The following is a 57,671-nucleotide window of genomic DNA, read 5'->3' as shown; positions in this document are numbered from 1 at the left end:
TTCTTGATGTAATATTTGAAATGGGTGTTGCATATCAGGACCACTAAAATTATAATAAGAAAACATTGCGGGTTCATCAAATTTGGAAATAGAAAATGGAATTTCTCGATTAGTGAGATAATCTTCATATGTATAAGAATAAATAAAATGTTCTGTATCAAAGACATATTCATTTTGGACTGCTAAATATATTCCAGATATAGTTACATTCTTTAATTGAAATGCTTTATATTGCACAATTGGAGGAGAATATTCAAGATCAGAACCAATTAACATTGTAATATTTGTAGTTTGATTTGTTTTTAATCCAAGCTGCTGAGCAAAACGATATTCTATTAATATCTCATTAGGATTATTTGGTGTTGTTCCTTCAATAACTTTAAAGTACTGTTTAAATCGACTTGAATTATAAAAATTATTATCAAAAACAATGAATTCAATTTCAGTCGCATTTAATTTCCTTTGATAATCGAAAAGACTAACGGTAGATAAAGGATTAATCGTCGCCCATTGATTATGTACCCAAAAACCTTCTTCAATACTTAAAATCCCGTATTGACATACTTTTTCGATTTGCAAACTCGATCTTGAAATGGCATTCATTACTTCATTGTAATCTTTTTCAAAATTGAGAGAATACTCTAGTTTTGGGATTGCTGAATGATGTTCGCCATAGATTTGTTTATGACTTATCTCAAAATCAGGAACAAAATCAAAGGATTTATTGAATTGATATGAGAAAAGCGCATTATTATAGAAACTTAACCCTACAATCATTGAAATAGCAATACTGATACTAAAAATGATTAACCATTGATTTTTTAAGTTGTAAATCGATTTTTTCCAATAGAATCCAATGAATGAACCCATAAAATCCCTCAATGTCTAGAAACTTTTTCACTCTTGTTTTTTCACTTTATTTTAATTTTGCTTTTTCTAAATCAAAGGCTGTGATTGTTATATAGGAGATTTCATTACATTCTTTGCAGAATATCGCTGTTCGTTCGATGACTTTATTATCACATATTTGTGCGAAAACTTCATCAACATCCAATTTTTTTACAATATTCCTACTATGGCAATGCGGACATATTTCAATATCTTTCAAATATGGATAGTTTTTTTGTTGAATTACTTGAGAAGTTTTTGTATCAGTGCGAGATGAATTCATATCGATAATAAAATCATCTTCATCAAATGATTGATTATTATTTTCCCCTTCTTTTTGCATACTCTCTATTCGGCGAACAAATTGACCATCACGAATAACCAGAGTATAATCTGCTATTTTTCGCAACGCAGGATCATGAGTTACAATTAAAAGTGCCTTATTGGGGTTTGAAGCCATAAATTCTTTGAAAACTGTCATTATATTTTCTGCTGAAACTGAATCAACATTTGCAGTAGGTTCGTCTGCAATTATAATGGATGGATCGTTGGCAAAAGCCATTGCAATTGAAAGTCTCTGCTTTTCTCCGCCTGATAAAGTGCTAGGGCGATGATGGATACGGTGTTCTAACCCTACTTTTTTTAAGAGATCTTCAACTCTCGCGCGCCGTTCTGATTTCGATAATTTTCCCAAAACTATCATAGGTAATTCTACATTTCCTGCAGCTGTTAAACTAGGTATAAGATTAAAAGATTGAAAAACAATACCAATTTCTTCTTGTAGTAATTTTTGGATACCTTCATCCCGTAATTTTGTGATTTCCATACCTTTGATTTTTACAGAACCTGCATTAGGACGTTCAATTCCGCAAAGACAATTCAAGAGTGTAGTCTTTCCAGAACCGCTGGGACCCATTATTACGATAAGTTCTCCTGGATAAATTTTTAAATCGATTCCCCTGATTGCCATTACTTCAATTTTTTTTTGTTTGAAAATTTTGTAAACACCTGTAAGTTCAACAATGGGAATTCTTTCCCCTTCCAATTTCGTTGTTGAAGACAAAATTTCATCCGCCATAATAAGATAGAGAAGGCGTTATGATTTTAAAATATATTAATTATAAGAAATGAAAGTTCATTTTTTACTGAATTAGGAAATAAAAATTAGACTGCGAATAAGTTTTCATTTCTCGATAAAATCACCAAATGGTGGAATTTTATATAAATCATTATAACTTTTCAATAAACTTCGATTTATGTGCATTCCTTTCTCATTTTTTATTAGAATGTCTTTATTTTCCAAAGTTTTAACATGATATTGAATTGCTCCATGGTAAACACCAAGTCTTCGAGCAATTTCAGATAGACCGATGTTCTCTTCCTTTAAAAGAATCTTGATAATATCAACGACTAAAGGATTTGAAAAAAGTACAACAAATTCATCGAATATTTCTGGTAAATTAGCTAGGAAATAATTAAGGGTTCTTCCAATTTTCTTTGAACGAACTAGTCCAAAAGCTTCTAAGACCATGACATGTTTAATGAAAGGATTTCGTGTAATGCCAATTACTTCTTCTATTCTAGTGTCTCTTGCATGAGTACCTGGATAATCATGAATAAAGGAAAGAACTTGTTGTAAGGTCTTTGTGCCTAAAATTTCTCTACGAGTACGACGTTGATCTGAAACAATCCAACGTTTTTCTGATAATGATTTAATTGCTTGGAATATTTGCTCTTTTGAATAACCTTTACTATGAGTTAATCTTGCAATACACTTTGAATATAATTTTTCCATTAAAGGGCTGAGCATTTCTACTCTTTCTACTTGTATGTCTGCTTTATAACGTTTTTGTTTCAAGATCTCCTCCGCGATACTAAGAACATTTTTTTCCAAATCAGAAAGGTCTTCAAATTCTTTATGAATTTTCTCTATTGGATCAATTTTAGCTGCTTTAAATTCTTGAATTGTCCGTTCACTTGAAATGGATTTAGCTGATTTAGTAGATTTAGGAAAAGGTGCTAAATTAAGTGGAATTGAGCTTAAACTAGCATTATTTTTACGAAGGATTGAAGAGTTAATTACATTATTTATTGGCGTTTTAGGATTTTTTTCTTTTTTTTCTTCACTTATTTCTTCTTTTTCAATGTGTTTAATTAGTTCTTTTTCAGCCATGTTTTGTTCCAATCCTGGTAAACCTTATGATTAAAAACTTTTTAATCATCTCATTTCTTTTATTTCTTCAAACTTTTTATTAATTTTTATTTGATTTTTCTAAAATATATACAAATTCATCTAAATCTTCTTCTGGTAAATATTTCAATTGATTTATTAAAAAATCTTGTTCTTCCCTTGCCATATCTAAGGAACGAATGCGATTTATATATTGTGTATTGATTAAGTCTTCTGATTTATTAACATTTTCAAGCTCTAAAATATACTTCTTCTGAGCATTTTTGTTTAAATATAAGAATGCTTTGGATATTTCATCCTTTTCTCCATTTGAAATGGGTAATTTAATTAATCGTTCCCTAATTTCTGGATCCAGTACTGTGAAAATAATTTTCGAAATTTGTCCTTCAGGAGGAACTGGACGGATATTTTCTTGCCGAATTAAAAGATTGTGAGGTGTTAAATTTTCCTTTTGTGCTGCTATTTTCTTCTTATTAAATGTTGTTTCCTCTTTTGGAAAATTTTTGTTTGAAATAATTGATTCCGGGTGAAGTAATTCACCAGTTTGTGGATCAAATCGTTTTACTTTTTTTCTATTGTTGTAGTTTACCGGTTGATCTAAATTATCTAAGACATTGCTAATTTTATTCTCAGAAGTTTCATTTTGATTTGGAAAAACTAAAATATCAACCAAATCTCGAATTTCAAACACTTCTGGTAATTTTTGATCATATTTTCGCAATTCTTTTTGGAAAGTTATAATTAAACCACCAATTATTAATAAATAAATTCCAACACCTAAATTTAAGGTGAAAATTCCACATATAATTAAAATTATTGATTTTTCAAGAGGTATCTCTTCTAATTTTTCATATTTTAATGTTGGTAAAATAGAATAGTATAAAATTAAAACAATGATTCCACCAGATAGTAGAGTATAAAAGAAACTTCCAAGACTGTAATTCTTGTTATCAAATATTTTTCCAAGTCTTCCTAAAATTCCAGCAATGAAGAATGTAATAAAAATACTGAAAATATATGGAATAAATGAATAAAATATTTCTCGATTCCAGATAAGATTTAATTGAGGATTTTGATGAATTACAGGGTGATTTTGCGATATCTGTTTAGTTTCTTCGATAAAGATAAGAACTGATAAGGTACCTCTTGCTAATAACAATATTCCTATTCCATTTATACCTATACTTATAAAACCTAATATTATCATTGGAATACCAGCGTGAGAAACATGAGCACGTCTCTCTGAATATAAAAATTCTCGGTGATCGTATGTAATGATATAAAATTCAATCAAAAGTAATCCAACTAAATGAAACCAAGATCTGTTGTGTATTGAAGTAATTAATGTGATTATAAGGATTAATGTGTAATAAAAAGGTGTCAATTCTACTAAAACATTTTTTGCTGATTTAAGATTTTTAATTTTCTCATTTGTTTTTCGTGTATTTTCTTTTGTTCGGAATAAATCTTTTTGATATTTCTCTTTTTCTCTCGTTTCTTTCAATTTTTCTTTTTTATCTATTTGTATATTTGTATTGAATGAACTATAATTACTTTCTTGCTTACTTATTCCTTTATTCGTGAATAATTCAGAAAATACTATGGAAAAATTACTTTTTAATTGTGTTTTGATTCTTTGCCATTCTTTTTTCCATTTTATCCATTGCATCTCTTCTTTTGTAAGATTTTTCTGAATGAAAGGACTTTCTTGCTTTTTTTCCAAAGGTTTGACATCACCTGATTCAATGCCATGGAAAGGAAATCCACATTGTTCACAATATACTGTCTTTCCCGATAAAAGCAATTTTATAAGTTGTATATCTAGACGATAATGACATTCGGGGCAGTGAATTTCAGGCAAAGAACCCGAATCAAGTGAGTTATAATTCATAATAAACACATGTTTTTCGTTTCAAAGTACATTATTATTGGAATGTATTTCAAAGTAATTGAGTCCAATAATTATCATTTTAACTTTATCCTTTTCTATCTTTTTCTATATATGCTCGCATTAAAAAAAAAATTGGAAATAGTCTAAGAGAATACATTCAAATAAATAATCAAAGTTAGCTACTAATAAGTGTTGTTATGAAAACCCCCCTAAATTTAATCAAATTTTTGAGCACTATTTTTCTTTTATAACACACCCCTCACAATCCTACCCCCGAAGGGAGGGCTCTTCACGCCCCCCAGTGAAACCCTCTCTTCAACCTCTCTTTTACTAAATTAACATTATATTAAATATAAATATAAATATAAATATGAATTAACAATATTTTTCCAATATCTTTTCCTACCAAAGATGGGCGATAAAATGATAAATAAATTTGAAAATGATATTGTTCGGATAGGGCCAACTGGTGTTCAAAAAGAACTTTTTAAAGTAAAAGGGAAAAATGGAAAAATCAGAAATGGAAAAAGATTTGAAATTCCAGAATATTTAGCAAATTTGAATTTAAATGCTTATGAATTTCCAGGGGGTAGAATGGCTAATTTTAAAGATTCTCCAGATTATGAAAAATTTCGTCAAAATGCTCAGAAATTTAATGTGGCAATCTCATTGCATGCCCCCTATTATATATCTCTAACCAGTGAAGATGATATCGTTTATGAAAAATCTATAGAACGATTGGCACATACTTATGCATGGGCGACCTATTTGAATGCAAAGCGCATTGTTCTTCATCCTGGTTCTTATGGTAAATCTATCTTATTAAATAAAAAATCAAATAAATCTGGATTAGATTCATTCATGGGTACTTCTCAATCTTCCAAGATTGATGCAAATATACAAAATAAAATTACAAAGATTGTCGATGGGATTCGATCTGGTATTGAAATGGCAGGAAAAATATATCCTTATTTGAGATCTGAATTTCAAAATATATGCCTCTGTCCTGAAACAATGGGAAAACATGGTCAGCTTGGCACTTTATCAGAAATAATTGAGATATGTAAATCGGTTGGTCTTAATAAAGCACGACCCTGCGTTGATTTTGGACATCTTTATGCGAGAAATCTAGGAAAATTGTCTGCAGATCAGTTATATTCAAAAACAATAAATCAAATAGAATCTGAACTTGGATCTAATGTTGTTCAATCTTTACATATTCATTATTCAATAGTGGAATTTACTCCAAAAGGAGAAAAGAAACATCATGAAAATGAAACACTTACTTGGGGACCTCAAGTTGATTCTCTTTTTCAATTTATTATAGATAATCAACTAACACCGATTATTATTAATGAAAGCCCAAAATTAGAACCCGATGCAGTATGGTTGATGAAAAAATTAAACAATTTAAGAAAATCTACATAAAAAATTAAAGTGATGATGAATTACTTTACAATAAATAATTCGGAGAATATAGAATGCCATTCTGCAATGGATGTGGATTATATCATAACTTTGTTGATCAACGTAAATTATGTCATTCTTGCTCAAAACTCTTCCAAGAAAATAAATTGGATGAAAAACGCATTTTTTATCAAAGAAAATTAGTTATTCAAAGTAATTCGTATAAGCTTTTATATTATCCAGTTAAATTGCAATCTATTCCTGATTTATTTAAGCACACAAAAATTGAACCAGTTGCAAGGAGATCTTTACAATTATCTCAATTTTCGACGATTTATGAAGAAGGAAATCAAACAAATAATCGTGTTATTCAAAATCAGAATCCACTTGTTCAACTCTTGAATACTGCCCCATTTGGATTAAGCCGATCAAAAATCGCCCTTATTTCAGCAATACTCGGTTTTTTTCTCTCTTTTATTCCATATTTAAGCTTTTTTGGTTTATTTCTAGAGATATTTGCTTTGCTATCGGTTATTAAAGCTTTTAGAACTGAATCTCGAAATTGGCAGCAAATTTTAGCATTACTTTTATCTTTAATATATTGGGCTATAATCATTGCAGGAACAGTAATCATTTTGCTTAATCCTGAAATACTCGCCTCTTTGGAACAAGCTATTAATCAACCATCAAGTATTACTTGAAATGAAAAATGGGATAATGAAAAGAAAATCAATTATTATTCAAATATTGCTTAAGTTCAAATTGTATTTTATTATTCCTTCGTTCTGTTATCATCATTTTGGAAATATATCTGCTTTTCAGTAATTATTATATCCATATATACATCTTTTTCATGTGTTGGAATTGGGAATTTCATTACAGCATTATCTAAAGCGAAAGCAATTTTTAAAATTTCTTTATTCGTCAGAAATGAATCGTAATAACCAGCACCGTATCCATAACGTGCTCCGTAAATATCAAATACAGAACCTGGAACTAAAATTATTAAAGATTTTTTGTGATTATTTGACAAAAATTTATTTAGATTGATCTTTTGACAAGTAAGTTTTGGTTCCATTATTCCATAAGCACCTACTTCAACATCATTCACAATATCATTAATTCTATAAATATCTAAGGCAATCCTTTCGTTTACACAACGTGGAAGGAATAATGCTTTGCCATCGTTTAAAATTTGTGTTAATAGTGGTCGAGTATCAAATTCTCCTGATTCTACTTTTCCAAAATATCCAATAATTGAATCAGATTGTTGATAATCATATAAATTGAAAAATTTTTTCACAATTTTAGCGAATTTCTGCATTCGTGTAACAAGTGGAAGTTCTTTTCGTTGTTTAAGAATTTTTTTTCTTAATTCTGCTGGATCAAGAGGTGTTTCCATAACATTTGAAATGAGACTAATTGTTAAAATATTTCCAACTCACACATTTTAAATGGGAATTATCGATCTATATAACCTTATCAAAAATCAGATTAGATTTATTTACAAGTGTTTTTTAAAGAACACAAATACGTTGGAATTTGTACGGGTGATACCAATATCGACACATTTGTCAAAATTTAATTAAGCAAACCTTCTCATTTATGATTAGGGGACTCTATTCAGATGGAAATTTTGAAGAATTATAGATGTCGATTAATGTTACGGTTCCAATATCTGTCGATTAAATGAATTTGGATCCGATGTTATAATATTCCTAAGATAGAGTCCTAAAAATCATAATTAATAAAGAATATCAGGGAATGATTTTATGGCTAACAGACTATATACATTGATGAAACGACGTGGTTTTGCTGAAACTTTAAAAGTTCTAGGCAGTTTTGAAAAATGCGAAGCAGTACAATCGAAATTTTTCGAGAAATTTGAAGAATCCGATAGTTATTACAATGCTTATTTACGAGTAAAGAAACAATTACTTGATTCAGAACTAATTAAATTCAAATTAAACGAGAATAATGAAAAAGTAATTTATTTAACCGATAAAGGCAAGCAAGTTCTTGAAAAAATGGAAGAAATCGAAAAACTAATTGAGTAAATTCCTTCTTTTTTTCTCTTTTCTCATCTTGTAAGTTATCTCTCATCTTTCTCATCATAATTTAATTTTCAATTTGTATTGTGGTATATAATTCAGCAGAATAAATAGAAAGTCGATTATTCCAACTAAAATTAAAGGGTTATTATATAATTTTAGGAAGAAGTTTTAAGTAATTCATGAACGCTAGTGATTAAATGAGAAAGAAATGGATATTCCTCCGAAATTTACAAATTGGCCCATTTGGGATGATCAAGATATTTCTATGGTTAGTAATGTCATTAAATCTGGAAATTGGTGGTGTGGTGCCCCTAAAAATAAAGCAGGAAATCAAGTTTGGGATTTTCAAGATGAATTTGCACAATATTTGAACGCGAATCATGTATTTGCTTGTACCAATGGAACTCATGCAATTGAAATTTGTCTGCGTGCTCTTGGGATTGGATTGGGCGATGAAGTAATTGTATCTGATTGGACATTTGTTGCTAGTGCTTCAGCTGTTGTGGCTGTTGGAGCAATACCTATATTTTGTGATATTGACGCAAAAACATTCCTTATCGATTCGCAGCAAATTAAAAAATTAATAACTCCAAAAACAAAGGCAATTATTTGTGTTCATTTGGGGGGAATGCCATGCAATTTAGAAGAAATCCTTCAAATTGCAAAAGAGAATGATCTAAAAATCATAGAAGATTGTGCTCATGCTCATGGAAGTCGATACAAAGGTAAATCTGTAGGTCTTTGGGGTGATTGTGGCACATTCTCTTTTCAAGCAAGTAAAGTACTAAATGCAGGAGAAGGAGGCGCTATAATTTGCAGTGATGATCATATTGCCAATAAAATTTATGAGATTTTAGATAGCGGGCGCCATCCAGGAGAATGGTTTTATGATCATTTTACCTTCGGCTCAGATTATCGTTTAGGAGAATTAAATGCTGCATTGTTACGAAGTCAATTAAAAAAATACCCCAAACAATTTGAAAAACGAAATCAAAGCGCGATTTATTTAAATAGTGCTTTAAGTCTGATTCCTGGAGTGCACCCACAGAAGAGATATTATTATGTTGATGGGTGTGCTAATTATGTGACAATTTTTTATTTTGATCCGGAATATTTTGGAGGAATTGATTACAAAATTATGTATAAAGAATTATCACAAGCAGGAATTCCAACAGATGCATGTTATCCTCCGTTACATAGGCTTGAATTGTTTCAAAAAGTAAAATTGTTGCCAAATATCGATTATAGTAATGCCAATTGGGGAAATGAAAAATCTAACCTTGAGCACTTTCCTGTAGTTGAAAAAATATACCGTAATGCTTTTCAATTAGATCACCGAGTTCTTCTCTCTAATCAAGCTGCTTTAGATTATATTGTAGAAACTTTAAAAAAAATACAAGAAAAATATAGCATTTAAGAAATATAGAAAGTTGAAAACGCTATAATATAGTAAATGAAAAAAAGGTTCATAATGGTGACTTCAGTTGAGAAATGAAAACTTAGGTAAAAAAACCCTTCAAGAGATCATGCAAATTCCCGATTCGATTGAGAATTCTATCTTTAAAGAAACGAATAGGGAAAAAACTCTTAGTATTGCTAAAAATATCATTAAAAGTAAATGTGTCTCAATTTATATATTTGGATCAGGCACAAGTTATCATGCAGGTTTAGTTTCGACATATTGGTTCAGCGAATTAGCCAATTATCCAACACATTGCGAATTAGCACCTGAATTTCCTTATTTGATTGAACCAATAATCGCAAAGAAACATGTGGCTATTTGCATTAGTCAATCTGGAGAATCAGAACTTACTGTATACTCTGCTAAAAAATCAAAAGAAAAAGGTGCCTATGTTATTGGAATTTCAAATAATAGTTCAAGCCAATTGGCTAAAATCACCGGACATAACTCCATCATCACTGAAGCAGGACCGGAAGAAAGCATCTTAGCAACTAAAACGTATCTTAGTCAACTTAGTGTATTAGCCGCGTTGGCAATTGATTTAGCATTTTTACGCCAAAAAATAACTCTTGAAAAATATAATCAAATTTGGAAAGAATTCCAATCTGTTCCAAATTTAATTAAATCTGCTTTACCAGACATTCATAAGGAAATTTTAAAAATTGCACCATTCTTTAAATTTTCCCGTAATTGTTTTGTAATTGGAGCAGGTCCTGATTACGCAAATTGTATGGAAGCTGCATTAAAACTTAAAGAAGGTGCTCGAATTTTTTCTCAAGCATTTTCTACGGCAGAAACCCCACATGGACCCATTACTCTTCTTTCAGATCCCCGTGATGCGTTTGTTCTATGCATTATTCCTCGCCCAGAAGCAACTTCACGACACTCAGATATTATCAAATTGATTAAACGTCTTGAAAAAAAGGGAGTAACCATATTAGGCATAAAAAATCCAAACGATTTCATAAAGGAATTAGAGATCTCTATAGATATACCCAAGTGTAGCGATTTTTTCTATCCCCTTTTCTCAATTATTCCCGTTCAATTATTAGTGGTAGAAATTGCCGCAATTCAAAATAATGATTGTGATCGACCTATATATCTTTCAAAAATTTCCAAATTATGATTATTTTTCCCAAAATTAAGATATGGAATTTTTTTCAGCAAATTAAAACGGAATATATTGATTTTTCATGTCAAAAAAAGTATTAATTATTTGTCCCCATCCAGATGATGCAGAAGCATTTGCTTCACAATTATGTATGCAGGCAGTACAAGCAAAATGGGAAGTTCATCAAGTATTGGCTACATGTGATGAATATGGAACTCCAATCAATAAATTTAAAGGACAACGGATTAAAAGAATTCGTTATTTGGAAATGCTAAAAGCTCAACGTTTGTATGGGGTTGACAAAAATGGAAAATATATTATGCAACTCCACTGGATGAACTACATCGATGGATTTGTTCCCCAAACGAAATCAGCCGTTTTCCGACTTAAAGTTTTTATTCAAAAAATCAAACCAGATATAATTATTGGCCCAGATCCATTTATCTATTATGATAGCCACGTAGATCATATAGCGGTTGGTAAAAATTATTATCTGGCATTAAGATCTTTAGTATCATTAGAAAGACCGCGGCTTATGCTGTATTTCCAAACACTCATGCCGGATTTTTTTCTCCCAAAATTACATTATAAAAGGGTGAATTTAGTAAGATCAGCGCATTTGAGTCAATGGACTCCACGAATGGTAAAAATTATCGAAAAATTTAATTTTATTGTGCAAATTGGAGTAATTCTGAAACATGGATATGTTAGAAAGGTGGAAGGATATCGACTGGTAACTTTTAATTCTTCACATAATATTCCTTCTGGTTTTGCTAAAATACTTTTCTTCTTTTTCTGAGATCGTCCTCTTGGATATAAAGAAGGAAGGTTTATCCCTAATCCAAGAGAATTGGGGCTTGAATTGATTCCTCATGAACCTATTCAGTAAAAGATAATAATAGATGAATATTCAAATAAGAGAATACCTCAAAGTAAATATTATGAAACTAAAAATAGGGATTATTGGCGCCGGTTTTATTGCAGAGCGCCATATTCATGCATTTTGTCAGATTCCTGAAGTTGAAATTGCCGGCATCTGCTCTCGTAATACAGAAAAGGCATTAATACTTGCTCGAAAGTATAATATACAACCTGAAATTTTCTCAGATTATCAAATCCTTCTTAATCAAGAGTATGATGCAGTAAGTATTTGTCTTCCAAATTATCTCCATAAAGATGTAGCAATTCAAGCCTTATCTAAAGGAATGCATGTATTTATTGAAAATCCTCTCGCACGAACTGTTGCTGAAGGGGTTGAAATGATTCGCGCAGCCAGAAAATCTCAGCGCATGATAATGTACTGCGAAAACAACATGTTTGCTCCTGCATTTGTGAAAGCAAAAGAATTGATTGATTCTGCTTCTATTGGAGATATTTTTATGGGAAGAGGGTGGGAACGCCATTCAGGTCCGCATAGTGCTTGGTTTTATAAGAAACATGATGCAGGGGGTGGTTCTCTTATCGATCTCGGTATTCATGATATTGCATGTATTGTATGGTTAACTGGTATGGATGTGAAAGAGGTATTTTGCCAAATACAAACCAGTCAACCCGATCGTCACGATTTTGGAAGGTGTGAAGTGGAAGATAATGCTATTGGAATTCTATATTTGGAGAATGGTGCCCAAATTAGTATTGAAGAATCTTGGAATGTTCCCTCCAGTTTTGATGTTAAAATCGAATTATATGGGGAAAATGGCCAGATTATCGTGAATCCCAGCCGTATGGCTCCAATGGAAGTATTTTGCACTCAAGGCTATGGATATACTGTTGAAAAAGCTAGTACCACCAAAGGATGAACTTTTCCTATCCCAGATGAAAATTCTACCTTTGGATATTTACAAGAAATGAACTACTTCGTTCGCTGTATCCAACAACAAAATCCAGAAATGACAGTGCGAATTAGTTTTCCCAGATGGAATTTTTGGTCTCAAAATTCTCGCTATAGTAGAAGCGATGTATATTTCAGCTCAATCAAGAAAAATTGAAAAAGTGAAATATCCAGTAATAAACTAAGTGGGTCTGAATAGTATGATTAGCTTAAGTTTATTATTTCAATCCCATTGTCCTTGAGAGCGTAGTTCTTTGATTTTTTGATTTGCCATATTTTTTAAAGCAATATAATCAATTTTTTCAGTTCTATTAAGTGGCATCTCGTTATACTGTAAAATAACTACTAAATTTGGGCGCTTATATGCCGCTAATCCCTTAGCTGCCTGTATAACTTCTTCTTCTGATATGTGCTTACCTTTTTGTTGTTCTACAAAGGCGACGATACCTTCACCGTAAACAGAATGCTTATGACCAACAATCCCTATATTTTCTACTTTATCCTTAAGTTGTTCTAGCAAAAATCCTTCTATTTCGGGTGGATATACATTATAGCCTTTTGATTTGATCATTAGTTTAGAACGGCCAATAATATGGAGTCCTTTTTCATCTATAAAACCTAAATCTCCCGTATAACACCAACCATCAGATGAGATTGCTTTTTTGGTATTTGTTGCGTCATTTACATATCCGAGAAACACTTGGGGGCCAGAAAAGCATATTTCTCCCACTTCACCTATTTGTTTTTCAAAACCCGAGGTTCCATCTGGATTCATTTCATTACGTATCGATATTGGGGTAATCGGCATCGCATATCCCACACTTTCAGAGAGTAATTGAACATCGGCATCTTTTGGCGTGTATGTTGCCATCCCGGATAATTCTGTAAGACCCAATCCTGTTCCTATCTGGGGCGCTATTAATCTTAGTTTTTCAAGAAAAGGTCGTCCTACAGATTGTCCTCCATATATTGCAAATTTCAAAGAAGAGAGATCATAAGTATTGTAATTCGGTAATCGCCATTCTAAATTAAATAAGGCAGGGATTTGCCCCAAAACAGTAATTTTATACTTTTGGATAACTTCTAAGCTAAGATCAGGTTTAAAAAGATCTAATACTATTGCTGTCCCTCCAAAGAAAAACGTAGTAATTAGTTGTTCGGCTTGACCTCCAACATGGCTTGGAGGAAGATTTACCAACATTACAAGATCTTTATAACGTAGGTCAAATCCCCACCCCATACAAAGATTTTGAGCAGTAATTCCTTGATGTGAAAGCAAAGCAGGTTTTGGATATCCAGTAGATCCAGTTGTATAAATCACTTGACAACCGTCTGTTTCTTGGATATTTGAATGCATTTTTTCATATGTCTCTAAAAGATCTTGGCGTTTTCCTTGATGAATAAGCATATATAATTCATGGGCTGATTTAGCAAAACTCCAAGCAGAAATAACCGATTCTTTCCCTACTTTTTCAATTAATTGATCTGGTTTGCTAAATTGTATAAAATATTGTACACAATCCACATTATCACGAGCTATTTGAACCATGGATTTAAAATCTGCTACATCAGTTTCCCCTAAATGAAAATACATTTTAGCTTTCACAAGAGAAAGGCATCGAACAACTTCTGTTGGTTTCAAGCGAATATCCAAAGGAACATGAATTGCTCCGATTTTAAAGCATGCATATTGAATGAATATATGTTCTGGAAGGAAAGGAAGGGATGTCGCAATAAAGTCTCCTTTTTGAATGCCTAAATCTATTAATTTAAATGCTAAAGCAGTAGCATTTCTATCAAACTCTTGCCAAGTAAATTCTTGCCCTGTATTTGCCGAAACAAAAGCAACTTTGGTAGGCTGCTCTTTTGCCCATTTTTCAACAGCTTCATGTACCAGATGTCGATCAAAGTAATCATCTTCGTACATTTTCCAGGTTACCATCGGAACCCCATGTTTAAATTCTGGTTTTATCATAACATTTCACCTTTATTTTCGGAATTCCTCCAATTCTTTTTTTGAAGGAATATATGCCCCAGGGAATAATTCCTTGAGTTCTTGAACAGATGGTTGTCTACCGTACTCGCATAACTCAAATGCTTCTGCTTTTTTTATACGTTTTCCTGGAAATGCTTTCTTCCAGAGTTTACGATAATCAGTTATTATCCTGGAAAACACTGAGATTATAAGCATTTCTAAAATTTCCAATCGATTTTGGATATCATAATCTTCTGGAATTTGATCTTCAAAATTTAATGTCCAAGGGAGCCAATCCATCATCTGACTTTCGTGATTTATCAAAGCAGCACTTTTTTGAGAGTATTCTTCTGTAATATCCAACATTATATTCGGAATGAAGCGATAAGGTTTTTGAAAATCGTCATATGCATAGCAAATTATTGGCATTTTTCTGGTTTTCGAAATTGGAGTAGCTGAACAATAATGTGGAACAATTAGCATATAACTTGCATCCATCACCAATTGGCCTGTATATCGATGATCTCGATGATAATCATAGGGGCGGTGTGTTATAACTAAGTCTGGATCAAATTCTCGAATTACTCGCACTACTTTTTCAGTTTGCTCACGATTTACATATACATGCCCATCGTCTATATTTAGTGAGGTGTATTCTGCTCCTAATATTTTTGCAGATGCTTGAGCCTCCTTCTGACGAATTTCAGCTAAATCAATTTGATCTTTCTCATAATGACCGAGATTTCCATTTGTAAGTGAGACATATTTCACTTTATGACCCCTAGATGCCAATTTAAGTGTTAATCCTCCAGTAAGTAAATCCGCATCATCCGGATGGGCACAAATTACCATCACCTTTAGTATTTTTTTTTGTTTTTTATCTCGTGGATAAATCCATGAACAATTTAATGGCCACAATTGACTATCATATTCCTCTCCACTCATAATGTTTTATTAGTGATAGAAGAAAATAAATATATATTTGCAAAAAACGAAGGTTAATAATGTATAACGTACAATCAATTATCGATAATAAAACAGATGATTTTCAAAATATTACTAATGCTCCATCACCTCGATTACGTTGGATTGGTAGCAACTGTCGCGATAGATATAAATTTCCAAGAAGGAACGCTATTACATTTTTTCTTTGCTCATGCAGGAAGAGAATCAACTTATATGACTTTATTTGATGTAGGTGCTGCTGCCTTTATTTTCATTATTGGAATATCAATGGGAATTGCATTTCAAAATCGAAAAAGGAAATTCGGAATAAAAAAAGCTCTTTTTCATATGCTAATTCGATTTATTGCATTATTTGCTGTTGGTGCATTAATTGTAATTGCTGATGGAGGATTCATTCAAGAACGAGACGGATTACGAGTAATTCGGTGGGATGTTGTAATAAGCATTGCCACAACCTATCTGGTTGCTATATCTTTTCTCTTTATTAAACAACCACGACTGCGATTTTTTGTAGGTATTGCATTGTTAGTGATTTATCAAATATTACTTTACTCTACTGTATTACGAAATTATGCCATCGCTTCAAACCATGGAGGCATTTTTGGAACTTTGTTTGGCTTTGTAGCAATATGTATTATGGCTTCGGCTATTGGAGAGTATTTATACTTTGATCAAACAGATGAAGATAGAAAATATCAAATTGTATTGTTAATTGGAATAAGATTATTTTTGGGGAGTTTTCTCTTGGCTTTTATTCCAGGAATGGAAGCAGCGAAGCGTCAAGTATCGCTAACTTATTGCGGAATTTCATCAGGTATTACAATCCTACTTATGAGTTTCTTTGCCTATTTGGATCGAAAGAAAAATCTTGAATTGCGTTATTTACGTGCTTTTGGGATGAATCCATTTTTAATGTATTTTTTAGCAGAGATCCCATCTTTTTTAATAGACGAAATGATCGGGTTGGATTTGGTGTTGAACGACGAATGACTTACCAGATGGCAAAAGATCCTGATGGAATGGATTTTACATGTATTGCGGGCGATTTGGTAAATTGGAATGATATGATTTCCGATTGGGCTACAATTTTTCATAAAAAAGGTTATGGAAAGTTTTCAGCGACAATTCCATGGATGAATGTTCCTGGAAATCATGAATATTCATGTAAAGAAGAGAGTTGTGGATTTCGAGAAAATTATAAAATGTTTTTCCAATATAAATATCCTGGAGGAAAAACAGTTTTTCCTAACACTCCCGATTACGGTCTGTATTACTCTTATAATTATTCCAATGTGCACATGATTGCTTTAGATAATTTTGATAATGCTACCTACACTGAAGAAAATGGATTTACAAAAGGTACATTTCTAACAACTAATCAATTAGAGTGGTTGAGAGAAGCTCTTTCTCGAAATCAAAATATGTGGAAATTTGTTTATATGCATGTTCCAATGTATTCCACCGGTGATTACGGGAGCAATATTGAGTTGATTAATCAGTTTGAACCGATTTTTGAAGAATATAATGTGAATGCAGTATTTTATGGTCATGATCACCATTTTGAATCTTTTTATGTAAATCACACTTCTGGTCAAGGAATATACCATTTTGTAATAGGAACAGGTGGAGCAGGCACAGATGATTTAATTGATAAAGAAAAGATGGGAGATTGTGCTTGGTCTAGCATTACTTTGAATATTTCAAATACAGAATATAACTATAACTGTTTCTACGGATCTGAATATCAAATCTATGGTGAAATGACTTATGCTTATATTAAAGTAAATGTTTTAGGAAATCAAGCCACATTTAGCGTGATAAGGAGTGTTGATGGCAGTGAAATCATAAAATTTACTCAAACAAAATAGAATAAAAAATATAGTATCAATTTTTTTTAGTAAATTTAACAGTATTATCAAAAATTTAGCTAATTGAAAAAAAATGATTTATGATGAGAATAAAAAATCGTAAAAACTCGAATAAACCTTTTGAAAAATCAAACCATACACCGAAATCATCAAAATCCGCAAAATCTCGCGGATTAAAGATCATTCTTAATGATTACAAACCAATTTTATATTTTATTCCCCTAATTCTTCTTATTAGTTCCGATGATGCAACCCTCTTAGTAAATGAAGTTCTCATAATCGTTTTTTTTCAACTTGAAAATAATTTAACACCTTTTGGAATACTTCTTGGAGTATCTCAAATTACCAAAGCGATATCGCTACTTATTTTTGGATATTTAGCAGATAAATTCCAACGAAAAAAATTATTGCTTATTTCTTCTCTCTGCTGGGCAATTTCTGATATCATAATTAGTTTATCTGAAAGTTTTGCTATGCTTTTCACATTTAGAGTTCTCAGTTCAGCATTTGCGGGAGCAGCAGCTTCAGTTATTTTAAGTATTTTAGCCGATTCTTTTTCGAGCGATGATAGAGGGATGTCTTTTGCAATTTGGACTATGATCAGTACTATCGGTATTGCCATTGGAGGGATGCTTTGTAGTGCATTCAATAAAGTTACTGTGGATTTCGATGAATCTGCTGATGATTTTATTGCGCGTATAGCAAATATTCGCTCGACAAATTCTATTGAAATAATTCAACAATCTTGGCAAACTCCATTTTTAGTTTTTGGATTATTTGGCTTAGGATTTATTTTTCTCGCAATGTTCTTTAAAGAGCCAAAAAGAGCTGCAAAAGAAAAAACTCTTACAAATATTCTTGCATTTGATGAAGTTGATTACTCGAAATTTTATTCAATCAAATTAAGTGATTTAAAATATATTTGGAAAAGAAAAACGAATTTTTTCTTAGTGGTAAATTTTTTTGATACGATATTGGCAGGAATGTTGGTTGGTTATTTAATAATGTGGATTTCTGTTGATATGGGATTTGATGTTAGCGATTCTTCATCAATTGGATATCTTCTTCTCTTTTTAATTCCGATTATCGGTGGTTTAATTTGGGGAAATTTCTTTTGGCCTAAACGAGCAGATGAGGCTGTAAAGAAAGGAAAATTAACTGCTCGAGTTAGAACAGCCACATTTCTAGGTTGGGTTCATCTTCCCTTTCTATTATTGGGATTTGCATTTATTCCAAATTACCAAACAATGACTTTATTTAAAGGAGCTGTGGAGACTACACCTTTTACTTTTGGTGTTGGATTAACTATCATGGGATTATTAATAGGAATCGGTATGTCGTTTGAGATGGCTGTAGGACCTCTTCATTATTCTTCAATGGTTGATGTAAATTTACCAGAACATCGATCAACAATGATTGCTGCCGCTTCTTTTATGGATGCAATAGGACGTGCATTGGGAACGACTATCGGGGCTATAATTATGGATTTTTTCATTGCACGTGATAGTCCGAGTCCAATTTCTGAAACACTTCTTTTTTCTCTTATAACTTTTGGTATTATTTCAGGTTTACTATGGCTTCCAATTTATAAATATGCAAACGGGGATTTTACTGAAGTATCTCGAATACTACAAGAAAGAAAAGAATTTCTGAAGCAACAACATGGAATATCTCAAGAGGAGTAGAATTAATTATGAACATTGCATTTGGAAAAATTATTATAACTCCAAAAAATGATGGAGTTAATGTCTCTATGGCAGGATATACCCGGTCATTTCCTGCTCAAGGTAAACTTGATGATATCTATGCACGTGGAATGCTAATTGAAGAAGAACCTCGATTTGAAATATCTAATTCTTCTAAATCATTTGAATCACTTGAATCACCAAAACGTTTTCTCATACTTAGTCTCGATTTTTTAAAAGTACCATTAAGTATCTCGCAGTATATTAAGCAAAAACTTACCAAAGTGCCTGAATTTAAACTAAAACCAGAAAATATCATGATTCATGCAATTCATACTCACTCAGCTCCTGATTTAACTGGAGAATTTTATTGGCCAGGTAGTTTTTTAAATGTCTTTCGAGGAATTATGTTTGGTGTAAATCGGAATGATCGTTATATTGTTTATTTTACCGACCGTATCATAAAAATGGTACGAAAAATGGTCCTCCATTTAGAACCTTCTCAAATCGCAATAGCTCATCAGAAAATTACAGAAGATATCCTGATTAATAGAAGGAATCCTATTCGAAAATCTAAAAAAGATTTATGGGTTTTGGTATGCAGGTCCCAACAAAATGGGCATATCACAGGTATTTTAGGACATTTTCCCATGCATCCAACTACTCTATCATTTCAAAATAATAAATTATCCGCAGATTATCCTGGGCGGTTTTGTGCGAAAATTGAAAACACATTTGATCAAAAAACTCACGCTATTTTCATCACCGGCGCAGCCGGAGATTTAAATCCAATTACAACTTGTGGAACTGATTTTGATGTTTTAGAAAATGATCCAAAAGCTCGTCTTTCTGTATATGAGCAATTAGGAACCTATGAACACACTCAGAAAATTGGATTTTTACTTGCAAAAAAAGCGATAAACTTAGCAAATTCTATTCCAAAAGATCAATACTATGATTCTTTTACATTTCAAAGCCACGAGAATAAATTTCCAATTTATATTCAAGATAAACAACCATTTATTTATAATTGGGGAAGATGGCTTCAAAATAAGCTATTCTTCTATCTAAAACGAGCATTTCTATTCCCTATTGCCACTCTCCATAGTAAAGGAAGATCTCCCAATTTCCCTGGAATGATGCTGGAAAGAGCATCTTTATCAATTGATTTTCAACATAGATTAAAAGTCTGGACTATTATTCAATTCGTCAAATGCCAGTTTTTTCAAAAATCTAATCAATCACAAAGAGAACCTCTGTATATATTAGGAATTCCAGGGGAAGTCTTTGAAGATTTAGGTAAAAAATTAAAGCAAGCAGTTCCTCAAAATACTTTCAGATCTAAGAATATATTACTCTTTCAGAATACTAATGATTGGGTTGCCTATCTATTTGAACTTAAAGATTATCTGATACAAGGCGGATATGAATCCATTGTTTCTGCAAGTCCGACATGTGGCACAGAAATTCTTAAATCGTTCAAAAAAGTATTTTCTGCTACTGAAAATGCAACTTAACTTCCCTTATAAGAAAAATCAGATCAAATTTTTTTATTTTATATTTATTAGATTAGAAGCTTAACACTTCCAATTTGAGTGAGAATGGCTAAAAGAATGCTGCAAGGTACAATAATAAGAAAGTACCAATGGAATTCAATAAAAATATATCGTATACTAATTATACACGCAATTATACTCGCAAAAAAAACAACAAAAAGGATCCCCCACACTAATTCTTCTGCATGTGTATAAATTTTATGAGCACCAGCTTCTTGTGCAGGTATCTGAAATACTCTATAATAAATCCAACCTATAATGGGTATTCCAATAAGTATTGCCCAAAATCCATCGCTTAAATAATGATCTCCTTCAAAAACCCTAGCTAATGCCATAAGAATACTATATATGAGAGTAATACAAAAAGTGAATATTACTATTCCCCTTTTCTTTGTACATGTACTGATAAATCCAAAAGAAACCAGAAGAACCGCCACAGATGTGTGTCCAGATGTAAATGAACCTTTTTTCAATGCTTCAATAAAGGATAATTTTCCAAATGTCCACATGGAAGAATAAAGGCTCTGTTCTTCAGCGACGATCCCAGGACGGGCTCTTGCAAATAAAACTTTAAATCCCCGATTAATTACAGTTAATGCAAGAATTGTGGCTATCATATATTTAAAATATTTTCGAAAAGGGATTAAAATTTTTCCTATCTTCGGGATAAATGAAATGCAGTAAGCCAAAAATGATAGAATAATTATAAAATATGAAGGATCTTGCCCACCAAATCCATCACCACTAAAAAATGATCTATCAAAAAAATGAGCAAAATTTGTCAAGATCTCACTTGATTTGCGTAAAGTAATAAAAGAATTCGAGATTTTCTGGTCAAAGATTCCAATTATTATAGAACCAATAAAAGCTATAGCCAAATATAGAATAGTAATTAATAATAATCTCCGATTTTCATAGAGAGGTGGTTTTTCATTCACAAATAACCAATCGTTTTAATTACTAAAAAAGATATATTGTATCATGCAACTAATCACCAAAATAAATTATTTAGAAGCGATGGTAGAGTATTCACATTTATTTGAAATAAGTTCTCCACCCTCAATTATGAAAGAAAAAGATCTTTCTTTTGTTGTACGTGAGGAAATTTCTCAGGGAGGCACTTTATTAGTAGGAGATTTGATTGTAAAAAAAAGATCAACAAATATTTTAGAAGCACATCCCTTTCCAGAATGGGTAGTACAGCTATATAATCCTGGAATTAATCCTGGAAAATTATTTCTCATTCTTCCAAAATTTTCTACAAAACAAGTTAAAAGATTTAATCGAAAATCACTAGCTTTAAGATTTGATAAGATAAAGGATGCATTAAGTGACCTTACTGCTGTTGATTTTTTAGTAATTGAATATGTTCCAGGATTGTGTGTTAAGATTCCACCTAATATTCCTCATGAATTTGTTAGCATTACTACAAATGAGCAAAAAAATCCTTACTGTCAGGTTTTTGAGCCAAATTATCTTCCTCTAAGTGAATTGCTGAAATTTGATGTTACAAAATTCTTTACTTTAGGATTTGAGTTAAAAATATAAAAAGATATAAGAAAAATTGAGATTGACTACTTATTTTATTCAATAATCATGATAATTCATCTTTTTTCAATTCATATTTCGGAATATTAAATATCCAATAATAGAAGATTGCATTGATGATATAAACCATTCCAAATGCCCAAAGTACGTCGCTTGCATGGTGGGCACCAACTGCTATACGAGATACACCAGTTAAAATGCCTAGTATAATACTGATGAATAATCCTGCCCATTTAAAGAAAGTAAAGACTCGGAGTTTCGCTTTATAATCCCATCTTTTGACTTTTTCTGCCCAATAAATTGGATTTTTAAAAATATAATAGAAAATTATGAAGACTGCCAGAAGTGAAACGTGTCCTGATGGAAAGGATTTTCCAACACCAATTAAAGATGGATCTTTCCAAAAAGCAGGTTCCCAAACCGAATAAAAGTCGAACATTTCTGCTTCGGTACTATTTGGCCATAAAAAAGTTTGTCGGGGGCGGGGTCTTCCATAAAAACCTTTAAAGATCATATTAACACAGATCACTACACCAGTAAAAGCAGAAAGAAAGGCATAAATTCCAAAATAAGCCAAATACCCCCATTTTTTTCTATTTATCAATCCTAAAATAATCATCGGAATAAGAGTTAAATAAAGAAAATATTCAAAAATATCATTATATTCATTAAGAAAATTCCAAGGTTGGACATTTTCTAAGGGAAAACGTTGACCTAAAGGTAATGATTCATCATAAAAATAATTTGTAATGATTTTATCAAGTTCACCATCATTAATTTTCAAAAGGATGGTTCCAATAATCAAGATCACTGCAAATAATATGATGTATTTATGTGATTTTACCCAAGCGATAACATATTTCTTCTTTACGAAAGAAAGGGAATAAGTTTTTTTTATGTTGTTTTGATTCATTTTAAATCACCATAGAACTTTCCATCTTTAATTAAAAATGATGAACCGAATGATTAATTTCTCATGAAAAAAAGGCATAAATTAGTGCCAGTAAAAAAATTAATACAAATCCTAATATTCTCAAGTAGAAATTTCGTTGAGAATGAAAATTTAGTGTATTTATCTTGGATTTTGAAAATATTTTCCAAGATATCTTTTCATTAATTTCAATATGTTCTTCTCCTATTTGAGCAACATCTTGTATTCCAACAATCATCATAAGGATATTGTAAGATATAATTCCCCAAATTAGCGATGAAATTACCATATCAAAAATTATCATCCAATTCCAGGAGACAATGTAACTCCAACCCCAGAAAAGTTCTAGCGTAGATAGATACAGAATACCACTTAGTCCAAGAATATCCATTACAGTCAAAGAACTTAGCTGTTGCTCTATTGAAATATTTTCTGTAGATTCATTTTGGATTATCTTTAGTGCTTTAAGTGATATCTTATTTCTTTTGAACATGTAAAATTTATTCACTTGATGATCGCTTTGAATATATTTGATATATTTATTTTTTGGAAAGTTATAAACGAAAAACTTTACGCTGAGATAAATGCCATAAGTGAATCCGAACATCGTTAGATCTGTTCCCCAGAATATTTCTGTAAAGGCACTAACTAAAGAGATAATTATCAAGAGAGTCCCAAAATAGATTCTAAAAAGATCTTTTGATGAAATTTTATCTAATTTATCGATTTGTTCACTATTGACATTTTCTTTTGTCCGTTCTTGAATATGTGTACTTTCAGATTCTGGTTGAACCTGCTGGAGTGAAGTGTTTGAATCAAACCATAAATCATAGAACTGTAAAATCTTTTGGGGGATTTTATAATAGTTTTGTAATGGAAAAAAGGTTAGTTGAAACAAATGCGTAGGCGTGTCAAAAGATAATCGATATTTGGGAAATAATAAGATAATTACTGCTGCACAGATATCAATAAGTGCTGTTATTACCATCATTAATGGCAAAATATCATCTTTGGCAAGATGTTCTCTGAAAAGAGGAATCCCATATTGCAAGATCCTTAGTGCCATTGGGATAAAAAGCAAGATCCATATATTTTTAAACTTCATGCCTTGATTTGAAAGTGTGATTTTACTGGCTTTTTGGGAATCTATTTCAGTTATCCTTGAAAATACCAGATTTCGTTCTTGTATAGAGTACATTTCATTATCAAAAGAGAGAATAACTTGCTTAATTGAAAGAATGCTGTAAATAAACATGAAGAATCCGACAAGTAGAGGAATTAGGCCAATTGTATAAAAGAAAGATATTCCACCTAAAAATACTGCATTACCTTGACCAACATATTCACTTATTGTTGGATTTTCAGGATGGCCAATTAAATGTCCTAATAGCACATAATCGAGAATTCCTACTGTTAAAAATGCTACACTAACAAAGAAATAACTCCACGGGAAAGAGAAAAAAGATAATATCTTTCCTTTTTTGAGAGAATTTGAGTACCTAATCGATTTGATACGATTATGGTGAACAAGTTTCAAATTATGTTTTACTTCTTGTTGATTTTGTTCCATAAGTTATCCCTTCCAACTCCAATTTTCATCTAAGTATCCAAAATATCTCAATATATAGTAGGGAAGTGAAAAACTTGTACTAGCATACTCCCGAATTGTCTTTGAATTATTATAAAGATTATTTCCATCTTCTTGGTAAGGATTTTGGTTCCACACTATAGTAGATGGTTCCATCATTTCTACTGTGGCAGGCTTTAAATAACGATCACGAAAAATTGCATCTTGCAATCCATAGGTTAGCCATTGATATGTATTCCCAAAGGGGTTGTGATCTACAAAATTTTTCCACTTTGCTATATTTGGATCTATTACCTGCCATTCTTCGCTCAATTCAGTTCGGGATATGGTTTGGTTTCTCCCACCGCAAGTTGTATCATATGGAATCATATTAAAAACATGAAATCTCCATAATTGATCCAAAATATCCCACCGAATTTCATCGACAGCAAAGTTCGCTGAACCTTGTGCTAGATTTAATGCTGCTAAATATACAGCGTTTAAAAATGCATTACGATGTCCTCGATAGTTAATGTAAGTCGATGATTGATAATTTTCAAAATACTTCTTTAATAACACTGGATCATCTTCCACTAAAAATAAGCCCAATACAACCATATTTTCAAAATACTGGCTGTAATAGTTATCAATATTATCCATAGCTGATACATACGGTGTTCGGTTAATATTCCGTTCTTTGGTTAGGTAATAATGATAAAGTTGTGCATATCGAACATTTTCAGGATCAACCCGAGTTGCCATTTTAGTTAACAACAATTTCCATTGGGAATAGCATGGAGGTTGTAAATGTGCTCCATTAGGTTTTCCATCTCCACTCATTTCCTGCCAAAAACTGCTCAAAAATCCTTCCATTGCTTGTAAAATGATTAATCGTGTCACATCTTGAACATCAGGAACATCTTGTACGAGCATCAGTGTGGCTGCAATACCTAGGAAATATCCGCCCAGTTCATCTTTACTGGTGTATAAACGAATTCGCCAATCGGAATAAGGACCACTTCCATTAAAATGGCGAAATCCATCTTCAAATATCCATGAATAATTTCCATCAGTTCTTTGAGCAGGAGAAGCATAAAATCTTCCAATTTTTGTTCCTGGAAAGTCTGGTCCTAATCCTCCATTAGGTATCTCAATTAATAACCGTAAAGCTGTCAGCATACGTCGAATTAAATTTAAAGAATAATTACGCTCATCCCCATCTGGTAGAGATGCATATCGGAAGCAAGAAGCCACTAAATTTTCAGCGGTGTGTAGTGCACCATTATCGGTTCCATCATAAAGAATAATTTCTCCTGTAGTTGTATTTCGAACAAAACTTTGGCTTAAATTAATGGGAATGTGCATTTCTTGGAGATGTTCAAATTCATCTCCCATTTCAGCTAAGCGTGTAAGGTTTATTTCTTCTAAGGGATAAAATTCACTGGTGCTGGGTGCATTCTTCATATATCCAGTTAGTTCAGGAACTATTCTTCCTAAATAAAAAGTAAAATAAAATCCCCCAAATAAAAAAGGAAATAGAACCACACAAGATATAACAATTATTCGAATAGTTCGGAATCGTTTGGCTCGAATTTTCATTTTTTTTCACCTTTAAATTATTTGTATTTTATAATTTTCCCATGATCGCTAATCTTAAGATTTTTTTATAACGTTCACTCTCAACTAAATATTGAAGAGTGGGGGAAATAAAATCAATTGCACGGAAGAGACGCCGAATCTCATGAGCAAATTGGATTTTTTCAGGATCAATTTTAAAATCAGAAGCTTTAGCTTTCTTTACAGTTTCAATCCATGCAACTGGATCTTTCTGTTTTATTATTCCATCTAGTGCATATATCCCCAAATCTTCCATTCCTGCAGCTAATAATGCACTGGCTTCAGCGCGATATAATTTTGGATCATTTTGAACTGCTCGAATATCAGCAACCCCAAAATTTGTAATTCCTAATGTAATTGAAGATTTTTCTGAGCCATATTTACCAATAAACTCTTTAGCATAGATATAAATTAAATGCCGGTAATCATCATGAGATATTATCCCTTTCGATGCAGCTACATAATCAGTATTAAAAATCATATAATTAATCTGATCCCAATCAACTTGAGAAACTGGAACAGTCATAAAATCTTGAATTCGGAATTCTCCATCAAACTCGTCTTCATATGCTAATGGTAAAGCTACAGCAATTGCCTTAGTGCCATATTCGTGCATCATCTCTTGCATTTGTGTAAATTTTGCAAATGAAGCTTCGAATCTGTCTTTATTCATATTTTTTTTGATTGTATTGATTATCTTGTTCACAGATTCTAATTTATCTATCCCAGATTTTTCTTTAATTTTTTTCCAGATTTTTTTCTTTTTTCTTTTTGATTTTACCAATTTTGACTTTTCACGGATTTCTGTGGCTCTTTTTGCTTCTTTTGGATCTGTTGTTGGTTCTAAATCAATGAGAACTCCTTGTGGGATTGAAAAACCGTTGATTTTATACCACTCAAGAAGATTTTTAATCAATTTACTAAATTTTTCTACAGAAATCTCATTTGCATAATATCCATCTTCGACGCTTAACAAAGGCCAAGGAATCATGTGTTCTTCAATTCCTAAGTCTCGGAACCTCATCATCATATCTTTAAGATTAGGATCTTGAAGATCTTTTGGTAAAATTCGAAGAGCGCAATATGTATTGGTTTTCGCCAGCACTTCAATTGCACCGGAATCAATCATTTCCCGTGGGGACATAAATTCCACCGGAAAAATAATTCTATTAAATTTTTCAACCATTTGTTTTCAACCTGTAAAGAAAGTAATAATTACTTTAATCATGAAAAAAATTATTTTTGCAACCAGTAAAGGATACGACTAAGTAATGGTGCTTTATTTTCTGTAAATTCATGGCCTCCATTTTCAAAAACCAAACATTGGTCATCAGGTAGGTTCATTTTTGCTTTGTTAGGAACAAAATGCGTTTCAAAGCGAACAATATCATCATCTTTGCAATGTGCCAAAAAAACACGATTTATATATGAATAATCATGAGTAATATAATTGACCGGAGAATTTTGATGGAATGCGTCTAAAAATGCCTCTTCATCTTTAATATGTCGAACAATTGATTTATAAAGTAATCTTTTCACGAAATTACCTTTTTTAAAATTCCTTTCAAACATTATTCGAGAATCGTATGGTGCACAAATTGCGATAATCTTTTGTATACGGGATTCATGAAGTAATTTCGATAAAACCATTGTTGCCCCAAAGGATGCGCCTATTACAAATATTTTATTACGATCTACTCCTTGATGCGAATACATCCATTCAAATGCTTGTGGAACATCTTTATAAACACGTTGCACAAACTTATCATGCAAAGTGTGCAAGATATGTGGTTCATTCGGTAATCGAGAAGCTCCTGAAGCACGAAAATCATAAGCAAAAACCCGAAATCCTGCTAAGCATAATGAACTTAAAAATACTTCAAAATTGAAATCTTGGGCAAATCCTCCCAATCCATGGAAGAACAAAATACTTGGAGCAGTATCTGATGTAGTATCTGATGAGTAAATATAACCTTGTAAAGTTCTACCATCATCCATGGTGATTTTTTCTTCAAGTCTTTGAATTTGGACGGTTTGAATCCAATGTTTTTTTCTTTTTTCTATCAATCGAATTCTTATCCCTCGAAATAGAAATCTTCCTATCTTTGTTGTGATCCATCCAGTAATTAATCCCCCAAGAAAAACTGCTATCTTTAAGAGATCCATATTCAAGTTATAATTCAATCATGATCTTTAAAAAAGTAATAAAAAAATCCCCAGAATTCTGGAGAATGAATCAACCACAAAAATTTTAACACGCAGCCAAACATTTTACTAATTGGTGCAATTTAATGGCGAAAAACTCGCTTTCCGCAAAATACAAGTGAAACATTCAATTCATCTGCTTTTTGAATAACCATATCATCACGTATCGAACCACCAGGATTTAATATTGCTTTTGCACCCGCTTTAACTGCTTCTTCCAATCCATCTGGAAATGGAAAGAAACTATCTGTACCCATCACACTTCCTTGTAGATCATGACCGAATTCACGAGCTTTATCTGCTGCTAACCGAACGACATGAACTCTAGATTGTTGACCAGCTCCAATTCCCAGTGTATAAATTCCTGTTTCATATTCTTTTGCAAATGCCGCAGAATTGGATTTAGCCCATTTTGAAACACGATATGCAAATATTAATGCTTCTTTTTCTCGTTCGGAAACTGGTCGTTGGGTTTTTACACTCCATTCTTTAATTATTGGTTTCCAATCATAATCTTGAACTAAAACACCACCTAAAACGCTGCGAATTTCTGGTTGTTGGTAAATTTCATTTCTATGTGTAAGAAAGTCTCCAAATGCGACAATTCGCATATTTTCCTTTGTCTTAAGTATTTTTAATGCTTCTGGCTCAAATTCTGGTGCTAAAAGTACTTCAACAAATACCTTTTTTTCTTCGATGATATAATGGGCTACTTCAGCTGTCAATTTGTTATTAAATCCCCAAATCCCTCCAAATGCAGACAAAGGATCGGTAGAAAAAGCATGTTTGGTAGCTTCAAGTTGTGAATTATAATCAATAGCAACACCATTTGGAGTGGTATGCTTAAAAATGGCACATACTTGATGTTCGGCATGATCTTGTTGAAAATCGAGTAAAACTTGCATGCATGCATCAATATCTAACCAGTTATTAAAAGAAATGGCTTTTCCATGAAGTTTTTTCAAATCACTTAATCCTAGTGATTTCTCCATATCTTCATATAAATATCCTCTTTGCTCCCAGTTTTCTCCATATCGGCATTTTTGCACCTTTCGGTATAATCTTATCAAAAGTTCTGGAAAATCATGAGTCTCTTTATCTATTACAGCATTTGAATTTTCTTGCATATTTCTACCAAGATAATTTGCAATGGTTGCATCGTAAAGACTAGTTGTAGCAAAAACTTCTTGAGCCAGCTGCCAACGAATTTCTAAAGGCACTTTGCCATTGTTTTCATTCATTAAGTTGATTATTTCTTCGTATCGATTTGGATTGCTAACTACAACAACATTATGAAAAGATTTAGCCGCTGCCCGAATTTGTGTTGGACCTCCAATATCGATCATCTCAAGTGCAGTGTTTAAATCCGTATCTGCTTTGGCAATTACATCTTTAAATGGATAAAGATTACACACTACCATATCAATTGGTAAAATATTATATTTTTCAGCATCTGCCATATCTTGAGGATTTTCTCTACGCATTAATAATCCTCCATGAATGCGTGGATGCAATGTCTTTACACGACCGTCAAACATTTCTGGAGACCCAGTAAATTCAGAGACTTGGGTAATGGGAATACCTGCTGATTCTAAAGTGCGCGCAGTTCCCCCAGTAGATAAGATTTCAATATTAAAATCATTAACTAATTGACGAGCAAAGTCTACAATTCCTGTTTTATCGTATACGCTAATCAAAGCGCGTTGAATTGAACTCATAAGTTTTACAAAGGTGCAATCCAAAAATAGATTCCGTATTAATTAAAATTCCATAAATCTCAGAATTATGAATTATCTCATTATAGAAAAATTATAGTAGATTGATTGCAAAATAATGGTAAAAATATTAGTAAAAATAATAAAAATAATAAAAAGCATTTTAACTGATCAAATCATGAGGTTGTGATTCAGTTACTCCTGAAGAAGTAATACGAGCCATACGGATTTTCGGTGCATCCTTAATAGAATTCACACCTGCATATATCAATCCATTACGAATTCCATCTTCTAACTGATCAAGTACTCCTTTTAATGGTCCTAGAAAGCTAACAAATCCTGAGACTCCTTCTGCTAATTTCTTTGAATCCTTAATATATCTATCATCGGCATATGATCCAACTGCCCTTGCTTCTGCACTGCCCATTCCACGGTACACTTTTACTTTTCGACCTTTTACGGTGTCAATATATCCTGGTGATTCAGTGCACCCTGCAAAGAAATGCCCCGACATAATCATATCCGCCCCAACTGCAAATGCCTTAACTAAATCTCCCGGATATTTGAAACCTCCATCAGAAATTAAGCCTATTTTGGGGTTATAGTCCATAATAGCATCTTTTACTTCTGCTGTAGCAAAAAGTGTCGGCGCGCCAACTCCAGTTTGAATCGTAGTCGTGCAGATTGATCCTGAACCCATTCCAACTTTAATTCCAATAAATTTATCTTCTGGATATCCATAAGTTAGTATTGCCTCGGCAGCTTCATATGTTCCAATGTTTCCTAAAACAAATTTTGAATCGAGTACTTCCATCATCTCTTTTGCAGAAACCATATCTGCTTTTTTATAGAATTCTGCCACATCTGTCATCATAATATCCGCTTTTGCTGCTGCTTGCTTTAAAATTTCTAAATCATGTGGGTTTTTTGGTAAAAATGGGCTACATCCTAGTCCGACCAATAAGCGACCTTTATCATCTTTTGAACTGTAAGGATAGGTTGGTTTTAAATCTTTTTTGGTAATTAGACCCACTAATACTCCATCTGCGTCTACAAGTGGTATTTTTTCTTTACGAATTTCATAAAGCTTATTTAATCCTTCTTCACGCGAAACATTTGCTGGCAAACATACAGGATTTCTTGTCATAACTTGATCTACAGTTCCATTTTCGTTTGGATCAAATGGAATATCGCGTGAAGTAATAATTCCAACTACTTTATTTTGATGATCTACAACTGGGAAGCCGCTAATTCCCTTTTCTTTCATCTTTTTTACGACTTCTCTAATTGTCATATCCGGCCGTACAGTTGCGACATCTTCAATTATAAAACTACGTGCACGTTTGACTTTCTTTACCATCTCAAGCTGATGTTTATAACTGCAATTTCGATGTAAAACACCTAAACCTCCTTCTCGAGCTATAGCTATCGCCATTTGAGTTTCAGTTACTGTATCCATTGCAGCGGAGACTATTGGTGATTCAAAATGAAATGGACCGAGATTTGTGGCAATATTGCATTCATGTGGTAAAAAATCAGTATAACCAGGTAAGCAGATTACATCATCGAATGTAAGAACCCATCCTTGGTCTGCGGCAACTTTCCGCCTAAAAGAGTATGATTTTTCTTGTATTCCCATACACAAAAGTGGTATTCATTTCTTTTCAATTTTACGCTTAAGCTGGAAGCATACTTTTCATTATAAATAATTTATTTTTAATCTGGTGATGAAAAATTTGATTGATGAACATTTTTGATAAATAAAATACTAAAAATAATCAGGGGAATCTCATCTTTTATGCAATGAACAATTATAATATATAATGAATTTCACTCGCACCCAATTTGAAAATATTCTTGATAGAACCCACTCATTTTCCATTAAGTGGGATCCTGATTTTATGATTGAAAGATTTGGTACTTCTGATTTACTACCTTTTAATCATGCAGAAATGGATTTTGAATGTCCACTTCCTATTAAAAAAGCAGTTCAATCTCGGGCACAACATGGTATTTACGGTTATACTTTGGTACCTCAAGAATATTATGATGCAGTTATTTCTTGGTATAAGACACGTCATCAACTTTCAATCAATACTGAAGAAATTCTCTATTCAACGGGTGTTATTTTTAGTTTACGTAATGTAATCCAATTTTTTACGCATCCTGGAGATGAAATCCTGCTTTTTACTCCAATCTATAGACCTCTTGCAGAGGCTGTTACTGATCAACAACGAAAATTAATTACTGTTCCCTTACGGATAGATAAGAATTATTATTCCATAGATTATGATGCTATAGAGAAAATTGTGGCTTCTAATCGCATTAAACTTTGTATTATCTGTAACCCACATAATCCAGTAGGCAGAGTCTGGCGACAGGATGAATTGATTCGATTGGGGAATATTTGTCTTGCTAATAACATTTTAATTGTTTCTGATGAAATTCACTGCGATCTTACTGCTGAAAATCACTCTTACACTTCAATTTTAAATGCTTCTTATGAAATCAGTCAAAATGCAATCATGATTACTTCATATACAAAAACTTTCAACACATCTGGGTTAAAAACCGCTAATGTTTTAATTAAAAACCCTTTATTACGAAAATCCTTTTTTGGTTTTTATAAGAAAAAATTTATTTATGCGCCAAATGTATTTGGAATTATTGGACTTATTGCAGCATATACTCAATGTTCTCAATGGGTTGATCTTTTAACGCAGTATTTGGATGAAAATTACGAATATGCTTATAATTTTTTCATTAAAAATGAAATTCCAATTAGAGTAATGCCTCGGGAAGGAACACCCTTACTTTGGTTGGATTTTCGAGATTTTCCTTATCCATCTGAAGATGTATTTGAATTGTTGTTGACTCAAGCTCATATTATTTCGTATGATGGTCGAGATTTTACAGCTAACGGGGATGGTTTTCAAAGATTAAGCTTGGGATATCCTAGAAAAATATTGAAAGAAGGATTGAGCCGAATTCTCACAGTTTATAAAAATTTAGAGAAATAAGCTTTAATTAGTTTTCCTTATCTACAAAAAATCCAATATCCAAAAAAAGTCATTTGCCACGCAAAAGTTGAATGCTAAGCAGATACATTTCATCATTTTAAAATTCTAAAACGGAAGAAATTTAACATCACAACAACAAATAATCATATTGAATTTACTCTAACAGTTAAAAATTATTGGGAAAAAAAATGACTGGAAACTATCTATTTAAACTGATCATCGCTGGTAGCGGTGGGAGCGGAAAAACTACATTATTACGGCGATATACTACTGGACTTTTTAGTGGCTCTACAAAAATGACAATCGGGGTGGATTTTTCAGTAACTCAGTGCAAAACCTCGAAAGATCAGAACGTAACTCTTCAGATCTGGGATTTTGGTGGTGAGAACCGCTTTAGAAGTTTGCTTCCGAGTTTTTGTTTAGGTGCTAGTGGATGTTTAATGTTATTTGACCCGTTACGTCCCGCTACATTTCACGAATTAGAGGAATGGGTAGATATTGTGCAATCGAATACAAAAAACATCCCTATTCTCCTTCTTTCTTCAAAACATGATTTGATAGATGAAGGCCATCCATTTTCAGTTGCAAATTCTGATATTGAAGCATTTGTTGAAAAGCACAAATTAGCAGGATATATTCATGTATCTTCAAAAACTGGCCTTAATGTGGCTCAATCATTCACCCAAATATCAGAATTGATGATTGAAAAAAACGCGGGGTGATTTTTACACCTATCGCAAATCAAGTTTTCGATTTCTTTTTTTAATTCATTGCACATTTTCTTATTTTTCCCATATAAAAGTAAAGTTCAGAGAATTTTATAAAAATGGATGAGATTTTTAGCACAATGACAGAACATGAAGATCTAAACATACAATCTCTTAAGGTTGTAATTTCTGGAAAAGATCCATCAAAAAAAACAATATTACATTTATTAAAAAAGTTAAATCTTAGCCGAAATATAATCAATCATCAAATTGCTGTAATGAAGAAAGCAGTTAGTTTAGCTTATAATATTACAAAGGTTGAAGTTAATATAGAAACTGTCCGAATTGGAGCATTGGTTCATGATATTGGGCGTTATAAAACTCATGATATGAGCCATGGAGTAGAAGGAGGTAAATTACTTCGAAAGCTTGGATTTTCGGAAAATATTGCTCGAATTGCTGAAACACATTCATTAGCTGGATTAACTGCTGAAGAAGCAGTAACTTTTAATCTTCCTGCTAAGAATTATCTCCCTCAAAGTATTGAAGAGAAACTTGTATGTTTGGCAGATAAATATCACATGGGAACCAGAAAAGTAACTATTGAAAAGCGGTTTGAAAAATGGTTTTTGAAATATGGTGAGACACCCTTTTTACAGGAACAATTGAAGCGGGCTAAATTATTAGAAGAAGAAATATTGCGGTTGATTTTTTGAATATATACTTTTAATGAGCAATCCTTTTTTAAAGTGGTATATTACCAATTTTTAGTGCGAATAAGTTTTAAAATATATTAATGGAAGTTGAAAAATCTTGAAAAGATGTTTTAGGTGAAATAATATTCCATTGAATTATTATTTTCAATCTCCTATTTGGAAATTTCAAGCACAGATGGATCTCCCTTTTCTTCCTACACCTCGACCAGTAATTGAACGAATTTTTCAATTTTTGAATGAAAAAATGTCTTTAAAGGGTAAAACTTTGGTAGATTTAGGTGCGGGAGACGGTCGGGTAGCAATATTCGTTGCAAAAGAGTATTTAATGTTATCTAGTGCTGTTGAAATCAATCTTGAAATGTTACAAACAATAAAGGATACGATCGCTCAAAGTGATTCAGATAAAGACAAATTGAGAGAAAGAGTAAGGGTTATTGAAGCGGATTTATTTAATTTTGATGTATCTTCCTATGATGTTGTTTATTCTTATCCCTTTCCAAAATGCATCCGTTCATTTATTCATATTTTTCATCAGATGAAAAAAGGTGCTTACATGATTTGTATTCGATGGGCATTGGAGCCTAAGCAAATTTTACCCTTTGAACTGTATGATCTTTCTGAAATTGCTCAATTTACTGTGTATATTTATCGAAAGGGTTAAATCTTTTGCTCAATTGAACCAAAAATGATCAAAAGAAATAATCACAAATGTAAATGTTCTTTTATAACTTGAATTGCACCACCTTTTTCAATATAACGAAGAATAAAAGGTGAAAACTTGGAAAATTTGAAGATTTGTTGGGTATTCAAGTTTTTCACCGTTCCTTGAATGAGATCGATCTGTAATTTGTCAAATTGTTTCCCAATGGCTTGTGAAGCAGGAAATTTAATTACAGGAAGTCCTAAGTTTATTGCATTACGAAAGAAAATACGGGCAAAACTTTCAGCCACAATCGCCTGAATTCCCAATTTTTTCAAAACAAAAACTGCTTCTTCACGACTGGAACCACAGCCGAAATTTTTTCCCGCAATGATTATATCTCCTTTTTGGACTAGTTTTGCAAAATTTGGAATAACAGATTCTAAAGTTGCCTTTAACAATTTAGTATTGTCTTGTTCTGTTAAAACATGTGAGGGAACAATCAGATCTGTATCAATAGAATCTCCCACAAGCCAAACACGACCTTCAATTATAGGTGAAAAGAGTCTGTCATCATGTTTCATGAATATCGTCTCATTTTTACTAAATACTAAATTCATCTTTTCTCTTGCGGAGGGCTTGTAATATATCCCGCTATAGCTGAAGCAGCTACAGTGGCGGATGATGCAAGATAAGTCTGTGAGCTAGGATCACCCATTCTTCCCTTAAAATTGCGGTTAGAGCTACTGATACAAATCTCATCAGGTCCCAATACACCCATGTGACCACCAATACAAGGACCACATGTTGGATACTCAACCATGGCACCTGCTTGAACAAAAATTTCAAGCAATCCTTCATGCATCGCTTTTAAATAAATGTGACGTGAAGCTGGAATAACAATAAATTTTACATCTATAGGAACGGTGTGATTTTTTACAATTCGAGCGGCAATACGCAGATCTTCTAATCTACCATTCGTACATGAACCTAAAAATGCTTCATCAATTTCAATTGGTTCCATTTCAGTAACGGGAATAACATTATCTGGACTATAAGGACGTGCGATCATCGGTTCAATTTCTGATAAATCATATTCTAGTGTTTTTTTATAGTTATAACCTTTCTCAGGAGAAATAAATCGTGGTGGGTTTGGTGAAATCGGCGTAGAATATGAAGTTTTTGATGAATTTATTTGTAGAACCTTATGTGAAACATTTTGTGAAATTGGTTTTTCTGATTTTTGTGAAATTGTTTGTAAATTTGAAGGTGATGTTGTTGCTGGGGGATGGACTCTTAACCAATCTGCTAATAATTTGTCTCCTTCAAAAATCCCAATTTTTGCACCCATTTCAACCACCATATTAGAGATTGTCATTCGAGAATCTATAGAAATCTGTGAAATTCCTTCTCCACCAAATTCAAATCCATCATAGATTGCACCATCTGTTTTAATATCCCTAAGCATTTGTAATACAATATCCTTTCCCAATACATTAGAATGAAGGTTTCCACGAAAATTTACTCTTATTGTTTCAGGAACAACAAACCATAATTCTCCAGTTGCAAAAAGATTAACAACATCAGTTGCCCCAATACCTGTACTGAAACAGTTAAATGCGCCATATGTGGTTGTGTGTGAATCAGACCCTGTAATTAACCGTCCAGGTTGAGCAAAACCTTTCTCTGGTAAAACTTGATGGCATATCCCTTGATTTTGCCCAAAATTCCATTTTATATGGTATTTTTCAGCAAAAGCATTTGCTCGCTGATGCATCTTTGCAGCTCGAACATCTGGAGGGGGGACCCAATGATCTAAGATAAATACAACCTGTTCAGGGTCCCAAATATGATCTAAACCTAGTTTCTGGAATTCGGGAGCAATTCTTCCACCTAATTGCTCATGAACCATAATATAATCGACATTTACTTGGATAAATTCACCTGGTGTAACGCTTTTTTCGATTTTGGAAATCTCAATGTTGTTTTTTTTTTTAGTGTAATTTGAAGAAATGTGTTTTGCTAAGATTTTATCACTAATCGACATAAAAGACCACACCGTAATGAATTAATACAGAGTATTTGATTAATTATATGATTAAAATTTTCTGAAATATCATGCAGAAAATTTTTTTACTTCGTGACATTTTATGTAGTACGCCTTTAATACCTTTTTTCTGTTGTTTTAGTACAAAGGATGGAAAAAATTATGACTAACATTGTGTTATTTGGAGCACCTGGTGCTGGAAAGGGAACTTTGGCAGGAAAAATAAAGAAATTTAGTTCCGTGGTGCACATAAGCACGGGAGATTTGTTCCGTGCCAATATTAAGAATGAAACACCTATTGGAAAGGAAGCAAAAAGCTATATTGATGCTGGACAACTTGTTCCGGATAGTGTTGTAATAGGGATGGTGAAAGATCGTATTGATCAACCAGATGTGAAGGAAAATGGATTTATGTTGGATGGTTTTCCACGAACATTAGAACAAGCTAAAGCCCTTGATGAAATTGCTTCTTTGGATGTTGTAGTAGTAATTGAAATTGCTAAAGAAGATTTAAAAAAGCGAATTTTAGGTCGAAGAAGCTGTCCCAAATGTGGAAAAATCTATAATATTTACAATGACGAATTAAAACCGAAGAAAGAAGGATACTGTGATGTTTGTGAAAACACCACTTTAGTGCAACGCTCCGACGATAATGAGGAAACCTTCGAAAAACGCTGGAATACTTATTTAAGTCAATCTGAAGCTGTAATTGATTACTATTCCAAGAATGAAGGATTGGTTCAAAAGATCGATGGCACACGTACAATGTCATACACGGAAGCCGAATTGCGTTCCATTCTAAAAATGTAAATATTTTAGAAAATTATTCCATATTAACTGATCCTCTATTTCTATTTTTCTTTCTCATTTTTTCTAATCATCTTATTTTTCATTTCACTTTGAAATCCAATATATTTGCTTATTTACTATAAAGATTCGTCTACGTTTATTATTTCAAATAATATTTTTTGAGAAAAGCTCAATATTTACAAAGCTATAGATTTATGAATCTACATAAGTATAGTAAACTGGGGAAAAAATGGACGAATATGATTTGGTTGTTGTAGGATCTGGAGTTGGCTTAACCCTTGTGAGTCAAGCTATCAATGTAGGTTGGAAAGTTGCGTTAGTAGAAAATTCAAAAATTGGTGGAACTTGCTTAACCAGAGGGTGTATTCCTTCAAAAGTGTTAGTATATCCAGCAGATATAATTCGAGAAGTTGAACATGCTAAAAAAATAGGAATTGATTATTCTGCTCTAAAAATTGACTGGGAAACAATATCCGCCCGAATGTGGAGTCAAATTGATGAATCTAATGAGATTGAAGCCAGTTTGCATCACATTCCAAATTTAACTATTTATAAGGGTGTGGCAGAGTTTACTGGAAAGTACGAAATGCGTGTGAGATTGAACACTCCATCGAGTTCAATATTAAAAAAAAAGCAGAGATATACCCAAATTTTTAAGGGAAAACGCTTTGTTCTTGCTTCTGGTGGAAGATCTTTTATTCCACCTATTCCTAGTTTATCAGTTGTGGATTACATTACATCTGAAACTTTTTTTGGTTTAAAATTTCCTAAGAAACCTTGGAAATCACTTATTATAATTGGAGGTGGTGTAATTGCGGCTGAATTTGCTCACATTTTCTCTGCGATTGGAACTAATGTTATGATCATTGAGATGCTTCCTCGACTTGTTCCTACAGAGGAACCTGAAATTAGTGAGATCCTCGAAAAAGAATTTCGTAAACATCTAGATGTGTATCTTCATACTAAAGCGGTTAAATTTGATGAAAAAGATGGAATAAAGGTAGTAACCATTGAGAATTTGGATAATCATGAAATTTCAGAGCTCAAAGCTGAAGCATTACTGATAGCAACAGGTCGTCGTTCAAATGCAGATATATTGAAAGTAGAAAATGCAGGTATTAAAACAGATTCTCAAAATTGGATTCGTACAAATGAATTTCTTGAAACTAATGTTCCAAATATTTGGGCAATTGGAGATGCTAATGGAAAATTCCAATTTCGACACAAAGCAAATCATGATGCGGAAGTTCTTGCACGTAATTTATTTGGGAATCGTGAGAAAATTCCAGTTGATTACAGTGCTGTGCCTTGGGCAATCTTTACATATCCTCAAATAGCTCATGTTGGTTTCACAGAACAAGAAGCAATTGCTCAAGGTTATAAAATTTATACTGCTGTGAAATCCTATTCCAGTATTGCAAAGGGTTTTGCTATGGGCTTAGATCATTCAGAGGCTCTGTTTAAATTGGTTGTAAATGAAGATTATCGTATTTTAGGTGCACATGCAATTGGGCCTCATGCAGCAACAATAATACAACAGATCGTTTATTTAATGAATGCTGGCTTTACATGTCCCCATGAAGGAGAGTTGGAGTTGGATATGTCATTAACTGACTTAAAAATGACAAATGCTTGTCCAGAAGCAGGATCATTCATGCCAATTTATCGCTCTATGGTGATTCATCCAAGTTTAAATGAAGTAGCAGGTTGGGCTATTGGAAATCTACGCCCCGTTAATATCGGTAAACATCATTCACATTAGGAAAATTTCAATACCTATTTACTCCTTTTTTAATAAAAAAACTTATTCGCACCATTACTTTACTTTATTCTTATAGAACAAAAGGAATAATCGCTTTTCTATCACTCGGATATTCTGAAAAGTTTTCGTGATACCATCGATGATGAGAAATTGCTCGTGGTATTAAGTTGGCAGCAGTCCAAAGCGCAAAAACAGCTCCAGAAACAGTCCACGTCAAAATTGTCCAGCCTATCCATTCTAGTATTTCCCCAAAATAGTTCGGGCATGAGATCCAACGAAAAAAACCACCAAGTGGAATTTTATAACCAGTTTCTCCAGGCTTCCGTAAATTTCTTAGAATATGATCAGAATGAAGATTAATAATGAAACCACAAAACCAAATTACTGTTCCAATAATGAAAAAAGGTGTTAAAAGCCATGATTCGGGGTAGATCGGGTTAATATGGAAAAGATAACGCGCCTGAATATATGAATTCAATCCATTAAACACCATTCCAAGTAGTATGATCGTTATTGGGATTTCTTTTTTTCCCCGAATAAGGAAAGGATAAATAAAAGCTCGTTGGATGTAATGAATTTCCCAAATAAACAAAAAAGCTATTGCTACTATCTGTGTTTTTTGTTCACTAATGATGTAAAAAACAAAGAATAGAATAGGAGATACAGCCTCCATAATAACCCATCCTAGTTTATTATCAATCTGAGGACCCCAGCTTTTATTGAGATATCTTCCATATCCAGCAGTTACAAAAAACAAACTTATAAAAACGATTATACCTAAGCCAATCATGGTATATTTTAATATTTCATGGAAAAGTGATTCGTTAAATCCTAAAAATGCTAAGATACGAATTATGTTGAAACCCCAATAGTGAAACATTAATTAGTAGAAGAATTCTTCTTTTAAATTGCTAATAGGAAGGAAATCTCCATTTCTACATATAATTATGTAGAATTTTATGAGATTGCTTTTCTTTCGTTTTTTTTTTTCATAAAATTGATAGAATTGGAAGGTATCTAACATTTATGGTAATTCTGGTTACAGGTGCTACTGGATTAGTTGGCGGGCATGTAGTTAATTATTTACTTGAACAAACTGATATTTCGGTTAATTCTACTAAGGAAATTATATGTTTAGTTCGAAATCCTTCAAAAGCGTCTGAATTAAAGCAACTTGGTGTTAAAATTGTTCAAGGGGATTTATCTAATACTCATATTTTGAATGAGATTTTTAATGATTACCCTATTAAATATGTGTTTCACATTGCTGCTTGTGTTTCGGTTTATGCTTCATTTGAGGAAATGTTTCAAACCAATGTTATAGGAACGCGTAATCTCTTGGAAGCTTTCAGTCATTCTTCAGCACGCTCATTTATCCACACTTCAAGTATAATTGTATATGATCATCATCATCTTAGGAAACGAAATACTGTTGTGAAATTTACTGAATCATCACCAATTGGTTCAAAGCAAAGGGGGGAAGATATTCCTTATGCTGTTAGCAAGCGAATGGCAGAAGATCTTGTGGTAGAATTCGCAAGGGAGAATCCGGATAAATCTTTTCTCATCACGCGATTAGGACCTATAATTGGGAAAGGAGATCGACAAATGATTCCGTCTCTTGTAAAAGCTTTTGCTTTACCCCTGCCAAAGCTTATCAATAAAGGTTTAGGACAAATTTCACTTACTGCTCCATTAGATGTGGCGCGTGCCCAAGTCTTTTTGGTTAAAAATGGAAGTAGTTATTCGGGTCAAGCATTTAATATTGCAAAAGAACGTTGGAATTTTCGTCAACTATTTAATGTAGTTGCTGAATATTACAATCGACCTCCACCTAAAATTAGTATTCCCTTATGGATATTTCGCTTATTTAAACCATTTCTTCATTTAATCAGGATAATTGGATCAAAATCTGAATTTATTCAAACATTGCTTTCAAGTTCTGCCCTAGAATACATGGAATACTCTTATGAATATGATGCACAAAAATTGAAAAATCTCGGTTTCCAATTCACTACTGATATTAAATCATGCATTTTAAAGGGTTTACAAGCACTTGATCCAGAAAAATTGATGATCAGTAATATCAGAAATAAAAAAACTCATTTGCACTAAGCGAAAAGAGAAAAATTAAGAGATCAAATAAAAATAAAAAAATTTGAAAAAAGGGGTTTGAAAAGGGCAGTTGAAAAAAAGGTGCGAATTAGTTTGAAAAAAAGAATAAATTTAACCTTCATTCTTCAACCTTTTCTACCCACCCAAATATATCGGGTTTTGAACCATATTGTATTCCTGTTAATTCTTCATATAATCGGGTAGCAATAGGACCGACTTTGAAATTATTAATTATATAATTTTCTTCTTTGTAAAAGATGGATCCAACAGGTGCAATGATTGCTGCAGTTCCTAAACCAAACGCCTCTGTTAAGGTCCTATTCTCTATGTCTTCAATAACTTCATCAATCGAAATACGGCGCTCTACTGCTTTTATTCCTATGTGATCACAAATTTCCAAAATGCTTTTTCGAGTTATTCCAGATAAAATTGAACCGTGAAGTGGAGGTGTTACGACTTCTCCATTGATCACAAATGCCATATTCATGGCTCCAACCTCTTCAATGTATTTCCGCTCGCAAGCGTCTAACCAAAGTGTTTGAGAAAAACCTTTCTCCATTGCTTCATCAGTAGATTTTAATGAAGCTGCATAATTTCCTGCCGTTTTCGCTTCTCCCGTTCCTCCCACAGCAGCTCGTACATATTTATCTTCAACCAATATTTTTACTGGTTTAAAACCTTCTTTGAAATAGGGTCCTGAAGGACTTAAAATAATAAACAAAATGTATCGATTTGCTTTATGTAATCCCAAAAATGGCTCAGATGCAATCATACACGGGCGAATATATAAAGAAGTGCCAAGGGTCTTTGGAACCCACCGAGCTTCTAATTTTAATAATTCTTTTAGTGCAGCTAACATGTACTCTATATCTACTTCTGGCATGCACATACGCCGGGCTGATCGATTCAAGCGCTTAAAGTTCTCCCTTGGTCGAAATAATCGCAATCCTTGACTCGTTCGGTAGCATTTAAGGCCTTCCCAGACAATTTGGCCGTAATGAAGACAAGCTGATGCTGGTTCTAATCCGAGAATACTGTATGGTCGAATCTCTGCTGGACCCCAACCGCCTTTTGCTCGATCAAATTCCATATACAACATATGATCGGTAAATATTTGCCCAAAACCCAATTTTGAATCATCGTCTGGCAATTCTTTTAATTCAGTTGCTTTTGTAATTTTTATTTCCATGATTCTCACGCTTGATGTAATATTTGAAAAAGGTATTTGATAGATTACTTACCTTTTTTATGGTAATAAGATATTTGATTTCAAGAATTTATTATTAAAATTGATTTTTTTTAAGCTTATTATTCTAAAAAAAAAGTAAAAAGAAAGCAATATAATATTTTTGTAATTATTGATTAACAGGTTCAATCCATCCAAATGAATCTTCTTTTTCTCCAATTTGGATGCCTGTAATTTCATCAAATAGTAAACGGCTAATTTTTCCCACTTCAAAATTATTTATTAAATATTCTGTACCTTTATAGAAAATCGCGCCTACAGGAGCAATTACTGCTGCAGTTCCCATTCCAAATGCTTCTTTTAACGTGCCATTTTTTACAGCATCAATTATTTCCTCAACACTGATTCTTCGCTCAGTAATAGGAATTCCTCGCTTTTTACAGAATTCAATCACACTACGACGGGTAATTCCAGGCAAGATGGTGCCATCTAATTCGGGTGTTATTATTTCATCATTAATACAAAATGCAATATTCATTGCACCAACTTCACCAATATATTTTCGTTCAATAGCATCTAACCATAAGACTTGAGAATATCCTCTTTTAGCAGCTTCTTGTGCGGCTTTTAAAGATGCAGCATAATTTCCCCCAGTTTTTGAAAAACCAACGCCACCAGGCGCAGCTCGAATGTATTTATCTTCAACCATGATCTTTACTGGTTTAAATCCATCCTTGAAATAAGAACCAACTGGAGATAAAATTATAAAGAAAAGATATTCTTTAGCGGCGTGTACACCTAAAAACGGCTCTGAGGCAATCATAGTTGGGCGAATATATAAGGCGGTTCCTTTTTGAGAAGGTATCCAACGTTCTTCTATTTTTAAAAGTTCCTTTAATGCAGATAAAACATAATCAATGTCAACTTGAGGCATACACATTCTTTCAGCTGAAGTGTTCAAACGTTCAAAATTTAATCGAGGACGAAATAGTTGAATTTTTCCAGATGATGTTTTATATGCTTTCATACCTTCGAAAATTTCTTGAGCATAATGCAATACTGATGCAGCTGGGCTAATTGAAATATCTCCATATGGAATAATTTCTGCATGGCTCCATCCATTTGGTTCAGAATATCGCATTATTAACATATGATCGGTGAAATTTTGTCCAAATGCCAATTTGGAATAATCTTGTGGCACAGTTTTTAGTTGACTCTGCTCCACGTGAGTAATTTTAATATCTAAATTCATGATGATCATCTTCAAAATATAGATAAAAAGGGTAATTTGAATTCAGATATTTCAGAATTTAAATGTTTTGAGAATGCAAAGTATTGGGAGTGGTGAAGCTCATTTTGATAAAAAAGATGAATTAAAATTGATAATAATATCGAAATTCAATTAGGTAAATTGAACCTGGGTATTATAAAATTCAGTAAGATGATTTAAAGAATCCACAAATTCATTAAATTTAATTGGATTTTAAATATCATTTGGATTTGCTAAGAAAGGAATCTCAAAAATCGCAAGTGTGAATAAGTTTATTGAAAAGTATAGATTTGTATATATTCTTAAGAAATAAGGAATCTTTGAATACGATCTTTGGGCATAAGGTGTTCATCACGCAAAATTTCATTTAATGTGCTTTGAAATGCTTGATACTGCTCCAATTCAAATAAATTGTGATATTTTGAATCTGGGAATTGAGAGCGAAATTGTTCTGCAATTTGGTAAAGTAATTCTTGCGTAATTTTCCTATCTGATTTTTGATCTGCAATGCAATAAACAAGAAGTGAATATTTATTTATTGTATATATGTTATATACATATATTCTGAATTTTTTCATGGAAATAATTTCAATTTCATCTTGTAAAACAAAAGTTCCCATCTGATATATTTGACTGATTAGTTGAGATCGGCGTTCTGGGGTTAAAATTTCATGATTTTTACGAATAGGGTGATAAATTTGGTGGTAAACAAGTAATCCATTTTTAACAAATCCAATCTCTAGCACTGTCATTAATAATCATTAAGAAAGAATGAAATAATATTCAAAAATAGTGAGAAAAAAAAAATTTTGGTCTATAAGGTGCAAATTACTGCCCGAGTATTATTTAGGTGAGATAAACTAAAATACATATATAATGACTAGTCCAAAAAAAATTTTGATTATTGATGATGAAAAACCCCTTTTAAAAATCATGGAAAAATTTTCAGAACGTTTAAACTGGACTGCTGTAATTGCAGAAAATGGTAAACAAGGAATAGAATTGTTCATGTCTGCAAATCCAGAATCATTTTCTGGTGTGATTATTGATTACAATCTTCCAAATGAATCTAGCGAACAAATTTTGAGTGATCTTAAAGTGCAAAATCCACAATTAAAGTGCGTACTTACAACTGGTTTTTCTGCTTCAGATATATCAAATAACTTTACAAAAGTAACAGTAGATTATACATTACAAAAGCCGTTTTCTTTAAATGATTTTAAAGAATTGCTTGAAAAATTGTGAAAAATTGTGCACTATTGAAATTTGTGTAAGAATTATTAAAAAATTTATAAAAAGACTTTTTTTACAGTGAATTTCTTAAATATCCATATAGAAATTAACATTCTAATATATAAATTCTAAAAAAGAAATCCTAAGAATGTTATTCATAAAAAGAAAATTTGTAATAATTTTTATATTTTTGATCTATTATTCTTCTGATAAAAATGGTAAAATTAAATCTTTTTGAAGCTGGTGATGGTTTAAATTCTTCTTGGTGGATAAGAATTCGTAGTAATGATTTTGCTTTTCAATATAGTATTAGTGATCAAGAACAAGCAGATGCAGAAGAGGATGATATATTAATTCATAAAGAAATATTGGATGGTGATAGATATCCTACAAAAAGATATCATCTTGTATTAGATGGTGAACTTGCCCAGATCGATGGGAAGGTTGCTCGTGAAATTTTATCTGAAAAAGTGGCAAATTATATAAAAAACCATTCTAAACTACCTTTTCAATGTGAATTTACAAAAGTGGTAAAAACAGGACCAAAAATTAATTTATACTATAATCCTAATGAATCAGACGGATTTAAGCTGACTTTATTGCCAGAGTGGATTTTCGAGAATCATGAAGAAAAATCTATTAAAGAACTTGAAGAATTCTTTAAAAAATTACCCAAAACTCATGATAATTTACTAAGTACTAGTGGTGATCCTACATATTCTGTAGAACCTGTTGAATCTGCAAATATAATAGAACAAGTTGCAACTGAAAGTGGTAAAAATAGTGTTTACATTCGAAATGGAAGAATAACTGAAATTGATTTACGTAAAAGTTATTATATGGGGCATGAAACTATCTTCTATCTTCTTCACATTAAAGGAGGAACTGCTGCTCCTGATAGAAAGCAGACCTCAATTCAAAAAGAATTTGAATTTATTAATGCAAAATGTTCTGAAAGTGTTATGGAGAAAAATGAGTTAAAAGTTGGGGATATGGTGAATTTTTTAGGAAAATTAAAGAATGATAAAAAACTAAAAATAATTCTTCAAAATATACGAAAATTCGAAAAAATAGATAATGCTTCCTAAAATCTTTATAAAATTTACGATAATTGGTATTATCATCATTTTCTTATACCTTACTTTTTTTATCATCGATTTTTGATTTTAGGTAAAATAATCAATATTATTTTTATTTATTCTATCACTTCTTTATAAATAATTAACGAAAAAAGACAAAAACGTATTAAAAATTGTCGTTTTGCAATTTTATATAAAGATCTATTTATGCAATAAAGCTTATAAGTGTGATTTTTCATTATTTGCTTACAATATAACCTAACAGTTATAATGTATATTCGCTTTGAAACAATAATTATTGTCGAGAAGAGGTATTACTATGAAATTAAAAACAAAAATTAGTTTTTTGGTGTTAACCCTTGTTCTCCTTGCACCGCTCACTTCATTTTCCGTTACTGCCATGCAGAAATCATGGGGTATTAATGAAGGTGATGATTTTTATTATACCTTCGGAATTGATGGAAATATTGCACTTCCTGCATCTTTATGGGATTATCTGAGTGAGCAAGCAGCAATGGGATTAAACGATGCGTTTAACGACTCTTACCAAATTGGATGGGCTAATGGATACGAAGAAGGTTATAATTATGGATGGAGTAATGTAACAGCAGATCCTTGGAATCCTTCCAATCCTTATAATGAAACCTACCCTGTAGGTTCTGAGGAAGCTGGACTTCAAGACGGATGGTGGAGTGGATATTGGGATGGTTGGGATGAGCTCTATTATAACAATTCTTACAAGGAAATCTACTATAATAATTATTGGTATGATGATTATTTCGGTAAAGAACCTTTCCCTGGATTTCCACAATCTGAACTCGATGCATTTGATTTACAACAAGTCTATAATGAATTTATGGCGATGCCAAAGATTTTCAATATATGGGTTCATGTCGACCACATGTATGAAGATACATTTGTATATGAATGGGAAAATCCCCAACAAGAATATTATTATGATGTAATTAACGTAACAGTACAAATAAAATTAGCTGTAGATCCTTCATATTTGTCCTTTGAGGACTTTGTTGTTTATTACTTAGATACAATTGTACGTAATTTTATTACATCTGCCTTTAGTGGAACTATCCGCGATAATATAACTGCTGGTCTTGATGATGGATTATCAGAAATTCAATCAGAATTTTCTTCACCTGATTACGATCCTGCTTTAACTAATCGTGGACTTGTATGGGGTACAGGAACAAATACAACCATCAAAAGTGAAGAATTAGGAGAAAAAATTGCTTTTGAAATAATGAATGCATTTGGTTTTAATTTTCATCAGGGTGAATATGATACATATGTTTCAGATTTTCCAGAAGGATATGGCTATTCTGCACCTTTATTCATTCCTGAAGATTTAGATGTTGGTGCTGAGTTGGAAAAAGCAAAGGATTTAGCTAATATTGCTTTGGGACAATCTCATATGATCTTCTTAGGAGGCTTTAATGGTTTGGTTGAGCAATTAGGCTTGACTTTAATCACAAATGAAAAACAAGTATATGCCGCCGGAAATATCCATGATGCAAAATATATGTTTGGAAAAATCTTTGATTTAGGTGGAATGTTGTTCATAGATCAACTTAATGATGAATTTGATTCAGTTGGATTAGGATTTAGTGTTGCAAATGATTCTTTGGATTTATCTGCATTGTTTAACATGAAATGGGATTCTAATGGGATTTTAGATAATTATCATCTTGAACTCCATATAGGAATGAGTGCCGATATATTGAATATGATGGGTGGTGACATTATCTTTGATCTATCTCGAGGTGAACACACTACCTTGAATGCAAACTATGATCCAAATGTATTACCAACTCAAAAGTATTATCCTCCATCTGTATACGGAAATTGGGGTGTAGATGAAGGTCAGACTTATGATTTCACCACAAGTTTTGATATGAACATTGAAATGCCTCAATATTTCTGGGATGAAGTTAATGATGGTTTATGGGATATGATGAACGAAACCTATTATTATGACACAAATTTGAGTTTACCTGTTGATGAGACAGTTGATGCAGAGAATATCTTTCACACTTTCATTACAGAGGTACCAAATGTAATAAATCTCCGATCTAAAATTACCGATATGTTAGGTATTGATGAAGTACAAGATCAATGGGAAGATCAATGGATGGGTGATCATTATGAATCAGTTTATGTTGGAGATGTAGAACATAAATATGATTTCATTGCACAATACTTCTTAGCTAAAACACCTGATGAAAATGTATATGAACCGCTCGGACGACTCTTTAATAATATTTACGAAGGTTTTTATGATGCAGTCGGTGCTAGTTTTCCTGAAACCTATGCTAATTGGGTTCAAGATCACATGGATACAATGTTAGATGATATGCTTGCCGAAAAGATTCCTGATACAAATGTTTCAGTCTTCGATATTGTATCATATTTTGTACCATCCATGTTGAATATTTGGGGTATCAGTTCAAATGATACCAATGTTCCAGAATGGGCAAAAATGTTAGGAATTGTTGATGATTTCTATTTCAACCTTTTGCAAGAGGGAGTTGCTACTCCAAGTTTCTTCTATGTGCCTATTGATTTCAATTTCCAAAGTGTTTATGATTCATTTATGACTTGGGCAGAGACTATGTCTGGTGGTGATTTTACAGAAGATAAGTTTATTGAATTCCTAACAAATATGAGTGTTGATGATTTTTACGTTAATGGAAAAGAAATCTATTTGCGTTGGGATATCGACAATGGAATCGATGATATTTTCTTCCAAACGACCGGATTAGATGATATTTTACGAGATTGGATTACTGAAGTCTATAGTAGTACAAATGTTCAATTCCTTGAAAACACTGTCTTTGGAAAGCTTTTGTTCTGCTGGCGATATGATGATAATGGTGTTTTAGAGAACTTCCACCTTCAAATGGGTGCAGGGATTAAAACTGTTAGTGAAGAATTAAGTTATTCCATTGAATTTGATATTTCTCAAGGTGAATTTAACGGTAAAGATGGACAATTCTTAGGTGAACCACTTATTCACACATATCAACATTGGATGTATCCAGATTTAACTCACACATTAATCATTCCACCTGGTGCTGGTAATGTCATCCATATTGATTCAGATACATATGATGTTCATATTACTTTAGAGGTTTCAGCAATAAATGGTGGAACTCGAATTTCAACCCAAATTTGGGGTGATGATCCAAGCACTTCAGATCTATTTATGTCTGGAACAGGCGTGTTCTTTGCTATTGATGTGGCAGATCCAAGCAATATTGAGCTTCCTTTAACAATAACTGTTGATTTACGTCCAGAATTGCTTGTATTAAATGAATCTGTTTTACAAGAATTATTTACAGTTTACAGTTATGATGAAACTGCAGATGATTGGGTGGAAGAGAGTTTCCCAGTGACATTTGATATGGTTGCTGGAACAGTTCAAATTGAAGTTACTCATCTTTCTGCTTTCGCAGTTGGTGCTAAGGTCTCAAATGGTACTACTGATGATACAGCAACTGATGATACTGCTGCAGGTGATGATAATCCATTTGAAAACATTCCTGGATATTCTACTGGAATATTTTTGATTGCAGCAGTTGCCACAATGGCTTTTGTTCTTAAAAAACGAAGACATTAAGTAATTCGAATGTAGTAATGGGAGAAATTCACTCCCTTTTTTTCTATTATTTCTCTTAATTCTAAATTATTTTAGTAGATTGAACTGAATAAATGTGTAATATATTTTTCAATAATTTCTATGTTTAGTTAATAAAGATATTAAAAAGTAATAGAAAAGGAATGATATTTTCGAAAATTTTCTTCAATTGAGTATTTTACGTTTGATATTTGTGCATATTTTGGTCCGTGGTGTATATATTCAAGCAAATTCTTTATTTCTGATTCAGAACCTTCTGCATAAACCCTAACTGTACCATCTGGTTCATTTTTAACCCAACCTGTGAGATTTAATCTCTGTGCATAATCTCTTGTGCTTCCTCTAAACCAAACACCTTGAACTCTCCCAAAAACTTGAGCATTTAAAACTTTCACAGTAGGTTTTCTTAGCATTATTATCACTCATATTGTTATGAAAAGAGAAGATTGATATGAATGTATTAATAATTGTTATCCTATGAATTTATAAAAGTATTTTCCATCCAGTTGATTGGGTTATAGTATAGCGATCTTGAATCATATTTCTAAGCTTTAAAAATTGTTCTTTGAATTCATAATTTTCTAATTTTTGGATTTCTTGTTCTAGAAAATGCATCATCGAATATCCACGAGAAATTATAACTTTTTCCAAAGTAAATAATTCTTTCTGTGTTTGTGCATTCATATTTTTTTGATTATATAATATTTTTACTTTTTCAATCAAAAGATTTAATGGAGCATGAATATATTGAGAAATAATTTGAGAGTTTAAGTGCTTTCGCTCCCAAAGTCGAGATAGATTTGGAATTTGTGCTTTTTTGGATAAACATGCGAGAATTTCTTCTGTTTCAACATTCTCGAGAATTTCAATTGGTGTTTTTTTCCCAAATGTAATTGGACTTAATTTTTGTAATGATTCTATCGCAGCTTCCTTTATTTTATTGTTTGAATCTAATAGTAAGCAAGTTAATAACCGAGTTGTATCCGCATGTGCCAGATTTCCCAATGTACGCGCAAGTGCCAGCCTCACATTTTGATCGGAATCGTAAACAAAGGATTCTAATAAGGGAATCACAATTTTAGCAGGAAAGAAACACAATTTGTTGATTATGTCTTCACGCTCAAACCATTCTAAATTTGAGATTTTAACTCGATCTTTCAAGTTTTTAATTAAGTCTTTTGATTTAGACTCATCTAATGAAGATAAAATGGATGAAACATTGTCATCTGGATATAAATTTGGAAAAAAAATATGCAATGCTCTAGCACAATTAATTTGAATTACTTCTTCTTGATGAATTAAACCTTTTAATAAAATAGAATGAAATTCTTTCTTTTTTTTCTTAATTGTTAGAAAAGCTCGATAATAAAAGGAAAAATTATTGTCAATTAAGAAATAAATTAAAAACCATTTTAATTTTTCTTGAAAAGGTTCTGAAACGAAAATTCTCCAATTATTTCTTGATATTTCGGTATATTTTAATGAGGGATGTTTCTTTAAAAGTTTAATAATCCTTCTATGAACTTTGTGAGAAGGAAAATAGAGTAATAACAATAAATCATCATCTTTATAATCTTTAGGTTTTAAAAATTTAAGAGTCTGGTTCATAATGGAGATTCCCATTTTTCTAAGACGGAAAAATTCTTTTAACTCCATCCCTATCATCATCATCATCCTTCATTCAGAATTGAAAAAAATACTAATAAATGCATATTTTACAAAATACCTAAAGAATTTCCAATTCCAATAATGATAATGGTGTCTCCTTTAGTTGTTTGATTTCGAATCGTAGTCTTGATATTTCTAATTATTTTTGGAATAGAATTCTTTATTTGATCTGTCATCGGAAAAACTGCTTCTTCCACTGATTCTCTACAAATAATCGCTTCTAACAGAATCGATGGATCTTTTTGAGCAATGTATTCTTCTATTAGAAATTTCTCAATGTTTGCTTTTGTATCTCCTCCAACTACAATTCCCAAACCTTGTGAAATTGTTCCTGATTGTTCCACTTCTAATTTCGCATAAGCATCAATAGATAATATCATAGATATTTTAATTTTTTCTAGGCTTAACTTTTCAACAATTTCTCGAAGAATCATACTGGGATGACCAACTCGAGGCTCTGGACCTTTTGTGCGCAAACAAATCAAAGTTCGTCCTTCAAATTGGATTTCTTGCGAAATATATTCATCATTTAGTGTTTTTTCATTAACATTTCTTTGATTATGTTCTTTTTTTTCAGAAATTTGATTAACTAATTCTTTAATGGAAAGAGGACCTATTGAATCCCCAATAGGATATCCTAATAATAATGAATCAAGTAAAATTCGGTATCTGCGAGCTTTTAACATTGCTTGAGTGATTTCTGATGCAGTTTGAAGAAGATACCAATAACCATTTGTTTTTTCTCCAATGGTAAGATTGTGTTGACCTTTTTTTAAGATAGAATCAATTTCTCGAGTTGCATTTATTAAAGCAATAATAATATATAATGTCAGTTCAGAGATTTTTGGAATAAAACTTTTAATCATTTCTTTAAAGCGATGTTGTTGTTGGATCAATAAAGACGACCAAAGATTATAATTTTCAGTTTTCAATTCTTCCAGTGGAATGGCAAAATAATCTAAAACTTCACTAATAAAATTCTTTATATCATGTTCTGTAACAGTTTCAGAAGTAAGTGGTTCAATAAGTTTTATTAGCTGCTTAATTCCATACTTTCGCCATTGCTCTAAATCTTTCAGCGATCGACGAATTTGACGCGAAGCACGAAATACTTGCCAATTTTGGCCGAAAAAAAGAATTAAAAGAATCAAAATTATAAATAAACTGGATAATAAATTATAAATGGTCTCGATTAAAGTCATGATATATTCCCGAACAAAATTTCCTTATTAATAATGCTACCTAATTTTAAGATATCTATTGTTAAAAAAGTTCACAGCATTTTTTCAATGAAACTTATTCGCACTATATTTGGGGGAAAAAAATGAAAGAATTTCCTTATAATCATATTGGCTTGGGTGGTAGTTTTGATCATCTACATGAGGGGCATAAGTATTTACTAAAAACAGCATTTAAACTAGGAAAAATGGTTCACATTGCTTTAACTACTGAAGAATTAATTAGTTCAAAACGCTTTAAAGATCAATTTGAGTCATATTCAGCTCGCTCTACCCATTTAAAAGCATTTATAACTCAAGAACTTGGAGTATCAAAAAAACGTTTTTCTATTATTCCATTACAAGATCCTCTTGGTCCTGCAATTACTTTTAAGGAATTAGAAGTCCATGTAAGTAGTATGGAAACATATTCCACGGCTATAAAAATAAATGAAATTAGAATTAAAAATGGATTGACTCCCTTAATTTTGGTAATTATACCGTTGATTCGCACTTCTTCTGGAAAAAAAATTAGTTCAACTCGAATTCGTGAAACTCTTGCACAATCATCTGAACAAAATTTGGAAAAAATTCATTAACTTTTGATAAATTTCATTAAACATTAAAATAAGAATATACCTAACGGCGAGAAGATCATGACTCCCAATTCACAAAAACCCACTTTAAAAATGGAGTATCTTCCAGTTCTTCAAGAATTGCAGAAGATAAAGAGTCCTATAGAAGCTAGAGAATTAAGCCGAAAGCTCCATTTGGGATATGAAAAACTCATGTCTGGAGCAATCTATTCCTTACAAGAACAAAAATTGGCTAAATTCACAGAGCGCGAAGAAGTATTACTATATCTTACAGAAGAAGGAAAAGAGTATGTAAAAAAAGGTTTACCCGAAAGACAAATATTTACTCTTTTCCAAGAAAAAGGTTATAAAGAAATAAAAGTTACAGATTTTGCAAAAAGTGTTGAAAAGGAGTTGGGATTTAACAAAAAATTATTCTTTATTGGATTATCACATATGAAAAAAAACAAATGGGTAGTAACTTCCAAGGCGACAGGAGAAGAAACGATATTTATATATAATGAAGATGCACCCAAATCTTCCTTGGAAGAAATATTGCAAATCTATGGTGACAATCAAGTTATCCCTCTTTCAGCTATCGCCAAACCATTACAAGAATATCTTCCACAATTATTAAAGAGAAAACTAATTACTCGAGAAAAAGTTACTATTCGAATGGTTGAATTAACTCCTGCAGGATATGCTATTAGTCCAAATGATATTAACCTTATTGAAGAAGAAATCCAAATGATATCTTCTGAAATGATTAAATCAGGGGAATGGAAAGAATCTATTGACAAATTAAAAAAGTATGATGTGGAAATTGAAGGTCCGAAAATCTATGCTGGGAAATATCATCCAATGACAATAATCAAAAATCAAGTTCGAGAAGTTTTTCACTCTATGGGTTTTCAAGAAATTCAAGGACCTATTATTGAATTGGCTTTTTATAATTTTGATTCCCTTTATCAACCTCAAGATCATCCAGCCAGAGAAATGCATGATACTTTTTATCTCAAGCATCCTAAAACGGGAAAATTACCAAAAAAATCCTATGTTGAAACAATAAGGTCTATTCATGAAAATGGCGGTGATACTGGTTCTACTGGGTGGAGATATAGGTGGTCTTCTGAAATTGCCAAAAAATTATTGTTAAGAACTCATACAACTGCAACTACTTTAAGATATCTGGCTAAAGTTGGATTAGAGAAACCTCAATTGCCAATTAAAGTATTTTGTATTGATCGTGTTTTCAGAAATGAAAAAGTAGATCGGACCCATCTCGCAGAATTACAACAAATAGATGGTATCATAATTGGCGAAAATGTCACACTAAGCGATTTGATTGGACAGATAACCGAATTTTATAAAAGAATGGGTTTCAAAAAAGTAATCACCAGACCTGGATTCTTTCCCTATACAGAACCTTCCATGGAAGTATCTGTGTATAGCGAAGAATTAGGTGCATGGTTAGAAATGGGCGGTTCTGGAATATTTAGACCTGAGGTGACCTATGCTTGGGGGATTAAACATCCAGTACGCGTTCTTGCATGGGGTTTGGGTCTTGAACGATTAGCCATGTTGAAATTAAAGCGAGATGACATACGTGATTTATATCAGAGTAAAATTTCTTGGTTAAGGGAGGTATCTTATTAAAATGCCTACAATTGAGCTGAAAATTGATCAGTTATCAGAATTACTTGGTAAAAAAGTGAAATATGAAACATTGCAATATGATTTACAATGGATTTCCTTAGACATTGATGATTATGATCCAGAAAACAAGACAATAAAAGTTGAATTTAATCCAAATAGGCCTGATTTTTCCAGTCCTCAAGGAATTATAAGACCACTCAAAGGATATTATGGATTAGAAAAAGGATTAATTAAATATCACGTAAAAAAAGGTAAGGAATACTTTAAAGTAAGTGCTAAAGTAAAGGAAATCCGTCCATTTGTAGTATCTGGATTAGTCCGATTTGATTTTTCTCTTTCTGAAGAGCAAGTTATCACCTTAATGCGAATGCAAGAAATTCTTCATTGGGCTGTTGGCAGAGATAGAAAGAAGGTTGCTATTGGAATTCATGATTATGAAGCAGTAAAAGGACCATATATTTACACCACAGTTAAACCAGATGAGATTAAATTTCGTCCTTTACATTTAGAAGCATATGAATTGACACCCCAAGAAATTCTTGAGGAACACCCAATGGGTATCCAGTATGCACATCTTTTAGAAGGATTCTCTGAATACCCCATGATATTTGATGCAGAGGGGAAAGTTGTATCTTTTCCTCCTATAATTAACGGCACATATACAACAGTAACTCCAAATAAAACGAAGATTTTACTATTAGATTTAACAGGAACAGATGAAAAGGCTGTTAATGTCGCGTTAAATATTTTGGCTACCACATTTGCTGATATGGGAGGAAAATTAGAATCCGTCAAGGTAATTTATGAAGATGAGCCTGATAATGGAATTTGGACTCCCAATTTAGCTCCAAATAACTGGATTGCTCATGTTGATTATATTAATTCATATATTGGTTTAAAACTCACTGCTGAAGAAATGGTTGATTGTCTTCATAAAGTTCGTTTAGATGCAATCATAAAGGATTCAAATACGTTAAATATTCAAGTTCCTGCCTATCGTAATGATATAATGCATGAAGTCGATCTTGTCGAAGAAGTTGCTATGGGTTATGGATATCAAAACTTAACACCAACACTGAATATGGAAGGTTTCGGCAAATATCATCCAGCAATGAAGTTAGCTCAAAATGTTAGGGAAATTATGATAGGGGCAGGATGTATTGAAATGGTTAATAATATTCTAATTTCAAATAAAGATAATGAAAAAATGGGGTTAAAATTAAAGCAAACGGAGCAAATAATCCTTGCGAATCCTGTTTCAAATGAATATGATTCCGTTAGACGTTTTTTAAGACCTAGTTTACTAAAAAATATTCAATTTAATCGATCTGAAGAAAAACCTTTCCGTATTTTTGAGGTAGGTGATGTAATTGTTCATGATAAAACTCAAGAAACTCTATCACGCAGAGAATTGCATTTGGCAGTAATGGTGCATTCAGACTCTAGTGATTTTTCAGAGATTCGGAGTATTTTCGATTATTTTGCCCGCACCTTTGGTATTTTTAAAGAATTATCAATCAAAGCAGATGAGGATCCTACATATATTCCTGGAAGAATGGGTTCAATATATTATAAAAAGAAAAAAATAGGTTCTATTGGAGAAGTCCACCCTCAAGTGGTCCTCAATTTTGGGTTAGAATATCCAACTGCTACTTTTGAGATAAATCTAATGCCTTTTATTGATTAAAAAAAAATGTGAATATTATTTTTTTATTTTATTACATTTTGATGAATTATTAAAACGAAGGATCTCCTAATTCACACCACTTTTTTAATCTTTTTCACATATTTTTCTCACACTATGAGTTTTAATATAGGAGATTTACGTATCATTGTATTTAAGAAATTTG

The 57,671-nt window shown here is 32.2% G+C and carries 49 protein-coding genes (1 of these 49 running past the window's edge); 25 read left to right on the top strand and 24 right to left on the bottom strand.

Features of this window, described 5'->3' with window-relative positions; genetic code table 11:
- From ACXLDF_RS14440 to ACXLDF_RS14425, 4 genes are all read right to left on the bottom strand, one after another.
- Positions 1 to 870, bottom strand: the 5' portion of a protein-coding gene (locus ACXLDF_RS14440) for an FtsX-like permease family protein (RefSeq protein ID WP_457559249.1). It extends 2,511 nt beyond the left edge of the window; the window shows 870 of its 3,381 coding nt (coding positions 1–870); the start codon lies at positions 868 to 870; its stop codon lies off the left edge, out of view.
- A gap of 46 nt (positions 871 to 916) precedes the next feature.
- The gene (locus ACXLDF_RS14435) at positions 917 to 1,966 is read right to left on the bottom strand and encodes an ABC transporter ATP-binding protein (RefSeq protein ID WP_457559248.1); all 1,050 of its coding nucleotides are present in this window, start codon (positions 1,964 to 1,966) and stop codon (positions 917 to 919) included.
- Positions 1,967 to 2,071: 105 nt separating this feature from the next.
- A complete protein-coding gene (locus ACXLDF_RS14430; protein ID WP_457559247.1) occupies positions 2,072 to 3,061 on the bottom strand; it encodes a winged helix-turn-helix transcriptional regulator in 990 nt (329 codons plus the stop codon).
- A gap of 79 nt (positions 3,062 to 3,140) precedes the next feature.
- Entirely contained in the window at positions 3,141 to 4,970 is a 1,830-nt protein-coding gene (locus ACXLDF_RS14425) for a hypothetical protein (protein ID WP_457559246.1), read from the bottom strand.
- Between the two features lie 423 nt (positions 4,971 to 5,393).
- Here ACXLDF_RS14425 and ACXLDF_RS14420 point away from each other — a divergent pair, with 423 nt between their 5' ends.
- Together ACXLDF_RS14420 and ACXLDF_RS14415 are read left to right on the top strand one after the other, a co-directional pair.
- Positions 5,394 to 6,398 (top strand): TIM barrel protein, encoded by a 1,005-nt coding sequence (locus ACXLDF_RS14420; protein WP_457559245.1) that lies wholly within the window; start codon positions 5,394 to 5,396, stop codon positions 6,396 to 6,398.
- Between the two features lie 53 nt (positions 6,399 to 6,451).
- On the top strand, positions 6,452 to 7,078 hold the full coding sequence (locus ACXLDF_RS14415) for a hypothetical protein (protein WP_457559244.1): 627 nt from the start codon (positions 6,452 to 6,454) through the stop codon (positions 7,076 to 7,078).
- Between the two features lie 71 nt (positions 7,079 to 7,149).
- On the opposite strand, the gene ACXLDF_RS14410 is transcribed toward ACXLDF_RS14415, so the two are convergent.
- Positions 7,150 to 7,779 carry a 5-formyltetrahydrofolate cyclo-ligase gene (locus ACXLDF_RS14410; RefSeq protein ID WP_457559243.1) on the bottom strand — a complete coding sequence of 210 codons (630 nt, stop codon included), beginning with the start codon at positions 7,777 to 7,779 and terminating at the stop codon, positions 7,150 to 7,152.
- Between the two features lie 370 nt (positions 7,780 to 8,149).
- Between ACXLDF_RS14410 and ACXLDF_RS14405 the strand changes: the two genes are divergently transcribed.
- The 5 genes from ACXLDF_RS14405 (at position 8,150) to ACXLDF_RS14385 (ending at position 12,803) form a co-directional block, all read left to right on the top strand.
- Positions 8,150 to 8,434 carry a hypothetical protein gene (locus tag ACXLDF_RS14405; RefSeq protein ID WP_457559242.1) on the top strand — a complete coding sequence of 95 codons (285 nt, stop codon included), beginning with the start codon at positions 8,150 to 8,152 and terminating at the stop codon, positions 8,432 to 8,434.
- 205 nt (positions 8,435 to 8,639) lie between these two features.
- Complete coding sequence (locus ACXLDF_RS14400) at positions 8,640 to 9,848, top strand: DegT/DnrJ/EryC1/StrS family aminotransferase (RefSeq protein WP_457559241.1); 1,209 nt, start codon at positions 8,640 to 8,642, stop codon at positions 9,846 to 9,848.
- Between the two features lie 67 nt (positions 9,849 to 9,915).
- Positions 9,916 to 11,019, top strand: a complete 1,104-nt coding sequence (locus tag ACXLDF_RS14395; RefSeq protein ID WP_457559240.1) for an SIS domain-containing protein — start codon at positions 9,916 to 9,918, stop codon at positions 11,017 to 11,019.
- 67 nt (positions 11,020 to 11,086) lie between these two features.
- Entirely contained in the window at positions 11,087 to 11,803 is a 717-nt protein-coding gene (locus ACXLDF_RS14390) for a PIG-L deacetylase family protein (RefSeq protein ID WP_457559239.1), read from the top strand.
- 142 nt (positions 11,804 to 11,945) lie between these two features.
- Positions 11,946 to 12,803, top strand: coding sequence for a Gfo/Idh/MocA family protein (locus ACXLDF_RS14385; protein ID WP_457559238.1), 858 nt, complete (start codon positions 11,946 to 11,948; stop codon positions 12,801 to 12,803).
- A 255-nt stretch (positions 12,804 to 13,058) separates the two neighbouring features.
- On the opposite strand, the gene ACXLDF_RS14380 is transcribed toward ACXLDF_RS14385, so the two are convergent.
- Positions 13,059 to 14,810, bottom strand: coding sequence for a class I adenylate-forming enzyme family protein (locus ACXLDF_RS14380; protein ID WP_457559237.1), 1,752 nt, complete (start codon positions 14,808 to 14,810; stop codon positions 13,059 to 13,061).
- 12 nt (positions 14,811 to 14,822) lie between these two features.
- Positions 14,823 to 15,755 (bottom strand): PIG-L deacetylase family protein, encoded by a 933-nt coding sequence (locus ACXLDF_RS14375; protein ID WP_457559236.1) that lies wholly within the window; start codon positions 15,753 to 15,755, stop codon positions 14,823 to 14,825.
- 96 nt (positions 15,756 to 15,851) lie between these two features.
- Between ACXLDF_RS14375 and ACXLDF_RS14370 the strand changes: the two genes are divergently transcribed.
- From ACXLDF_RS14370 to ACXLDF_RS14355, 4 genes are all read left to right on the top strand, one after another.
- Positions 15,852 to 16,766, top strand: coding sequence for a phosphatidylinositol anchor biosynthesis protein PIGW/GWT1 (locus ACXLDF_RS14370; protein ID WP_457559235.1), 915 nt, complete (start codon positions 15,852 to 15,854; stop codon positions 16,764 to 16,766).
- Positions 16,763 to 17,644, top strand: a complete 882-nt coding sequence (locus tag ACXLDF_RS14365) for a metallophosphoesterase family protein (RefSeq protein ID WP_457559234.1) — start codon at positions 16,763 to 16,765, stop codon at positions 17,642 to 17,644. Before ACXLDF_RS14370 ends, ACXLDF_RS14365 begins: the two co-directional genes overlap by 4 nt.
- An 80-nt stretch (positions 17,645 to 17,724) precedes the next feature.
- Positions 17,725 to 19,329, top strand: coding sequence for an MFS transporter (locus tag ACXLDF_RS14360; RefSeq protein WP_457559233.1), 1,605 nt, complete (start codon positions 17,725 to 17,727; stop codon positions 19,327 to 19,329).
- An 8-nt stretch (positions 19,330 to 19,337) separates the two neighbouring features.
- On the top strand, positions 19,338 to 20,846 hold the full coding sequence (locus ACXLDF_RS14355; RefSeq protein WP_457559232.1) for a neutral/alkaline non-lysosomal ceramidase N-terminal domain-containing protein: 1,509 nt from the start codon (positions 19,338 to 19,340) through the stop codon (positions 20,844 to 20,846).
- Positions 20,847 to 20,893: 47 nt separating this feature from the next.
- On the opposite strand, the gene ACXLDF_RS14350 is transcribed toward ACXLDF_RS14355, so the two are convergent.
- Positions 20,894 to 21,823, bottom strand: coding sequence for a phosphatase PAP2 family protein (locus ACXLDF_RS14350; protein WP_457559231.1), 930 nt, complete (start codon positions 21,821 to 21,823; stop codon positions 20,894 to 20,896).
- A 43-nt stretch (positions 21,824 to 21,866) separates the two neighbouring features.
- On the opposite strand from ACXLDF_RS14350, the gene ACXLDF_RS14345 reads away from it, so the two are divergent.
- The gene (locus ACXLDF_RS14345; protein WP_457559230.1) at positions 21,867 to 22,433 is read left to right on the top strand and encodes a hypothetical protein; all 567 of its coding nucleotides are present in this window, start codon (positions 21,867 to 21,869) and stop codon (positions 22,431 to 22,433) included.
- Between the two features lie 46 nt (positions 22,434 to 22,479).
- On the opposite strand, the gene ACXLDF_RS14340 is transcribed toward ACXLDF_RS14345, so the two are convergent.
- From ACXLDF_RS14340 to guaB, 7 genes are all read right to left on the bottom strand, one after another.
- Positions 22,480 to 23,346 carry a phosphatase PAP2 family protein gene (locus ACXLDF_RS14340; RefSeq protein ID WP_457559229.1) on the bottom strand — a complete coding sequence of 289 codons (867 nt, stop codon included), beginning with the start codon at positions 23,344 to 23,346 and terminating at the stop codon, positions 22,480 to 22,482.
- Between the two features lie 61 nt (positions 23,347 to 23,407).
- The gene (locus ACXLDF_RS14335; protein WP_457559228.1) at positions 23,408 to 24,934 is read right to left on the bottom strand and encodes a hypothetical protein; all 1,527 of its coding nucleotides are present in this window, start codon (positions 24,932 to 24,934) and stop codon (positions 23,408 to 23,410) included.
- Between the two features lie 3 nt (positions 24,935 to 24,937).
- Positions 24,938 to 26,530, bottom strand: coding sequence for a hypothetical protein (locus ACXLDF_RS14330; RefSeq protein ID WP_457559227.1), 1,593 nt, complete (start codon positions 26,528 to 26,530; stop codon positions 24,938 to 24,940).
- A gap of 28 nt (positions 26,531 to 26,558) precedes the next feature.
- Positions 26,559 to 27,692 (bottom strand): hypothetical protein, encoded by a 1,134-nt coding sequence (locus ACXLDF_RS14325; RefSeq protein WP_457559226.1) that lies wholly within the window; start codon positions 27,690 to 27,692, stop codon positions 26,559 to 26,561.
- 92 nt (positions 27,693 to 27,784) lie between these two features.
- A complete protein-coding gene (locus ACXLDF_RS14320) occupies positions 27,785 to 28,732 on the bottom strand; it encodes an alpha/beta hydrolase family protein (RefSeq protein WP_457559225.1) in 948 nt (315 codons plus the stop codon).
- A gap of 104 nt (positions 28,733 to 28,836) precedes the next feature.
- The gene (purH, locus tag ACXLDF_RS14315; protein ID WP_457559224.1) at positions 28,837 to 30,471 is read right to left on the bottom strand and encodes a bifunctional phosphoribosylaminoimidazolecarboxamide formyltransferase/IMP cyclohydrolase; all 1,635 of its coding nucleotides are present in this window, start codon (positions 30,469 to 30,471) and stop codon (positions 28,837 to 28,839) included.
- 160 nt (positions 30,472 to 30,631) lie between these two features.
- Positions 30,632 to 32,107, bottom strand: a complete 1,476-nt coding sequence (gene guaB, locus ACXLDF_RS14310) for an IMP dehydrogenase (protein WP_457559223.1) — start codon at positions 32,105 to 32,107, stop codon at positions 30,632 to 30,634.
- A 184-nt stretch (positions 32,108 to 32,291) separates the two neighbouring features.
- On the opposite strand from guaB, the gene ACXLDF_RS14305 reads away from it, so the two are divergent.
- The 4 genes from ACXLDF_RS14305 (at position 32,292) to ACXLDF_RS14290 (ending at position 35,572) form a co-directional block, all read left to right on the top strand.
- The gene (locus ACXLDF_RS14305) at positions 32,292 to 33,488 is read left to right on the top strand and encodes a MalY/PatB family protein (protein ID WP_457559222.1); all 1,197 of its coding nucleotides are present in this window, start codon (positions 32,292 to 32,294) and stop codon (positions 33,486 to 33,488) included.
- A 188-nt stretch (positions 33,489 to 33,676) separates the two neighbouring features.
- Positions 33,677 to 34,210 (top strand): Rab family GTPase, encoded by a 534-nt coding sequence (locus ACXLDF_RS14300; protein WP_457559221.1) that lies wholly within the window; start codon positions 33,677 to 33,679, stop codon positions 34,208 to 34,210.
- Positions 34,211 to 34,335: 125 nt separating this feature from the next.
- Positions 34,336 to 34,911, top strand: coding sequence for an HD domain-containing protein (locus ACXLDF_RS14295; RefSeq protein WP_457559220.1), 576 nt, complete (start codon positions 34,336 to 34,338; stop codon positions 34,909 to 34,911).
- A 130-nt stretch (positions 34,912 to 35,041) separates the two neighbouring features.
- Positions 35,042 to 35,572 carry an SAM-dependent methyltransferase gene (locus ACXLDF_RS14290; protein WP_457559219.1) on the top strand — a complete coding sequence of 177 codons (531 nt, stop codon included), beginning with the start codon at positions 35,042 to 35,044 and terminating at the stop codon, positions 35,570 to 35,572.
- 41 nt (positions 35,573 to 35,613) lie between these two features.
- Here the strand turns inward: ACXLDF_RS14290 and ACXLDF_RS14285 are convergent, their stop codons facing one another.
- Both ACXLDF_RS14285 and ACXLDF_RS14280 read right to left on the bottom strand, forming a co-directional pair.
- On the bottom strand, positions 35,614 to 36,135 hold the full coding sequence (locus tag ACXLDF_RS14285) for a LeuD/DmdB family oxidoreductase small subunit (protein ID WP_457559218.1): 522 nt from the start codon (positions 36,133 to 36,135) through the stop codon (positions 35,614 to 35,616).
- Between the two features lie 32 nt (positions 36,136 to 36,167).
- Positions 36,168 to 37,598 (bottom strand): 3-isopropylmalate dehydratase large subunit, encoded by a 1,431-nt coding sequence (locus tag ACXLDF_RS14280; RefSeq protein ID WP_457559217.1) that lies wholly within the window; start codon positions 37,596 to 37,598, stop codon positions 36,168 to 36,170.
- A gap of 162 nt (positions 37,599 to 37,760) precedes the next feature.
- On the opposite strand from ACXLDF_RS14280, the gene ACXLDF_RS14275 reads away from it, so the two are divergent.
- Together ACXLDF_RS14275 and ACXLDF_RS14270 are read left to right on the top strand one after the other, a co-directional pair.
- Entirely contained in the window at positions 37,761 to 38,408 is a 648-nt protein-coding gene (locus tag ACXLDF_RS14275) for an adenylate kinase (protein WP_457559216.1), read from the top strand.
- A 229-nt stretch (positions 38,409 to 38,637) separates the two neighbouring features.
- Entirely contained in the window at positions 38,638 to 40,170 is a 1,533-nt protein-coding gene (locus ACXLDF_RS14270; protein ID WP_457559215.1) for a dihydrolipoyl dehydrogenase family protein, read from the top strand.
- A 70-nt stretch (positions 40,171 to 40,240) separates the two neighbouring features.
- Here ACXLDF_RS14270 and ACXLDF_RS14265 read toward each other — a convergent pair whose 3' ends face one another.
- Entirely contained in the window at positions 40,241 to 41,050 is an 810-nt protein-coding gene (locus ACXLDF_RS14265; RefSeq protein WP_457559214.1) for a DUF1295 domain-containing protein, read from the bottom strand.
- A 146-nt stretch (positions 41,051 to 41,196) separates the two neighbouring features.
- Between ACXLDF_RS14265 and ACXLDF_RS14260 the strand changes: the two genes are divergently transcribed.
- On the top strand, positions 41,197 to 42,285 hold the full coding sequence (locus ACXLDF_RS14260) for an NAD-dependent epimerase/dehydratase family protein (RefSeq protein WP_457559213.1): 1,089 nt from the start codon (positions 41,197 to 41,199) through the stop codon (positions 42,283 to 42,285).
- Positions 42,286 to 42,403: 118 nt separating this feature from the next.
- Here the strand turns inward: ACXLDF_RS14260 and ACXLDF_RS14255 are convergent, their stop codons facing one another.
- The 3 genes from ACXLDF_RS14255 to ACXLDF_RS14245 all read right to left on the bottom strand — a co-directional run bounded on the left by ACXLDF_RS14255 (position 42,404) and on the right by ACXLDF_RS14245 (position 45,493).
- Positions 42,404 to 43,474, bottom strand: coding sequence for a branched-chain amino acid aminotransferase (locus ACXLDF_RS14255; protein WP_457559212.1), 1,071 nt, complete (start codon positions 43,472 to 43,474; stop codon positions 42,404 to 42,406).
- A 166-nt stretch (positions 43,475 to 43,640) separates the two neighbouring features.
- On the bottom strand, positions 43,641 to 44,723 hold the full coding sequence (locus ACXLDF_RS14250) for a branched-chain amino acid aminotransferase (protein ID WP_457559211.1): 1,083 nt from the start codon (positions 44,721 to 44,723) through the stop codon (positions 43,641 to 43,643).
- Positions 44,724 to 45,043: 320 nt separating this feature from the next.
- Entirely contained in the window at positions 45,044 to 45,493 is a 450-nt protein-coding gene (locus tag ACXLDF_RS14245) for a hypothetical protein (protein WP_457559210.1), read from the bottom strand.
- Positions 45,494 to 45,617: 124 nt separating this feature from the next.
- Between ACXLDF_RS14245 and ACXLDF_RS14240 the strand changes: the two genes are divergently transcribed.
- The 3 genes from ACXLDF_RS14240 (at position 45,618) to ACXLDF_RS14230 (ending at position 50,687) form a co-directional block, all read left to right on the top strand.
- Positions 45,618 to 45,986 carry a response regulator gene (locus ACXLDF_RS14240; protein WP_457559209.1) on the top strand — a complete coding sequence of 123 codons (369 nt, stop codon included), beginning with the start codon at positions 45,618 to 45,620 and terminating at the stop codon, positions 45,984 to 45,986.
- A gap of 203 nt (positions 45,987 to 46,189) precedes the next feature.
- Positions 46,190 to 47,062, top strand: coding sequence for a hypothetical protein (locus ACXLDF_RS14235; protein ID WP_457559208.1), 873 nt, complete (start codon positions 46,190 to 46,192; stop codon positions 47,060 to 47,062).
- A 310-nt stretch (positions 47,063 to 47,372) separates the two neighbouring features.
- Positions 47,373 to 50,687, top strand: coding sequence for a hypothetical protein (locus ACXLDF_RS14230; protein WP_457559207.1), 3,315 nt, complete (start codon positions 47,373 to 47,375; stop codon positions 50,685 to 50,687).
- A gap of 140 nt (positions 50,688 to 50,827) precedes the next feature.
- Here ACXLDF_RS14230 and ACXLDF_RS14225 read toward each other — a convergent pair whose 3' ends face one another.
- The 3 genes from ACXLDF_RS14225 to ACXLDF_RS14215 all read right to left on the bottom strand — a co-directional run bounded on the left by ACXLDF_RS14225 (position 50,828) and on the right by ACXLDF_RS14215 (position 53,575).
- Positions 50,828 to 51,118 carry an acylphosphatase gene (locus ACXLDF_RS14225; RefSeq protein ID WP_457559206.1) on the bottom strand — a complete coding sequence of 97 codons (291 nt, stop codon included), beginning with the start codon at positions 51,116 to 51,118 and terminating at the stop codon, positions 50,828 to 50,830.
- Positions 51,119 to 51,188: 70 nt separating this feature from the next.
- On the bottom strand, positions 51,189 to 52,313 hold the full coding sequence (locus ACXLDF_RS14220; RefSeq protein ID WP_457559205.1) for a HEAT repeat domain-containing protein: 1,125 nt from the start codon (positions 52,311 to 52,313) through the stop codon (positions 51,189 to 51,191).
- 107 nt (positions 52,314 to 52,420) lie between these two features.
- Positions 52,421 to 53,575, bottom strand: a complete 1,155-nt coding sequence (locus tag ACXLDF_RS14215; protein WP_457559204.1) for a DUF1512 family protein — start codon at positions 53,573 to 53,575, stop codon at positions 52,421 to 52,423.
- 122 nt (positions 53,576 to 53,697) lie between these two features.
- Between ACXLDF_RS14215 and ACXLDF_RS14210 the strand changes: the two genes are divergently transcribed.
- Genes ACXLDF_RS14210 through pheT form a run of 3 tightly spaced genes read left to right on the top strand, consistent with a single transcriptional unit; the run spans position 53,698 to position 57,508 of the window.
- Entirely contained in the window at positions 53,698 to 54,189 is a 492-nt protein-coding gene (locus tag ACXLDF_RS14210; RefSeq protein WP_457559203.1) for a pantetheine-phosphate adenylyltransferase, read from the top strand.
- Between the two features lie 57 nt (positions 54,190 to 54,246).
- Positions 54,247 to 55,821 (top strand): phenylalanine--tRNA ligase subunit alpha, encoded by a 1,575-nt coding sequence (gene pheS, locus ACXLDF_RS14205; RefSeq protein WP_457559202.1) that lies wholly within the window; start codon positions 54,247 to 54,249, stop codon positions 55,819 to 55,821.
- Between the two features lies 1 nt (position 55,822).
- The gene (gene pheT, locus ACXLDF_RS14200; protein ID WP_457559201.1) at positions 55,823 to 57,508 is read left to right on the top strand and encodes a phenylalanine--tRNA ligase subunit beta; all 1,686 of its coding nucleotides are present in this window, start codon (positions 55,823 to 55,825) and stop codon (positions 57,506 to 57,508) included.
- Positions 57,509 to 57,671 lie beyond the last annotated feature (163 nt).

The sequence above is a fragment of the Candidatus Harpocratesius sp. genome (assembly GCF_054039255.1).
This window is presented reverse-complemented; position numbering and strand designations above follow the sequence as displayed.

Coding starts and splice junctions, on each gene's coding strand:
- ACXLDF_RS14210 (WP_457559203.1), top strand. CDS start 53,698: ATGAAAGAATTTCCTTATAATCATATTGGCTTGGGTGGTAGTTTTGAT.
- ACXLDF_RS14335 (WP_457559228.1), bottom strand. CDS start 24,934: ATGGAACAAAATCAACAAGAAGTAAAACATAATTTGAAACTTGTTCAC.
- ACXLDF_RS14380 (WP_457559237.1), bottom strand. CDS start 14,810: ATGATAAAACCAGAATTTAAACATGGGGTTCCGATGGTAACCTGGAAA.
- ACXLDF_RS14270 (WP_457559215.1), top strand. CDS start 38,638: ATGGACGAATATGATTTGGTTGTTGTAGGATCTGGAGTTGGCTTAACC.
- ACXLDF_RS14435 (WP_457559248.1), bottom strand. CDS start 1,966: ATGGCGGATGAAATTTTGTCTTCAACAACGAAATTGGAAGGGGAAAGA.
- pheS (WP_457559202.1), top strand. CDS start 54,247: ATGACTCCCAATTCACAAAAACCCACTTTAAAAATGGAGTATCTTCCA.
- ACXLDF_RS14405 (WP_457559242.1), top strand. CDS start 8,150: ATGGCTAACAGACTATATACATTGATGAAACGACGTGGTTTTGCTGAA.
- ACXLDF_RS14425 (WP_457559246.1), bottom strand. CDS start 4,970: ATGAATTATAACTCACTTGATTCGGGTTCTTTGCCTGAAATTCACTGC.
- ACXLDF_RS14400 (WP_457559241.1), top strand. CDS start 8,640: ATGGATATTCCTCCGAAATTTACAAATTGGCCCATTTGGGATGATCAA.
- ACXLDF_RS14230 (WP_457559207.1), top strand. CDS start 47,373: ATGAAATTAAAAACAAAAATTAGTTTTTTGGTGTTAACCCTTGTTCTC.
- ACXLDF_RS14250 (WP_457559211.1), bottom strand. CDS start 44,723: ATGAATTTAGATATTAAAATTACTCACGTGGAGCAGAGTCAACTAAAA.
- ACXLDF_RS14305 (WP_457559222.1), top strand. CDS start 32,292: ATGAATTTCACTCGCACCCAATTTGAAAATATTCTTGATAGAACCCAC.
- ACXLDF_RS14420 (WP_457559245.1), top strand. CDS start 5,394: ATGATAAATAAATTTGAAAATGATATTGTTCGGATAGGGCCAACTGGT.
- pheT (WP_457559201.1), top strand. CDS start 55,823: ATGCCTACAATTGAGCTGAAAATTGATCAGTTATCAGAATTACTTGGT.
- ACXLDF_RS14265 (WP_457559214.1), bottom strand. CDS start 41,050: ATGTTTCACTATTGGGGTTTCAACATAATTCGTATCTTAGCATTTTTA.
- ACXLDF_RS14330 (WP_457559227.1), bottom strand. CDS start 26,530: ATGAAAATTCGAGCCAAACGATTCCGAACTATTCGAATAATTGTTATA.
- ACXLDF_RS14295 (WP_457559220.1), top strand. CDS start 34,336: ATGACAGAACATGAAGATCTAAACATACAATCTCTTAAGGTTGTAATT.
- ACXLDF_RS14365 (WP_457559234.1), top strand. CDS start 16,763: ATGACTTACCAGATGGCAAAAGATCCTGATGGAATGGATTTTACATGT.
- ACXLDF_RS14220 (WP_457559205.1), bottom strand. CDS start 52,313: ATGAACCAGACTCTTAAATTTTTAAAACCTAAAGATTATAAAGATGAT.
- ACXLDF_RS14370 (WP_457559235.1), top strand. CDS start 15,852: ATGATTTTCAAAATATTACTAATGCTCCATCACCTCGATTACGTTGGA.
- ACXLDF_RS14410 (WP_457559243.1), bottom strand. CDS start 7,779: ATGGAAACACCTCTTGATCCAGCAGAATTAAGAAAAAAAATTCTTAAA.
- ACXLDF_RS14325 (WP_457559226.1), bottom strand. CDS start 27,692: ATGTCCCCACGGGAAATGATTGATTCCGGTGCAATTGAAGTGCTGGCG.
- ACXLDF_RS14360 (WP_457559233.1), top strand. CDS start 17,725: ATGATGAGAATAAAAAATCGTAAAAACTCGAATAAACCTTTTGAAAAA.
- ACXLDF_RS14415 (WP_457559244.1), top strand. CDS start 6,452: ATGCCATTCTGCAATGGATGTGGATTATATCATAACTTTGTTGATCAA.
- ACXLDF_RS14375 (WP_457559236.1), bottom strand. CDS start 15,755: ATGAGTGGAGAGGAATATGATAGTCAATTGTGGCCATTAAATTGTTCA.
- ACXLDF_RS14345 (WP_457559230.1), top strand. CDS start 21,867: ATGCAACTAATCACCAAAATAAATTATTTAGAAGCGATGGTAGAGTAT.
- ACXLDF_RS14235 (WP_457559208.1), top strand. CDS start 46,190: ATGGTAAAATTAAATCTTTTTGAAGCTGGTGATGGTTTAAATTCTTCT.
- ACXLDF_RS14245 (WP_457559210.1), bottom strand. CDS start 45,493: ATGACAGTGCTAGAGATTGGATTTGTTAAAAATGGATTACTTGTTTAC.
- ACXLDF_RS14255 (WP_457559212.1), bottom strand. CDS start 43,474: ATGGAAATAAAAATTACAAAAGCAACTGAATTAAAAGAATTGCCAGAC.
- ACXLDF_RS14385 (WP_457559238.1), top strand. CDS start 11,946: ATGAAACTAAAAATAGGGATTATTGGCGCCGGTTTTATTGCAGAGCGC.
- guaB (WP_457559223.1), bottom strand. CDS start 32,107: ATGGGAATACAAGAAAAATCATACTCTTTTAGGCGGAAAGTTGCCGCA.
- ACXLDF_RS14285 (WP_457559218.1), bottom strand. CDS start 36,135: ATGAAACATGATGACAGACTCTTTTCACCTATAATTGAAGGTCGTGTT.
- ACXLDF_RS14260 (WP_457559213.1), top strand. CDS start 41,197: ATGGTAATTCTGGTTACAGGTGCTACTGGATTAGTTGGCGGGCATGTA.
- ACXLDF_RS14430 (WP_457559247.1), bottom strand. CDS start 3,061: ATGGCTGAAAAAGAACTAATTAAACACATTGAAAAAGAAGAAATAAGT.
- ACXLDF_RS14240 (WP_457559209.1), top strand. CDS start 45,618: ATGACTAGTCCAAAAAAAATTTTGATTATTGATGATGAAAAACCCCTT.
- ACXLDF_RS14340 (WP_457559229.1), bottom strand. CDS start 23,346: ATGAATCAAAACAACATAAAAAAAACTTATTCCCTTTCTTTCGTAAAG.
- ACXLDF_RS14225 (WP_457559206.1), bottom strand. CDS start 51,118: ATGCTAAGAAAACCTACTGTGAAAGTTTTAAATGCTCAAGTTTTTGGG.
- ACXLDF_RS14355 (WP_457559232.1), top strand. CDS start 19,338: ATGAACATTGCATTTGGAAAAATTATTATAACTCCAAAAAATGATGGA.
- ACXLDF_RS14280 (WP_457559217.1), bottom strand. CDS start 37,598: ATGTCGATTAGTGATAAAATCTTAGCAAAACACATTTCTTCAAATTAC.
- ACXLDF_RS14275 (WP_457559216.1), top strand. CDS start 37,761: ATGACTAACATTGTGTTATTTGGAGCACCTGGTGCTGGAAAGGGAACT.
- purH (WP_457559224.1), bottom strand. CDS start 30,471: ATGAGTTCAATTCAACGCGCTTTGATTAGCGTATACGATAAAACAGGA.
- ACXLDF_RS14300 (WP_457559221.1), top strand. CDS start 33,677: ATGACTGGAAACTATCTATTTAAACTGATCATCGCTGGTAGCGGTGGG.
- ACXLDF_RS14390 (WP_457559239.1), top strand. CDS start 11,087: ATGTCAAAAAAAGTATTAATTATTTGTCCCCATCCAGATGATGCAGAA.
- ACXLDF_RS14215 (WP_457559204.1), bottom strand. CDS start 53,575: ATGACTTTAATCGAGACCATTTATAATTTATTATCCAGTTTATTTATA.